Source organism: Tabrizicola sp. (assembly GCF_041911175.1).
Taxonomy (GTDB): Bacteria; Pseudomonadota; Alphaproteobacteria; order Rhodobacterales; family Rhodobacteraceae; genus Tabrizicola.
Genome location: NZ_JAYRPN010000005.1, coordinates 1 through 54,735, shown reverse-complemented (window position 1 = coordinate 54,735; position 54,735 = coordinate 1). Strand labels below are relative to the sequence as shown.

Annotated in this window: 54 protein-coding genes, 3 tRNA genes and 1 pseudogene (1 of these 58 only partly in view); 28 read left to right on the top strand and 30 right to left on the bottom strand. The window is 67.0% G+C overall.

The window, feature by feature from the left end; genetic code table 11:
- The 8 genes from ACE3P6_RS00575 to ACE3P6_RS00540 all read right to left on the bottom strand — a co-directional run.
- Window positions 1-170: the 5' portion of a 3-methyl-2-oxobutanoate hydroxymethyltransferase gene (locus tag ACE3P6_RS00575; RefSeq protein ID WP_374391031.1), read on the bottom strand. It extends 664 nt beyond the left edge of the window; the window shows 170 of its 834 coding nt (coding positions 1-170); its start codon is at window positions 168-170; the stop codon falls past the left edge of the window.
- A gap of 2 nt (window positions 171-172) precedes the next feature.
- The gene (locus tag ACE3P6_RS00570) at window positions 173-487 is read right to left on the bottom strand and encodes a MocE family 2Fe-2S type ferredoxin (RefSeq protein WP_374391029.1); all 315 of its coding nucleotides are present in this window, start codon (window positions 485-487) and stop codon (window positions 173-175) included.
- 5 nt (window positions 488-492) lie between these two features.
- A complete protein-coding gene (locus ACE3P6_RS00565) occupies window positions 493-1,596 on the bottom strand; it encodes a fatty acid desaturase family protein (protein ID WP_374391027.1) in 1,104 nt (367 codons plus the stop codon).
- Window positions 1,597-1,607: 11 nt separating this feature from the next.
- Window positions 1,608-2,792, bottom strand: a complete 1,185-nt coding sequence (locus ACE3P6_RS00560; protein WP_374391025.1) for an aldose 1-epimerase family protein — start codon at window positions 2,790-2,792, stop codon at window positions 1,608-1,610.
- A 4-nt stretch (window positions 2,793-2,796) separates the two neighbouring features.
- On the bottom strand, window positions 2,797-3,828 hold the full coding sequence (locus ACE3P6_RS00555) for a hydroxyacid dehydrogenase (protein ID WP_374391023.1): 1,032 nt from the start codon (window positions 3,826-3,828) through the stop codon (window positions 2,797-2,799).
- Window positions 3,829-3,884: 56 nt separating this feature from the next.
- On the bottom strand, window positions 3,885-4,637 hold the full coding sequence (locus tag ACE3P6_RS00550; protein ID WP_374391021.1) for an ATP-binding cassette domain-containing protein: 753 nt from the start codon (window positions 4,635-4,637) through the stop codon (window positions 3,885-3,887).
- Window positions 4,638-4,639: 2 nt separating this feature from the next.
- On the bottom strand, window positions 4,640-5,659 hold the full coding sequence (locus ACE3P6_RS00545) for an ABC transporter permease (protein ID WP_374371709.1): 1,020 nt from the start codon (window positions 5,657-5,659) through the stop codon (window positions 4,640-4,642).
- A 79-nt stretch (window positions 5,660-5,738) separates the two neighbouring features.
- Window positions 5,739-6,668 (bottom strand): substrate-binding domain-containing protein, encoded by a 930-nt coding sequence (locus ACE3P6_RS00540; protein WP_374391019.1) that lies wholly within the window; start codon window positions 6,666-6,668, stop codon window positions 5,739-5,741.
- 347 nt (window positions 6,669-7,015) lie between these two features.
- On the opposite strand from ACE3P6_RS00540, the gene ACE3P6_RS00535 reads away from it, so the two are divergent.
- Complete coding sequence (locus tag ACE3P6_RS00535) at window positions 7,016-8,041, top strand: LacI family DNA-binding transcriptional regulator (protein WP_374391017.1); 1,026 nt, start codon at window positions 7,016-7,018, stop codon at window positions 8,039-8,041.
- Between the two features lie 203 nt (window positions 8,042-8,244).
- Here ACE3P6_RS00535 and ACE3P6_RS00530 read toward each other — a convergent pair whose 3' ends face one another.
- Together ACE3P6_RS00530 and ACE3P6_RS00525 are read right to left on the bottom strand one after the other, a co-directional pair.
- Window positions 8,245-8,415 carry a hypothetical protein gene (locus tag ACE3P6_RS00530; RefSeq protein ID WP_374391015.1) on the bottom strand — a complete coding sequence of 57 codons (171 nt, stop codon included), beginning with the start codon at window positions 8,413-8,415 and terminating at the stop codon, window positions 8,245-8,247.
- Between the two features lie 727 nt (window positions 8,416-9,142).
- The gene (locus ACE3P6_RS00525; protein ID WP_374391013.1) at window positions 9,143-10,060 is read right to left on the bottom strand and encodes a fatty acid desaturase; all 918 of its coding nucleotides are present in this window, start codon (window positions 10,058-10,060) and stop codon (window positions 9,143-9,145) included.
- Between the two features lie 193 nt (window positions 10,061-10,253).
- Here ACE3P6_RS00525 and ACE3P6_RS00520 point away from each other — a divergent pair, with 193 nt between their 5' ends.
- Together ACE3P6_RS00520 and ACE3P6_RS00515 are read left to right on the top strand one after the other, a co-directional pair.
- Complete coding sequence (locus ACE3P6_RS00520) at window positions 10,254-11,174, top strand: LysR family transcriptional regulator ArgP (RefSeq protein ID WP_374391011.1); 921 nt, start codon at window positions 10,254-10,256, stop codon at window positions 11,172-11,174.
- 239 nt (window positions 11,175-11,413) lie between these two features.
- Entirely contained in the window at window positions 11,414-11,716 is a 303-nt protein-coding gene (locus ACE3P6_RS00515) for a hypothetical protein (protein ID WP_374391009.1), read from the top strand.
- A 258-nt stretch (window positions 11,717-11,974) separates the two neighbouring features.
- Here ACE3P6_RS00515 and ACE3P6_RS00510 read toward each other — a convergent pair.
- From ACE3P6_RS00510 to ACE3P6_RS00490, 5 genes are all read right to left on the bottom strand, one after another.
- Window positions 11,975-12,064, bottom strand: a tRNA-Ser gene (locus ACE3P6_RS00510).
- A gap of 84 nt (window positions 12,065-12,148) precedes the next feature.
- Window positions 12,149-12,862 carry an alanyl-tRNA editing protein gene (locus ACE3P6_RS00505; RefSeq protein ID WP_374371723.1) on the bottom strand — a complete coding sequence of 238 codons (714 nt, stop codon included), beginning with the start codon at window positions 12,860-12,862 and terminating at the stop codon, window positions 12,149-12,151.
- Window positions 12,859-15,285 (bottom strand): DUF3772 domain-containing protein, encoded by a 2,427-nt coding sequence (locus ACE3P6_RS00500; protein ID WP_374391007.1) that lies wholly within the window; start codon window positions 15,283-15,285, stop codon window positions 12,859-12,861. The genes ACE3P6_RS00505 and ACE3P6_RS00500 overlap by 4 nt, the downstream gene beginning before the upstream one ends.
- The gene (locus ACE3P6_RS00495; RefSeq protein WP_374391005.1) at window positions 15,282-16,316 is read right to left on the bottom strand and encodes a cysteine synthase A; all 1,035 of its coding nucleotides are present in this window, start codon (window positions 16,314-16,316) and stop codon (window positions 15,282-15,284) included. Before ACE3P6_RS00495 ends, ACE3P6_RS00500 begins: the two co-directional genes overlap by 4 nt.
- Window positions 16,317-16,404: 88 nt before the next feature.
- On the bottom strand, window positions 16,405-17,262 hold the full coding sequence (locus ACE3P6_RS00490; RefSeq protein ID WP_374391003.1) for a MurR/RpiR family transcriptional regulator: 858 nt from the start codon (window positions 17,260-17,262) through the stop codon (window positions 16,405-16,407).
- Window positions 17,263-17,390: 128 nt separating this feature from the next.
- Here ACE3P6_RS00490 and ACE3P6_RS00485 point away from each other — a divergent pair, with 128 nt between their 5' ends.
- From ACE3P6_RS00485 to ACE3P6_RS00465, 5 genes are read left to right on the top strand one after another with little or no spacing between them, the layout of a single operon-like run.
- A complete protein-coding gene (locus ACE3P6_RS00485; RefSeq protein ID WP_374391001.1) occupies window positions 17,391-18,410 on the top strand; it encodes a spermidine/putrescine ABC transporter substrate-binding protein in 1,020 nt (339 codons plus the stop codon).
- Window positions 18,411-18,413: 3 nt separating this feature from the next.
- The gene (locus ACE3P6_RS00480) at window positions 18,414-19,478 is read left to right on the top strand and encodes an ABC transporter ATP-binding protein (RefSeq protein WP_374390999.1); all 1,065 of its coding nucleotides are present in this window, start codon (window positions 18,414-18,416) and stop codon (window positions 19,476-19,478) included.
- Window positions 19,478-20,362 (top strand): ABC transporter permease, encoded by an 885-nt coding sequence (locus ACE3P6_RS00475; protein WP_374390997.1) that lies wholly within the window; start codon window positions 19,478-19,480, stop codon window positions 20,360-20,362. The genes ACE3P6_RS00480 and ACE3P6_RS00475 overlap by 1 nt, the downstream gene beginning before the upstream one ends.
- On the top strand, window positions 20,355-21,191 hold the full coding sequence (locus ACE3P6_RS00470) for an ABC transporter permease (protein WP_374390995.1): 837 nt from the start codon (window positions 20,355-20,357) through the stop codon (window positions 21,189-21,191). Before ACE3P6_RS00475 ends, ACE3P6_RS00470 begins: the two co-directional genes overlap by 8 nt.
- Before the next feature lies 1 nt (window position 21,192).
- Window positions 21,193-22,257: a P1 family peptidase gene (locus ACE3P6_RS00465; protein ID WP_374390993.1), complete on the top strand. Its 1,065-nt coding sequence runs from the start codon at window positions 21,193-21,195 to the stop codon at window positions 22,255-22,257.
- 64 nt (window positions 22,258-22,321) lie between these two features.
- On the opposite strand, the gene ACE3P6_RS00460 is transcribed toward ACE3P6_RS00465, so the two are convergent.
- A tRNA-Ser gene (locus ACE3P6_RS00460) sits at window positions 22,322-22,411 on the bottom strand.
- 320 nt (window positions 22,412-22,731) lie between these two features.
- On the opposite strand from ACE3P6_RS00460, the gene ACE3P6_RS00455 reads away from it, so the two are divergent.
- From ACE3P6_RS00455 to tmk, 3 genes are read left to right on the top strand one after another with little or no spacing between them, the layout of a single operon-like run.
- Entirely contained in the window at window positions 22,732-23,913 is a 1,182-nt protein-coding gene (locus tag ACE3P6_RS00455) for an SPOR domain-containing protein (protein WP_374390991.1), read from the top strand.
- An 11-nt stretch (window positions 23,914-23,924) separates the two neighbouring features.
- Window positions 23,925-25,085: a D-alanyl-D-alanine carboxypeptidase family protein gene (locus ACE3P6_RS00450; protein WP_374390989.1), complete on the top strand. Its 1,161-nt coding sequence runs from the start codon at window positions 23,925-23,927 to the stop codon at window positions 25,083-25,085.
- A complete protein-coding gene (gene tmk / locus ACE3P6_RS00445) occupies window positions 25,086-25,700 on the top strand; it encodes a dTMP kinase (RefSeq protein ID WP_374390987.1) in 615 nt (204 codons plus the stop codon).
- Window positions 25,701-25,732: 32 nt separating this feature from the next.
- On the opposite strand, the gene ACE3P6_RS00440 is transcribed toward tmk, so the two are convergent.
- Window positions 25,733-26,446 (bottom strand): type 1 glutamine amidotransferase, encoded by a 714-nt coding sequence (locus ACE3P6_RS00440; protein ID WP_374390985.1) that lies wholly within the window; start codon window positions 26,444-26,446, stop codon window positions 25,733-25,735.
- A gap of 157 nt (window positions 26,447-26,603) precedes the next feature.
- Window positions 26,604-27,023, bottom strand: coding sequence for a VOC family protein (locus ACE3P6_RS00435; protein WP_374390983.1), 420 nt, complete (start codon window positions 27,021-27,023; stop codon window positions 26,604-26,606).
- 528 nt (window positions 27,024-27,551) lie between these two features.
- On the opposite strand from ACE3P6_RS00435, the gene ACE3P6_RS00430 reads away from it, so the two are divergent.
- The 4 genes from ACE3P6_RS00430 (at window position 27,552) to ACE3P6_RS00415 (ending at window position 31,327) form a co-directional block, all read left to right on the top strand.
- Entirely contained in the window at window positions 27,552-28,682 is a 1,131-nt protein-coding gene (locus ACE3P6_RS00430; protein ID WP_374390981.1) for a DNA polymerase III subunit delta', read from the top strand.
- A 6-nt stretch (window positions 28,683-28,688) separates the two neighbouring features.
- Window positions 28,689-29,516, top strand: a complete 828-nt coding sequence (locus ACE3P6_RS00425) for a TatD family hydrolase (protein ID WP_374390979.1) — start codon at window positions 28,689-28,691, stop codon at window positions 29,514-29,516.
- Complete coding sequence (locus tag ACE3P6_RS00420) at window positions 29,516-30,319, top strand: MBL fold metallo-hydrolase (protein ID WP_374390977.1); 804 nt, start codon at window positions 29,516-29,518, stop codon at window positions 30,317-30,319. Before ACE3P6_RS00425 ends, ACE3P6_RS00420 begins: the two co-directional genes overlap by 1 nt.
- 69 nt (window positions 30,320-30,388) lie before the next feature.
- Window positions 30,389-31,327, top strand: coding sequence for an AEC family transporter (locus tag ACE3P6_RS00415; protein WP_374390975.1), 939 nt, complete (start codon window positions 30,389-30,391; stop codon window positions 31,325-31,327).
- Between the two features lie 160 nt (window positions 31,328-31,487).
- Here the strand turns inward: ACE3P6_RS00415 and ACE3P6_RS00410 are convergent, their stop codons facing one another.
- The 5 genes from ACE3P6_RS00410 to ACE3P6_RS00390 form a co-directional block, all read right to left on the bottom strand.
- Complete coding sequence (locus ACE3P6_RS00410) at window positions 31,488-32,459, bottom strand: ABC transporter permease (RefSeq protein ID WP_374390973.1); 972 nt, start codon at window positions 32,457-32,459, stop codon at window positions 31,488-31,490.
- Between the two features lie 10 nt (window positions 32,460-32,469).
- On the bottom strand, window positions 32,470-33,723 hold the full coding sequence (locus ACE3P6_RS00405; protein ID WP_374390971.1) for an ABC transporter permease: 1,254 nt from the start codon (window positions 33,721-33,723) through the stop codon (window positions 32,470-32,472).
- Window positions 33,724-33,784: 61 nt separating this feature from the next.
- Window positions 33,785-34,852, bottom strand: coding sequence for an ABC transporter substrate-binding protein (locus ACE3P6_RS00400; RefSeq protein ID WP_374374799.1), 1,068 nt, complete (start codon window positions 34,850-34,852; stop codon window positions 33,785-33,787).
- A gap of 65 nt (window positions 34,853-34,917) precedes the next feature.
- Window positions 34,918-36,018 carry an ABC transporter ATP-binding protein gene (locus ACE3P6_RS00395; RefSeq protein ID WP_374374803.1) on the bottom strand — a complete coding sequence of 367 codons (1,101 nt, stop codon included), beginning with the start codon at window positions 36,016-36,018 and terminating at the stop codon, window positions 34,918-34,920.
- Between the two features lie 284 nt (window positions 36,019-36,302).
- A tRNA-Leu gene (locus ACE3P6_RS00390) sits at window positions 36,303-36,389 on the bottom strand.
- Between the two features lie 132 nt (window positions 36,390-36,521).
- On the opposite strand from ACE3P6_RS00390, the gene lipB reads away from it, so the two are divergent.
- The 6 genes and pseudogenes from lipB to ACE3P6_RS00360 all read left to right on the top strand — a co-directional run bounded on the left by lipB (window position 36,522) and on the right by ACE3P6_RS00360 (window position 41,598).
- Window positions 36,522-37,235, top strand: coding sequence for a lipoyl(octanoyl) transferase LipB (gene lipB, locus ACE3P6_RS00385; protein WP_374390969.1), 714 nt, complete (start codon window positions 36,522-36,524; stop codon window positions 37,233-37,235).
- Window positions 37,236-37,325: 90 nt separating this feature from the next.
- Window positions 37,326-37,735, top strand: a pseudogene (locus ACE3P6_RS00380) (cytochrome c family protein).
- Window positions 37,736-37,952: 217 nt separating this feature from the next.
- Window positions 37,953-39,629, top strand: coding sequence for a cytochrome c oxidase subunit 1 (locus ACE3P6_RS00375; protein WP_374390967.1), 1,677 nt, complete (start codon window positions 37,953-37,955; stop codon window positions 39,627-39,629).
- Between the two features lie 76 nt (window positions 39,630-39,705).
- Window positions 39,706-40,653, top strand: coding sequence for an alpha/beta hydrolase (locus tag ACE3P6_RS00370; RefSeq protein WP_374390965.1), 948 nt, complete (start codon window positions 39,706-39,708; stop codon window positions 40,651-40,653).
- Window positions 40,654-40,656: 3 nt separating this feature from the next.
- Window positions 40,657-41,142 carry a DUF2244 domain-containing protein gene (locus ACE3P6_RS00365; protein ID WP_374390963.1) on the top strand — a complete coding sequence of 162 codons (486 nt, stop codon included), beginning with the start codon at window positions 40,657-40,659 and terminating at the stop codon, window positions 41,140-41,142.
- Between the two features lie 66 nt (window positions 41,143-41,208).
- A complete protein-coding gene (locus ACE3P6_RS00360; protein ID WP_374390961.1) occupies window positions 41,209-41,598 on the top strand; it encodes a hypothetical protein in 390 nt (129 codons plus the stop codon).
- Between the two features lie 33 nt (window positions 41,599-41,631).
- Here ACE3P6_RS00360 and ACE3P6_RS00355 read toward each other — a convergent pair whose 3' ends face one another.
- Window positions 41,632-42,090, bottom strand: a complete 459-nt coding sequence (locus ACE3P6_RS00355) for a GatB/YqeY domain-containing protein (protein ID WP_374390959.1) — start codon at window positions 42,088-42,090, stop codon at window positions 41,632-41,634.
- Window positions 42,091-42,269: 179 nt separating this feature from the next.
- Between ACE3P6_RS00355 and carA the strand changes: the two genes are divergently transcribed.
- Both carA and ACE3P6_RS00345 read left to right on the top strand, forming a co-directional pair.
- Window positions 42,270-43,424: a glutamine-hydrolyzing carbamoyl-phosphate synthase small subunit gene (carA, locus tag ACE3P6_RS00350; RefSeq protein WP_374390957.1), complete on the top strand. Its 1,155-nt coding sequence runs from the start codon at window positions 42,270-42,272 to the stop codon at window positions 43,422-43,424.
- Between the two features lie 59 nt (window positions 43,425-43,483).
- Window positions 43,484-45,397: a glycosyltransferase gene (locus ACE3P6_RS00345; RefSeq protein ID WP_374390955.1), complete on the top strand. Its 1,914-nt coding sequence runs from the start codon at window positions 43,484-43,486 to the stop codon at window positions 45,395-45,397.
- A gap of 115 nt (window positions 45,398-45,512) precedes the next feature.
- Here ACE3P6_RS00345 and ACE3P6_RS00340 read toward each other — a convergent pair whose 3' ends face one another.
- On the bottom strand, window positions 45,513-46,148 hold the full coding sequence (locus ACE3P6_RS00340) for a GntR family transcriptional regulator (RefSeq protein WP_374391058.1): 636 nt from the start codon (window positions 46,146-46,148) through the stop codon (window positions 45,513-45,515).
- A 95-nt stretch (window positions 46,149-46,243) separates the two neighbouring features.
- On the opposite strand from ACE3P6_RS00340, the gene ACE3P6_RS00335 reads away from it, so the two are divergent.
- The 4 genes from ACE3P6_RS00335 to ACE3P6_RS00320 all read left to right on the top strand — a co-directional run bounded on the left by ACE3P6_RS00335 (window position 46,244) and on the right by ACE3P6_RS00320 (window position 48,955).
- Window positions 46,244-46,891 carry a pyrimidine 5'-nucleotidase gene (locus tag ACE3P6_RS00335; RefSeq protein WP_374390953.1) on the top strand — a complete coding sequence of 216 codons (648 nt, stop codon included), beginning with the start codon at window positions 46,244-46,246 and terminating at the stop codon, window positions 46,889-46,891.
- Window positions 46,892-46,928: 37 nt separating this feature from the next.
- Window positions 46,929-47,165 carry a hypothetical protein gene (locus tag ACE3P6_RS00330; RefSeq protein ID WP_374390951.1) on the top strand — a complete coding sequence of 79 codons (237 nt, stop codon included), beginning with the start codon at window positions 46,929-46,931 and terminating at the stop codon, window positions 47,163-47,165.
- Window positions 47,166-47,227: 62 nt separating this feature from the next.
- Window positions 47,228-48,451 (top strand): UbiH/UbiF family hydroxylase, encoded by a 1,224-nt coding sequence (locus tag ACE3P6_RS00325; RefSeq protein WP_374390949.1) that lies wholly within the window; start codon window positions 47,228-47,230, stop codon window positions 48,449-48,451.
- Window positions 48,452-48,706: 255 nt separating this feature from the next.
- A complete protein-coding gene (locus ACE3P6_RS00320; RefSeq protein ID WP_374390947.1) occupies window positions 48,707-48,955 on the top strand; it encodes a hypothetical protein in 249 nt (82 codons plus the stop codon).
- A gap of 53 nt (window positions 48,956-49,008) precedes the next feature.
- Here the strand turns inward: ACE3P6_RS00320 and ACE3P6_RS00315 are convergent, their stop codons facing one another.
- The 3 genes from ACE3P6_RS00315 to ACE3P6_RS00305 all read right to left on the bottom strand — a co-directional run bounded on the left by ACE3P6_RS00315 (window position 49,009) and on the right by ACE3P6_RS00305 (window position 51,166).
- Window positions 49,009-50,133: an aminotransferase class V-fold PLP-dependent enzyme gene (locus ACE3P6_RS00315; RefSeq protein ID WP_374390945.1), complete on the bottom strand. Its 1,125-nt coding sequence runs from the start codon at window positions 50,131-50,133 to the stop codon at window positions 49,009-49,011.
- A 119-nt stretch (window positions 50,134-50,252) separates the two neighbouring features.
- Entirely contained in the window at window positions 50,253-50,711 is a 459-nt protein-coding gene (locus tag ACE3P6_RS00310) for an Lrp/AsnC family transcriptional regulator (protein ID WP_374390943.1), read from the bottom strand.
- Window positions 50,708-51,166: an Lrp/AsnC family transcriptional regulator gene (locus ACE3P6_RS00305; protein ID WP_374390941.1), complete on the bottom strand. Its 459-nt coding sequence runs from the start codon at window positions 51,164-51,166 to the stop codon at window positions 50,708-50,710. The genes ACE3P6_RS00310 and ACE3P6_RS00305 overlap by 4 nt, the downstream gene beginning before the upstream one ends.
- 127 nt (window positions 51,167-51,293) lie before the next feature.
- Between ACE3P6_RS00305 and ilvC the strand changes: the two genes are divergently transcribed.
- Window positions 51,294-52,316: a ketol-acid reductoisomerase gene (gene ilvC / locus ACE3P6_RS00300; protein WP_374390940.1), complete on the top strand. Its 1,023-nt coding sequence runs from the start codon at window positions 51,294-51,296 to the stop codon at window positions 52,314-52,316.
- Window positions 52,317-52,364: 48 nt separating this feature from the next.
- On the opposite strand, the gene glmM is transcribed toward ilvC, so the two are convergent.
- Together glmM and folP are read right to left on the bottom strand one after the other, a co-directional pair.
- A complete protein-coding gene (glmM, locus tag ACE3P6_RS00295; protein WP_374390938.1) occupies window positions 52,365-53,708 on the bottom strand; it encodes a phosphoglucosamine mutase in 1,344 nt (447 codons plus the stop codon).
- Window positions 53,705-54,727, bottom strand: a complete 1,023-nt coding sequence (folP, locus tag ACE3P6_RS00290; protein WP_374391057.1) for a dihydropteroate synthase — start codon at window positions 54,725-54,727, stop codon at window positions 53,705-53,707. The genes glmM and folP overlap by 4 nt, the downstream gene beginning before the upstream one ends.
- Window positions 54,728-54,735: the final 8 nt, after the last annotated feature.

Sequence of the window (54,735 nt, the reverse complement as noted above, 5' to 3'; positions counted from 1 at the left end):
GCCTTGCGGTAGTCGGGGTGGGTGACAAGCTCGGGCGGGACCGAGACGATGTCGATCCCGGCCTCCTCGGCAGCCGCAGCTTCGTCCAGGGTGAAGATGCGCAGCATGGTCAGTTGCCGCTTGCCTTTCCAGGCGCGAAGGTCGGCGACGGTGGGTCGGGTGCGCGGCATGGTCAATCCTCCAACCCGATCTCGATGATCCCGCCCACGATACGCGTGGGATAGGTGCGCAGCGCGGTGACGCAGGGCGCGCGTCGTGCCGCGCCGGTCTTGTAGTCGAAGCGGCCGTTGTGCTTGGGGCATTCGATCTCGTCGCCCAGCACCAGCCCGCCGCAGAGATGCACCTGTTCATGCGTGCAAAGCCCGTCGGTAGCAAAGACGGTGCCGTCGGGATCGCGGTAGATGGCGTAGGTGCGGCCCGCATGGTCGAAGCGGATCAGGTCCTCGGGGTCGATGTCGTCCAGGTCGCAGGCAGGAACCCAATGCATCGCGGTCACTCCTTCAGCCCGGCGCGGTCGGGGATGGTCTGGTGCAGCTCCTCGCGGTAGGGGCGGGCGGTGGGCGGCAGGGATTTCTTCAGGAAATAGCCTCTTTCGTGCCGCTGGCGCAGGATCGCGGGGACCATCTCGGCGAAGGCCGCGGGGATGGAGGGACAAGGCGCCGGCAGGTCATCCCGGATCAGCGCGTGCAGGCGCGGCAGGGCGTGGTAGGGCACCATCGGGAACATGTGGTGTTCGATGTGGTAGTTCATGTTCCAGTAGATCCAGCGGCTGACCGGGTTCATCAGGCAGGTCCGGCTGTTCAGCCGATGATCCAGCACATCCTCGGCCAGCCCGCCATGCTGGATCATCCCGGTCATGAACATGTGCCAGGTGCCATAGATGCGTGGCCCCCCGATCAGCATGAAGGGCAGGATGGATCGCATGGCGACCGCAGCCGCCAGCGTCAGCGCATAGATCGCCAGATGGACCCGGGCCCAGAAGATCGCCTTCTGCGCCTCGGCTTCGGGGATGTAGTTCCGTTCGTCGGGCGAAAGGTTGCCTGCGGCGTTGCGGACCAGCACCTTCATCCACTGCCAGATGTCCACGACCCCGATGAAGTGCAGCACCGCCAGCAAGATCGAGGTGGGATGCATGAAGGCGATCTCGGCATCGCGCCCGACGATGATCGTGTCGGTGTGATGGCGCGCATGGCTCCAGCGCCAGGAAACCGGGTTGCGCATCACCATGAAGCTGGCGATGTGGTAGACGACGTCGTTCATCCAGGCCGTGCGGAAGGCGGTGCCGTGGCCGCATTCGTGCCAGCGCGAGTCGCAGACCGAGCCGTAGAGGACGCCGTAGACCGCCCAGAAGGGCACGCAGGCCCATGTGCCCCAGAGGGCGATGCCGCCCCAGGCCGACAGGCCCAGGAGCGCGACCCAGATCAGGGTGTCGCGGATTGCCGGGCCGTCGCGGCGCTGCATCAGCTCTTTCATCACCTTGCGCGGCACTTCGGAGTGATACCACTCTGCCGACGCCAGCCCGCGCTCGATGGCCTGGGCCGCCGACGGGCCGGTCAGCGAATAGTCGCGGCGTTCGACGAGGGTGTCGTAGGGCATCGGTCTCTCCGTCACGGCTGCGGGCGCCCGGTCAGCGGGCGGAACTTGCCCGAGGGCACGGGATAGGGATCGTCGGGCTGGACGGCGATGGCGCGGATGCGCGCTTCGGCATTTGCCAGTGCCCCTGCCCCGTCCAGCACGGTGAAGCGGGCGTCGTAGCGGCGCTCCTCGCCTGCGGTCAGCCAGATCATCTCGCCTCGATCCCGCGCGGCCTGGTTGCCGAGGACATGGTGGGTCGAGGGTTCGATGCCCAGGGCATAGGCCCCGGCCTGGAAATGCTGCCATTGGTAGAGGCAGGGCAGCTGGTCCTTGCGCGTCGTCACCTGCAGGCCAAGGCCAAGCCGGTCGTTCAGCAGCGCCACCGGCACCTCTCCCCTGGCATCGGCGGCGGTCTCGTGCTGCCAGACCTGTTCGGCGAACCGGTCCTGCGGGGCGGGGACCACGGCATAGCCCATGCCCTGATCACGGTAACGCGCAGCGTGGGCGGCCCAGACAACGTCGGCGATGGGAGCCAGATAGCGCGCGCCCTCGGCCAGCAGCGGCGCGCCGAGGTTGACGTGGTAGAAGAACATATGCGGCGTCGGGGCGAAGCCCTGGTTCACCACGCGGTCGGTCAGGCGGATTTCGTGACCTCCCAGGTCCGCCTCGATCCGCCGGGTCAGGACGAGGTGTTCGCCGAAGGTGGTGGCCTGCCGGACGGTGCCCTCGGCCCAGAGGATGCAGCGGTCGCCCTCCCAGGTCTCGCCATAGCCGGTCAGCCGGGCCGGGATGTTGGCGATCCGACCGTGCAGCCCGTGCCGCAGCGTTCGGATGCCCGGATAGCCGTAGTGGCTGGCGTCGACCTCGTCGGGGGCAAGGATGTGGTCCAGCCCGCAGGTGACGAGAAAGCCGGTGAAACTGCGCGCCCAGCCGAAGCCGCCTTCGCCTTCGGGTTCATGCAGGGCGGCGGAGCGCAGGCCGGAGGGCCCGTGCCAGCCCAGCGAGGCGCCGCGCCACTCCACCTCGGCAATGTCCATCGCGCGGTCGACCAGCACGGTGAAGCGCAGGCCCGATCCGGTGCGGAACTCCAGCAGCCGGATGCCGCGCTCGGGGCCGTCGGCCAGTTCCATCAACCGCACGCCGCCATAGGCCGCAAGCTGGCCCGACCGCCTGCGTATGTCGTCCCGCGTCAGGGTTTCGCCGAACAGCTCCACCATCGCCTCAGCCCTTTTCGCCCGGCGGCGTGGCGGCGACCGGCATCGAGCGCATCCGGGCCACCGTCTCGGGCTCGGCCCGGCGGCAGGCGACGGGCGGCAGGCCGCGGGCGATCAGGTCCATGTCCTCAAGGACGCGCGTCCCGATCTCGCGCAGCGCAAAGGTCAGCGCCCCGGCCCGGTGCGGCGAGAAGAGCATGTTCGGCACGACGCGGATCGGGTCGCCTTGCGGCACGGGTTCCACCGGGAAGACGTCGCTCGCCACCCGGATACGCCCCAAGGCGGCCGCTTCGGTCAGCGCGCCGAAATCCGCCGCCGCCGCCCGCGACATCAGCAGCAGCATCGCGCCCGGCTGCATCAGGCCAAGAGCGCGGGCGTCAATCATCCCGGCGTTGTCGGTGGTGATCGTGGCCATGACGAAGACGAAACGGTTGTCGGACATGAGTTGATCGAAGCCCACCGGCTCGACCCCGAGGCGCTTCAGATGGCCGGGGGGCAGCCAGGGATCGAACACCTGCACCCGGCAGCCGAAGGGTTGAAGCAGGCGATGAAGCGACCGGCCCAGATCGCCGAAACCGATGATCCCGACCGTCGACCCGGCCAGAAGTTCGGACTGCTTGTTGCCCTCGAACAGCCACTTCTCCCGGCCATGAAGGAAGGCCGCGTGTTCGCCGTGGATGTTGCGCGCCAGCGACAGGGCCATGCCAAGCGCCATCTCTGCCACCGGGGCAGCGAAGACCGCGCCGGGGGCCAGGACATGGATGCCGCGCCGGAAGCATTCGGCATAGTCCACGTTCGGCAGGAAGTTCGTCTCGACGTTGAAGATGGCGCGCAGGCGCGGTGCCGATGCAAGCCGTTCCGGCCCCATCGGCTGTTGCGAAATCAGGATGTCGGTCTGGGGCAGGTGCCGGGCGTAGAAAGCGGCGCGGTCTTCGCCCTGCCATTCGGTGAGGTCATAGCGCGACCGCAGCTCGGCCAGCGCCTCGGGCGAAAATATCTCGTCCGTCGCTCGCGGGTCGGGGTCGTAGAGCACGCGCATGGGGCTTCCTTTCGGCTTACGGGCCTGACGGGGGTCAGTGTCGGGAAGGTTCCGCGTCAGACGTGGATATGGTCGCCGGTGATCACGTCCTCGACGTCCTGGATCGACGAGGTCTTCGGGCTGAGGTCGTCGGCCACCACGGTCCCCCGCCGCATCACCACCATCCGGTCGACCACCTGGAAGACGTGGTGGATGTTGTGGGCGATGAAGATGCAGGAATGCCCGGTGTCTCGCGCCTCGCGGACGAAGCGCAGCACGCCCTGCGTCTCGGCCACGCCCAGGTTGTTGGTGGGTTCGTCCAGGATGATCAGGTCGCTGTCGAAATACATCGCGCGGGCGATGGCCACCGCCTGCCGCTCCCCCCCCGAAAGCGACCCGATGGGCGTGGTCGGCGGGATGTTCTTCGAGATGCCGACCCGTTTCAGAAGATCGGCGGCGACCTCGTTCATCCGGTTCAGGTCCAGCCGTCCCAGGGCTCCGGTGGTAAGCTCGCGCCCCAGGAACAGGTTCCGCGCGATGGAAAGCTGGGGCACCAGCGCCGAATCCTGGTAGATCGTCTCGATCCCCGCCGCGATGGCATCGTTGGTCGAGGTCATCGTGACCGGCTTGCCCTTGATGCGGATTTCGCCCGAGGTGTAGGGCACCGCACCCGACAGGACCTTGATCAGGGTGGATTTTCCGGCGCCGTTGTCGCCCAGCAGGCCGACGATCTCGCCCTTGCGGATCGTCAGGTTCACGTCGCGCAGCGCATGGACACGGCCATAGGATTTCTCGATGTGCCGCATTTCGACGAGGGGAGTATCGGTCATGGTCAGGTCCCCGCGTTGTGCCGGCGTTCCAGCGCGGCGTGCAGCGCCATCATCCCCAGGATGATCGCCCCGATGAAGATGTTGTAGGCCAGCCCCGGCACCCCGATCAGCACGATGCCGTTGCGCATCAGCCGCAGGATCAGCACGCCCAGCACCGTGCCGATGATCGTGCCGCGCCCGCCGGACAGGACGGTACCGCCGATCACCACCATCGCGATGACCTCCAGCTCATAGCCGGTGCCCGAATTCGGGTTTGCCGCCGACACCCGGATCGAGGAGATGATCCCGGCGAAGGCCGCCATTGCCGATGACAGCATGAACAGGATCACCTTGACGCGCTGGATCGGCACGCCGCGATTGCGCGCGGCGCCGGGGTTGCCGCCGGTGGCCTGGATCCAGTTGCCGAAGCGGGTGCCGGTCAGCAGATAGTGGAAGATCGCGGCCAGGAGGACAAACCAGATCAGGCTCATGTAGATCCGCAACCCGCCGACATAGAAATCACCGACCAGAAGCTCGGCCAGCCAGTGGTTGCCCGCATCCCAGGTGCGCTGCGGAAAGCCCGAGGTCAGCCAGAGCGCCGCGCCGCGCACGACGAGCAGCATGCCCAGCGTGACGAGGAAGGACGGGATGCCCAGTCGGGTGACGAAAAGGCCGGAGAAGAGCCCGATCGCCAGGGCGATCAGCATCGCGACGATGAAGGCCGCGGGCAAGGGCATGATCCCGGCGTTGAAGAAGGCCCACATCATCACCGGCGCGAAGCCGAAGACCGAACCGACCGACAGGTCGAACTCTCCCGCCGTCATCAGAAGCGTCATGGCCAGCGCGATCAGGCCAAGCTCGACGGTGAAGGTCAGCGCATTGCCAACGTTGTTCAGCGACAGGAAGGTCGGGTTGATCGCGGTGAAGACGACGAGCATCGTGACCAAAAGCACCAGCGGCCCGAATTCCGGCTTGGCGATCAGGCGTTTCAGGGCCCCCGGTTCCGGGGGATGCGCCGCAGCGGGCGTGGAAGGGCTGGTCATTCTGGGGTCCTGTGGAAGGGGGCGCGGAGGCCGCCCGCAGCTCTGCGGACGGCCTTTGGTCAGGCCATGCGACTGCGCCTCAGTTGCCGCCCATGATCTTCGAATAGACCGGCGCGGTGTCCTTGCCGTACAGCGCGCCGGTGATGATGTCGAAGCCGAGCGGGATGCCGTCCTTCTCCATCATCAGCGCGGAGAGGCAAAGATAGGACGTCGCCTGCGGATCCTGCCACATCGCGGCGTTGACATAGCCGTCCATCACCTCTTGCGTGGTGTCGAGCGAGTTGCCCCAGCCGACGACCGGGATCTCGCCGGGTTTCACCCCGGCCTGGTCCCAGACCCGCTTGACCGAGCCGGTGACCATGTCGCCAAGGCCGATCATCGCCTTGATCTTGTCGCGGTTGGCGGTGACGTAGTCGGTCATCCGGGTGATCACCTCGGCCTGGTCGAGCGTCGCATCGGTGACTTCCCAGGTGATGCCCAGGGGCTCGAACACTTCCTTGATCCCGGCCTCTTCCTCCACCCCATAGGACGCGCCGGGGACTTCGACCGGCATCCAGACGAAATCGCCCGACTTCACCAGCCCGTTGTCGACCAGATGCTGCGCCCAGGCCTTGCCGACCGCGTGCAGGTCGCCGCCGACATAGGCGTTCCAGTTCGGCGCGGAATCCGAGGTGTTGAAGTTGATGATCGGAATGCCCGCAGCCCGCGCTTCGGCCACCACATCGACCATCGAACCCGGGTCCGGGCTGGTCGAGCAGATGCCGTCGGCGCCCGCCGCAATGGCCGCGCGCACGGCTTCCTGTTGGCTGGGCACGTCGCCGGAGTGGAACGAGGTGTTGACCGTGTTGCCGGTCGTCTTGGCAAAGGCCTCGGCACCTTGCAGGAAATAGGTCCAGACCGGGTCGGCCGGGCCGCCGTGCGAGACCCAGTAGAAGGTCTTGCCGTCGGCGGCGGCCAGACCGGCGGTCAAGGCAAGTGCTGCGGTGGCACCAAGCAACGTCTTGATCATCTGGGGTTTCCTCCTTGTAACCCTGGGGTCTCATGACCCGATTTCCGGCCAGGCCGGTCGTTCCCTTGGCGGCGCAGTTCCCCGCCCCGCACCAGGCGGGTGCAGGTTCCATCGCCGTTGCACGATGTGCTGGACGGGCATCCACGTCGCGGTCTTGTCGTCGGTCTTGTCCGGCAATCGGGTTGCATCCCTTGTGATGCAGCCGTTCACCGGTCGCGCCCGCCTTTTCGGGCCGTCCGGACTGGGTCAGCTTGGGCGATGCGACAGATTGCCACAACCGCGTTTTACATCAGATTCAATCAGCGCCGCCGTGACAGCCCACGCATCGGGCGGTAGGCTTCCCGATCATGGGCCGGGCCACCATCACTGACATCGCCAGACGCGCCGGGGTTTCGACCGCGACCGTGGACCGCGTGCTGAACGACCGCGCCGGCGTTGCCGCCGCCAACCGGCACCGGGTGATGCAGGCGGCGCGCGACCTTGGCTACCTTCCGGTCGAGGGCATGGTCACCCTGCCCTCGCGTCCCGTGCATCTCGAATTCTTCATCCCGATGGTGCAGAACGGCTTCATGGGCGAGCTGGTCAATGGCATCCGACGCTTTGCGGCGACGGTCCCGCTGGTCGCCTCGTGCAACATTCGGGCGCTGGACGGGTTCGGGCCAGAATCGCTGTTGCCCGCGCTGGAAACGGTTGCCCTGCGCACCAGCGGCATCGGTCTCGTGGCCGCCGACCATCCCAGATCGCGCGAAGCGATCCGCCGCGTCTGCGAGGCCGGGGTGCGGGTCGTCACGATCGCCTCGGATGTCCCCGACTCCGGCCGCTCGGCCTATGTCGGGGTCGACAATACAGTCGCAGGGCGTACGGCGGCGCTGCTGATGGGGCGCATGGCTAGCGGCGCCGGAGGTGCGGTCGGTCTTTTCATGGGGTCGCGCGCCTATGATGGCCACCAGGGCCGCGAGGCCGGGTTTCGCGCCGTCCTGGAGCGCGATTTTCCCGCGTTGTCCTTGTTGCCGCCCATCGAGACGGGCGAGCGCTGCGATCGTACCCGCGTGGCGATGACCCAGCTTCTGCGCGGCACCCCGGACCTTGCGGGAGTCTATTGCATTGGCGCGGGGCGCACGGGGATCGTCGCCGCACTGGAGGAGATCCGGCCGCTGCGCCGCCCGATTGTCATCATGCACGACATCACCGACCGCACCCACGCCTGGCTGGCCGACGGAGTGATCGACGTGGTCATCGACCAGAATGTGCAGCTTGTGGGAGAACAGACGGTCATCCGGCTTCTGGGAGCGATCGCCACCACGGCCCCTCACCTTCTGCTGAAGAACATCGAGCCAAGGATCATTCTTCGCGAAAACATCCCGCAACGCTGATTGGCCGCAGGACCTCCTCTGGTTTCATCGACCATCCCGCGTCGGGACCAGGACGCCTGGCAGCCATCGGGGCATTTCTGCACGACGGATGTCGATGTTGTTCACCGCTGCCGTCGCGTTCCGGCCGCGATGCCGGAACCTGTCCCAGCCCATGCAAAGGCCGAAGATCCCTCAAAGGATCGGTGAAGCCCCGGCTTTCGCGCCTAGTTCACCAGCCGCAAGCGCACCGGTCGGGTTTCCTCTGCGGCGGCGACTTTGCGTCTCAGGTCATGAACACGCCTTTCGTGTTCCTGGAACGCGACTTCGGAGCTCAGACCCGCGCGCACCGAGGCGATGGATCGCAGAAAATCCTCGTAGATCTGGGTTTTCAGCATGTCGATTTCTTGGAGCGATGTTTGCATCTTGGACAAACCTTCGGAGACCTTGCTCCATTGCTTTGTCGTCAAAGATGGCAAAATCGGGGCGAAGGAGACGCCGCCAACGACCCTGAAAGGGGCTCCGGGCTCGCCGATCTGGTAGCCTTCCCGCGCCTGCGGACGTCATGATGGCAAGTTCCGGCTAAAAGTCAGGTCATGGCTGCGACCGTTGAACGGATGCGAGGCTTCGATCACTGCCTGCCTGCCTTTTCGCAATGACGGTGCATGAATGGCGGTCAGGCGGGATCAGCTCTGCGGAAACGCTGTCAAGCAACCACCTGCATATTAACACTTTTCCATGCGCATCGACACAGAATGCCGCCGCGCCGCCACCAAACCCAAAGACGGAGTTCTGAGCCGCGGAAGGGGAATAACGCGGTCAGAACCCGCCTGGGCCGTCAGAAAGGATCTTGGATAACTCGCTCGTCGTACAGCAAGTGTTACTCAACTAATGCACGATTAGCAACGCTTATGTCTCTCGTATCGAGAAACGATCTGTTCGCGCATTGGCATAAGTGACAATTCCCGCCCTCGCCCCATACGGGTGCGCCAGCGGGCAATTGTTTCCATTTCAGCTTCTCGCCTGACCTATGCGCGGCAAGGGGCGCCGATCTGTTTCCCTGTCGACCGCGAGAGTCGCATATCCGACCGACGCCTGTCGATGCGGCATAGCGCCCCGGAGCACCTAGTAGGATGCATCAAGCGGCTGTTCGGTCCGGCGATCGACTGCCCGCACCGCAGAGGGCAATCTGCGGTAGCCCGGATCGCGGCTCAGCTCCTCATGCGCCCGATGCAGGTGCCGGGCCGGGATCTGCGGGAACAGATGGTGGACCAGGTGATACGAGTCATTGCGCGGAAAGAAGAGCAGGCGCACCAGAGTTGGCGCCAGCACATTGCGCGAGGCTTCCATCTCGTCCTTGGCGCCGACCAGCCCGGCATGATCCAGGCAGTCGGTCCAGAAATTCAGCGTCGGATAGATGTAGAACAATGGCAGGATGACGAAGCCAAGCGCCGCCAACGGGTCAAGCAGCAGGAAGATCGCCATCGCGGCAAGAAGCAGAAGCTTGAGCCCCTGGAAAACGCGGCCATCCTCGGCCGAGAGGTTGATGCCGGTGTAAAGCGGCAAGTGGCGCCCGGTCAGCGGCACGATGACATGGCGCAGGATCGTCCGCCGGTTGATCGGATCATGCAGACCGAACTTCTCGATCAGGCCGAATTCCGCATCATGTTCGTAGTCGCCGTTGTGGGCATGGTGCGAGAGATGGTCGTCCCGATACTTGCGGAAGGATTTCATCAGGATCGCGCAGCAAACCCGGCCGATCATCACATTGTCCGACCGATCGTCGGCGAAGGTCGCATGGCTGCATTCATGAACGATGTTGTTGATACCCCGCAGCCGGGTCCCGATGAAGGCCGCCGTTGCCAGCATCGCCGCCACCGTCCAGACCGAGAGCGGAAGCGCAAGCAGCCGGATACCCAGCAGGATCGCCGCAAGGATGAGGCCGATGTAGGCGGCAACGATCGACCAGGCGACCATCCGGCGATAGCGTTTCAGACCAAGGAACTGGCGAACATAGGTTCGTCTCAAGACCTGCCCAGACATGCGCCCTCCCGAATGCTGCCCCAACTCTAGCCAGTTTGTTAAACAAACCAAACACTTTCGCCTGATTGTTTATCCGTCTGCCGCGGCACATCAGCGCAACTAATGCATGAACAGCGGCCACCCATGTCTTCCTGAGGTATCCGCGTTATGCTAAATTCAGGTGCATAAGCGTTTCTTATGCTGAGGGGCGATCATGTCACGCTTTGACTATGATTCACTGACGATCCTCGCCGCCGTCATCCGCGAAGGAAGCTTCGAAGCGGCGGCCAAGTCGATGAAGGTGACCCAGTCGGCGGTCAGTCAGCGAATCAAGCAGTTGGAGGAAAAGGTCGGCGTGGTGCTCGTCGCGCGGGGTCGGCCATGCGTCCCGACCGAGGCCGGACTGCAATTCTTCCGTCACTTCGAACAGGTCGGCCTTCTGCAGCAGGAACTGGCCGAGCGGATGCGCGCGCTTGTCGGCGGAGAGGAAACCGTCGCCGCCACCATCCGCATCGGGGTGAACAACGACAGTCTCGCAACCTGGTTTCCGAAGCTGATCAAGGTGGCGACCAAGGAACTTGGCATCCGCTTCGACATTCTCCCCGATGATCAGGAACACACCGAGTCCAGCCTCCGGAACGGCGATGCCCTTGCCGTCATCACCACGCTGGAAACCCCGGTCCAGGGCTGCAGGATCATCTCGCTGGGGTCGATGGAATACCTGGCGGTCGCCTCGCCCGAACTCTACCAGCATCACTTCGCAACCGGCGTCTCGCTTGAGACGCTGCGAAACTCAGTCTGCGTGGCCTTCAATCGCAAGGACACGATCCAGGACCAGTGGATGGCGCTTTGCTTCGGGGCAACGGTTCCGCTCTCCACCCACTACGTTCCTTCGTATGAGGGATACCTTTCCTGCTGCCTGAACGGCGCCGGTTGGGGCCTGGTGCCCAGCATTGCCGGCAATTCCTACATCAAGCGCGGCGAACTGGTAGAGTTGAGCCCGGGCAGGAAGGTCAGCGTCGCGCTGCATTGGCAGGCCGGAATGCAGTCGAGCGAAATCCTCAGCCGACTCGGCAACCTGGTCCTTGAGGTCGCACGCGAGCACCTCACCCCGGACCGCTTCCGCCCGGATTGACCTGGCCCTCGCCCCGGACCATCGCGCCCGGGATGCCCTGTCGAAGGCCGGGCAGGGTGAACACGGCATCGCGGTGTCACCCCATCGCGGACGCATTCAGGCCACATTGATCCTGAAGAACGGAACCGGCGGGGGCAATCCACCGCCGGGAGCGTGGCTGTGAGGAGAGACCCCGCATGAGTTCCGCAAGGCCAAACCGAGACAGCCGCACGCGACCGCAGGGTGTCGATCCGGCACCCTTGCGTTCGGCCCTGCGCGCCACGCTGGATGGAACCGGCGGCCCGGCACACCCGCCACTCGGCATCGAGGCCCGGCAGCGGCTGGTACTGAGCATTCTGGTCGAGGAGTTTGGCGGCGAAGCGACAGCCGCCGCGCTCACCCGGCACCTGTCGCGCCAGCTTGGCTGGATGCCATCTGCGCCCGGAGCCAAGTTGATCGAGGTGCTGCAAACCCTTCACCGTCTTGGCGCGCTGAGCCTGGAAATCAACGGCGACGATTTCATCGTCCGGCTCTTGCTTGACGAGCCTGGATACGACGCGTGATGCCGCAGGTACGGCCTGTCGGGCCTGTGCCCTGCCACAAGGAAACCCCTGTGAGAACGCGCGGGCCCGACGTGTAGGCCCGCCAGCTCGCAGGTTGGTCCGCAGGACGGCACCTGGTCGTTTCCGCCCTTCGGCACATAGGCGACCAATCTGGCGCGGTCAGGCCGTCTCCGAAGGGCGGATAGTCCCTGCAAACCCCTTTGGCACTTAAAGAAAAGGCCCCGCGAGGGACCCGATTTCCGGAGTGCTGTATGCAAATGGCGGACAGTGAGGGATTCGAACCCTCGAGACGGTTCCCCGCCTACACACTTTCCAGGCGTGCGCCTTCGACCACTCGGCCAACTGTCCGTCGGGCGCTGATACCCCGGCTTTGCGGGACTGTTCAAGAGGATATCTGGCCGATATCCGCCCCCTGCCGCGATTTCCCGCCCCTCAGGCCAGCGTGATCGTCACCCGGCGGTTCTGGCGGCCCTTGTTCTCGATCTTGCCGATCTCGACCCGGCCGATCTCGCCCGTCCGGCGGACATGGGTGCCGCCGCAGGGTTGCAGGTCGACCAGGGTTTCGCCGTCCATGATCCGCACCAGCCGCACCCTGCCCTGCCCCATCGGCGGGCGCACGGACATGGTCTTGACCAGACCGGGATTGGCCAGCAGCTCCTCATCGGTGATCCAGTCGTCGCTCACCGCCAGGTCGCGGGCGATCAGGCTGTTCAAGGCCTCGTCCAGCGCCGCGACGTCTCCCGGCGGGTCCGGCATGTCGAAGTCGAGCCGCCCCTTGTCCGCGCCGATCTGCCCCCCCGTCACCGGCAGCGGAATCACCACCGACAACAGGTGCAGCGCGGTGTGGACACGCATGTGGCGATGACGGCGGCTCCAGTCGATCAGTTGGCGGGCCGGTGCGCCGACGGGGGGCATCGGCATCGGCTCGGCCGGGATCAGGGCAATGCCCGCCGCCACCTTCACCGCCGTCGCGATGGGCATCCGGGTGCCGCCCCAGTCGAGCAGGCCGCTGTCGCCGGGCTGGCCTCCGCCGGTCGCGTAGAAGACCGAGCGGTCGACCAGGATCCCGCCCTCGGGCGTGTGGCCGGTGACCCGGCATTCAGCGGCGGTCTGGTAGGCGTCGTCACGGAACAGAAGCTCGGTCACCGTTCGGCCCCTTTCACATCGGTTGCCGCCGGACGCGACGCCTTGCGCCGCGTGGCAGAGGGGCGGTCGCGGTCGACCAGATCGGCCAGCGCCAACACGGTCTCCGCCGTCTTGACCGGGTCGGACGGCGCCGCGGGCGGGACGATGTGAATGCCCTCTTCGGCCAGCCGTTGCAGGATGCGGTGGTTCATGTCGCTGCGCACCTGCAGGCCGAAGTTCACGTCGCGCAGGATCACCCGGACCTCGAAGTTCAGTTGCGTCGCCGTATAGCCCATGAAGGCCACGACCGGCGGCGGGTTCAGGATCGCCATCGGCTGTTCCTCGGCGATGGCACGCAGGATCTTCTCGACCTGGCGGGTATCGCTGCCAAGCGCCACCGACACCGGCACGATGATCCGGCCCGACAGGTTGAACCGGGTCCAGTTCGTCACCCGCCCGGTGATCAGGTCGGCGTTCGGCACGATCACGTCGTTGCGGTCGAAGGTCTCGATCCGGGTCGAGCGCACCGAGATCGCCCGCACCTTGCCCTGCACGCCCGCGACCTCGATCCAGTCGCCCTCGCTGACGGGGCGTTCAACCAGGAGGATGATGCCCGAGATGAAGTTGGACACGATCTGCTGCAGGCCGAAACCGATGCCGACCGACAAGGCACCGGCAACGATGGCAAGGCCGGAGAGGTCGATCCCGGCGGCGTTGATGGCGATCAGCGCGGCGAGGAAGATGCCGACATAACCCACCCCGGCGATAAGCGCCGTCTGGCCGCCCTGGTCCATCTTCGTCTTCGGCAGGATCGTGCTGCGCAAGGCGCCCTGGAAGAGCCGCGTCAGCATGTAGCCGATGATGAAGAGGATGGCGAAGATCATGAAATTGCTGGGCGAGACTTTCGTGCTGCCCAGCTGGAAGCCTTCGGTGAAGCGGTTCCAGAGTTCGGTCAGGTCGGAGAAGCGCGCGCCCCAGATCAACGCCAGCACCGGCAAGGATGCGATGGCCAGGACGAAGCCGGCCAGGACCGGAACCAGCGCGTCGCGCGCGGCTTCCTCCTTCTTGGCAAGCAGCGACCAGGCGTCGCCGATCAGCCGCTGCAGGATGAACAGGAACGCGACCAGCGCAAAGGACATCATCGCCGGATAGATCACCGCCTCGGCAGCCTGCACATAGCCGAAGGCGGCCAGCACGGGGCCAAGGATACCCAGAACCGTCAGCCCGCGGGCCAGAAGCTGGATCAGCCGCAGCGCGTAACTTGCCGTCTTGTTGTCGGTCTCGCGCGTCTTGCGCAGGGTGCGCCCCAGCCGGATCAGGACCAGCCCGCCGGTCAAGAGGATCGGGAAGGACATGACCGAGGTCGTCGCATCCGAATAGGCCTGCGCATCCATTGCCGCGCTGCGCAGGATGTTGGCCGAGATCACCAGCCCCATCATCACCGACAGGAACCGCCCCTCGGCCCGGCGTTCGGGCGGCAACGGCAGCATGGCATCGTCGCCTTGCAGTCGCGGAAAGGCACGCGCGCCAAGCCAGGCCAGGGAAAAGACGATGAAGCCCGCGAACGGCAGGGCGACGGCGATCAAGGTGCTGATTTCCCCAAGCATGCCGCTGGCCAACAGCGCCCAGGACAGCAGGACCACCCCGATCGTCGGCAGGATGATCCCGCCCAGCGAGGCGATCAGCGCCCAGAAGTTGCGCCCCCTGACCGTCGCCCCCTGCTGCAACCGTTCGGCAAAGCGCTCGATCCAGCGCCGGACATAGACCACCAGCGCCACCGCGACGATGACGAGGACGATGATCAGCGGCAGGTTGTCGAAAAGCTCGCCCCGGGACTTCGGGTTGTTCCAGGCTTCCGAGATTTCGTCCCACAGCCGCTGCACCGTGTCGGCAAAGCCGATCGCGGCCTCGGGCCAGTTGCCGGGGTTCAGCGGCGAGGGCCAGAGCTGGAGAAGCTGGTCCGCCTGGCGTTCGCGCAGGGTCCGGTCGATCTCGTCGATCAACCCGTCCGCCCGGCGATAGGCCTCCTCGGCCGCGATTCCGGGGGCCTGGGCCTTGACCAGCTGGCTGGCAAGTTCCTGCCTGCGGGCGGAAATCTCGTCGGCCTCGGTCGCCCCGTCCGCCGGTGCAGGCCCGAGTGCGTCAATCTGCTGCCGCAGCGTCGCGATCCGCGCCGAATTCGCGCTTTGAGCACTCTGCAGCGCCGCCCGCCACTTCGCCAGTTGCCCCCGGATTTCCTCCATCCGGTCGGTCGTGGTGTTGCGGTTCTCGATCTCGGCTTCGGCCCGCTCGGCCATCCGCTCCCAGAGCGCATAGTCGAGCGCCGCCCCGTCCGTTGCCGGTTCGACGGTGGTCGGCGCGTTTTCCCCCGCCTGGTCCTGCGCCAGCACCGGCGCTGCCACCAGCGCCAGCACCAGGGAAAGCCAGAGGAAAAGCCGCCTCATGCGTCTTCGTAGACCGTGGGGATCGCCCGGCCCGCCCGGTCCAGCCAGTCCGGCACCGGCAGGCCCTTCTCGCGCAGGAAGGTCGGGTTGTAGATCTTGGACTGGTAGCGGCTGCCGTAGTCGCAAAGCACCGTGACGATGGTCTTGCCCGGCCCCATCTCGCGCGCCATGCGGATCGCGCCCGCGATGTTGATCCCGGTCGAGCCGCCCATGCAGAGCCCCTCATCGGTCAGGAGGTCGAAGATGATCGGCAGCGCCTCGGCATCGGGGATGCGATAGCTGAAATCCGGGGTGAAGCCTTCCAGGTTCGCGGTGATCCGCCCCTGCCCGATGCCTTCGGTGATCGAGGTGCCCGGGCTTTCCAGCTTGCCCGAGGTGTAGAAGCTGTGCAGCGCAGCACCCTCCGGGTCGGCCAGCCCGATCTTCACGCCCTTCGGCTGCAGCGCCATGCCGACCCCGGCCAGCGTGCCGCCCGACCCCACCGCGCAGATGAATCCGTCGACCTTGCCGCCGGTTTCCTCCCAGATCTCCGGCCCGGTCGTCTCGATATGCGACTGGCGGTTGGCCGTGTTGTCGAACTGGTTGGCCCAGATCGCGCCGTTCGGTTCCGTCTTCGCCAGCGCCTCGGCCAGGCGGCCCGAATAGCGCACATAGTTGTTCGGGTTGCGGTAGGGCGCCGCCGGGACCTGCACCAGCTCGGCCCCCGCCAGCCGCAGCATGTCCTTCTTCTCCTGGCTCTGGGTTTCCGGGATCACGATCACCGTGCGGAACCCCATGCTGGCCCCCACCAGCGCGAGGCCAATCCCGGTGTTGCCCGCCGTGCCTTCCACGATGGTCCCGCCCGGCTTCAGCTGCCCCTTCGCGATGGCATCCTTGATGATGTACAGCGCCGCCCGGTCCTTGACCGACTGGCCGGGGTTCATGAACTCGGCCTTGCCGAGGATGGTGCAGCCGGTCATTTCCGAAGCTTTCTTCAGCTTCAGCAGCGGCGTGTTCCCGATCGTGTCGGCCAGATCCTGATGAATGCGCATGGGGGCGGTCCTTCCTTGGTCCCGAGAAGGTGTATGTGCGTCGCCCGGCAAACTCAAGCCGGGAGGGACGCGCCCCGACCATGCCCGCCTAGTAGAGCCCCAGCCCCCGCATGATCGGCGGCCAGTCCTTGATCCGCTTGCGCGCCTTGTCGGGTGCCCGCCCGGCGATCTCGTGGATCATCACGTTCATCAGCGTGGTCATCGGCCCGGTGCTTTCCAGGAAGGCGTCGACCTTGGTCGCGACGTGGAAGACGAAGGGCGTCTCGGCGCTGGCCCAGGTGTTCAGCTCGTCCGTCACCACCACGACCTGCATCCCCAGCCCCCGCGCCGCCTGCACGATGGGCAGCGCCTCACGCGCATAGGGGGCCATGTCGATCAGGACCAGGCAGCGCTTCTCCTCGGCCCGGCGGAACGAGGGGATCCATTCCACCAGCCCGCCGTCATGCGGCGACAGGAACCGGATCGAGCCGCGCACGATGGCCAGGCGGCGGGCGAAATCCTCGGCGATGCCGCGGATGGTCTGGAAGCCGGTGACGAAAACCTCGTCCGCCGCGGCGATGGCGTCGATGGCCTGCGGCCAGGCAGGCTTCTCCACCTCATGCGCCAAGGCCAGCACCGCATCGGCGTCGCGCTTCAGGATCGCGCCGATCTCGCCATCGAGCAGGCGGAAATAACGGTCCGAGGGCGAGACATGGGCATGGACCAGCGCCGCCTGCAGATCTTCCTTCAGCCCCTGCAAGCCCTTGTAGCCCGCCCGTTTCAGGAACCGGCTGACGGTGATCTCGCTGACCCCGGTCTTCGCGGCGATCGAGGCCCCGGTTTCCAGCCCCAGCGTCGCCTCGTTCAGGATCAGCCACTGGGCGATCACGGCCTCGGACCGGGTCAGGCCGGTGATGGCGCGCAACCGGGCAGCAAGGGGGGAGTCTTCGGGGGGCAGGTCGTTCATGACAGCATTTACATCAAAGATAACGAATGATAGCGTTCTGTCATAATCTATAACATGCCCGAGTCGCCGTCGCCAAGCCTTTCCGTTCCGGCGCGCAGAGACCCGAAGGCACCAACCGGGAGAAGATCATGAAGGCTTTTGGATTGGCCGCAGCCGTTGTCGCCGCCGCCGGGATGGCGCAGGCGGAAGGCACGCTCGCGCTTTACAATTGGGGCGACTACATCAACCCCGAGGTGCTGACCCGCTTTACCGCGGAAACCGGCATCGCGGTGACGCTGGACACCTATTCCTCGAACGAGGAGATGCTGGCCAAGATCCAGGCCGGGGCGACGGGCTATGACATCGTCTTCCCCTCGGTCCACATGAACGACATCATGATCAAGCTGGGCCTGCTGGAAAAGACCGGCATCAACACTGCGCCCGACTTCAAGAACATCGACCCGGCCTTCCTGCGCGCGAAGGAGGATCCGAACAGCGAATACTGCCTGCCCTATGCCTGGGGCACCGTGGGCATCTTCTACAACGAGGACATCACCGGCCCGATCACCGGCTGGGCGGATTTCTTCGCCATCCCGGAAAAGACCGGGGCGAAGATCACGCTTCTGGACGACATGCGCGAGGTGCTGGCCATCGGCCACATCATGAACGGCACCTCGGTCAATTCGACCGACCCGGCGGAAGTGCAGGCGGCGGCCGACTATATCCTTGCGCACAAGGCAGCGGTTTCCGCCTTCACCTACGAAGTGCCGCCGATGCTGACCTCGGGCGACATCGCGGCGGGGCATTTCTTCGTCGGCGGCAACGTCTTCTTCACCGAAATGCCGAACATCAAGTACATCATCCCGGCGGAAGGCGGCACGATGTACCAGGAGAACATCTGCGTCCTCGCCTCGGCGCCGAACAAGGAGAACGCGAAGAAGTTCATGGAGTTCTATCTGAAGCCCGAGATCGCTGCGCTGAACGTCAGCCAACAATTCAACGGCACGCCGAACACGCCCGCAAACGAGCTGACGCCCGACTTCATCAAGTCGAACCCGAACATCAACGTCGGCCCCGAGACGATGACCCGGCTGCAGATCTTCCAGGACATCGGCGCGGCGCTGAAGCTTTACGACCGGGCCTGGAACACGATCCGCACGGCGCAGTGACCGATGGCCCTTCTGGAGATCAAGGCGGCGCTGCGCGAGTTCGTCACGCCCGAAGGCGGACGGCTCGCCGCGCTGGACGGGGTTGACCTGGCGGTCGACGCGAACGAGTTCGTCACGCTGCTGGGGCCCTCGGGCTGCGGCAAGACCACGCTTCTGCGCGCCATCTCGGGCTTCGAGATGCTGGACAGCGGCACCATGCGGCTGGGGGGCGCGGACCTGACCGCCCTGCCCCCCTTCCGCCGCCCGGTGAACACGGTGTTCCAGAGCTACGCGCTTTTCGGCCACATGACCGTGGCGCGGAACGTGGGCTATGCGCTGGAGGTGGCGGGGGTGCCGCGGCCTGAGCGCGAGGGACAGGTGGCCGAAGCGCTGGACAAGGTCGGCCTTGCGGGCCTTGGCGCGCGCAGGCCGGGGCAGTTGTCGGGCGGCCAGCGGCAGCGGGTGGCGCTGGCCCGCGCGATCATCGCCAAGCCCCGGCTTTTGCTCTTGGACGAACCGCTCTCGGCGCTGGACCGCAACCTGCGCCAGCAGATGCAGCTGGAGCTGAAGGCGCTGCAGAACAACCTTGGCATCGCCTTCATCTTCGTGACCCACGACCAGGAAGAGGCGCTGACCATGTCCGACCGCATCGTGGTGATGCGGTCGGGCAGGATCGAGCAGATCGGCACCCCGCGCGACATCTACCGCCATCCGCGGAACCGTTTCGTGGCCGAATTCATCGGCGAGACCAACCTCTTCCCGGTCACGGTGGACCGGGTCGAGGGCGCGCTGGCGCTGGCGCGGACCGGCGAGGGGGTGGAGGTACATCTCCCCGCAACTGGGCGCTCGGTCGGCGAGCAAATCACCGCGATCCTGCGCCCGGCGGATTTCACCCTTGGAGCCACAGGCATCCCCGGCCAAGTGACCCGAGCAGTCTACCTCGGGTCGGACCTCTATTTCTTCGTCCAGCCGCAGGCGGGCGGCCCGGAAATCCGCGTCATCGCGCGCGACGGGGCCGGGGTGACGGAGGGCGCTGCGGTGCATCTAGCCCATGACCCGGCCCGCGTCCATGTGCTGGAGGCCGCGTGATGGCGCTCAGGCGGCAATCCGTCGTGCTGGGGCTGCTGCTGGCCCCCGTCACGCTGTTCCTCGGCGTGTTCTTCCTGCTGCCGCTCCTCATCATCGCGCTCTTCTCTTTCCTCACCCCCGGCCTTTACGGCGGAGTTGAGTGGACCTTCTACCACTGGAACTACGGCCGCATCTTCGGCTGGGCCGACGGCATCAACGAGATCTACGAGCCGATCTACCTGCAGATCCTTGTCCGCTCGCTGGCCTATGCGGCGCTGACGGTCGTGCTGACCCTTCTCCTCTGCTACCCCGTCGCCTTCTGGGTCAGCCGCTTGTCGGAACGCTGGCGGCTGGTCTTCATATTCCTGATCACGCTGCCCTTCTTCTCCAGCCTGATCGTCCGGCTCTACGCCTGGCTCCTGATCCTGAAACCCACGGGGCTACTGAACACCGTCCTCCTCTGGACCGGCCTGATCCGCGAGCCGCTGGAGATCCTCTACACCCCCGCCGCCGTGGTGCTGGGGATGGTCTATGTCATGGTGCCCTTCATGTTCCTGCCGCTCTACGCCGCTGTCGACAACCTCGACCGCGCGCAGGTCGAGGCCTCGCAGGACCTGGGGGCCAACCGGGTGCAGACCTTCTTCAAGGTCATCCTGCCGCAGACCCTGCCGGGGATCATGGGCGGCGCGGTGATCGTCTTCATCCCCTCGGTCGGCAATTTCGTCGTGCCCGACATCCTGGGCGGCGCCAAGGGGCTGATGATCGGCAACCTGGTGGAACAGCAGTTCCTCTCGGCCCGCAACTGGCCCTTCGGCTCGGCCCTGTCGATGATCATCATGGCCGTGGTGCTGGTGGTGCTGACCCTGTCGGTCACGCGGGCCAGAAAGGCAGGCGGCCATGCGTAACCCCGCAGGCTGGGCCGCGCTGACGGCCTTCTCGCTGGTCTTCTTCGCCTTCATCTACGCCCCCCTCTTCGTCATCATCGGCTATTCGTTCAACTCGAACCCGGTCAACATGATGATCTGGGAGCATTTCACCTTCGACTGGTACACCGGCCTCCTCGGCCTGTCGGACCGGACAAGCGATGCGACCAACCGCGCGGCCTATGTCGAAAGCACCGGCCAGATGCTCGCCGCGCTGCGCACCTCGCTGACGGTCGCCGCCTTCACCACGACGATCTCGACGGTGATCGGCACCGCGACCGCCATCGCGCTGGCGCGCTACCGCTTCCGGGCGCGCGGCTTCTACAACGGCTTCCTGATGCTGCCGATGATGATGCCCGACATCGTGCTGGGGATCGGCCTTCTGATCTTCTTCGTCACCATCGGCATGAACCTGTCGATCCTGACCATCATCATCGGCCACTGCACCTTCCTCACCTCCTACGTCTACATCATCGTCCAGGCCCGCATCGCCGGGATCGACCCCGCGCTGGAGGAAGCCTCTGCCGACCTCGGCGCAAGCGAATGGGTGACGTTGCGCAAGGTGCTCCTGCCCCAGCTCGCCCCCGGCATCCTGGGCGGCGCGCTTCTGGCCTTCGTCATCTCGATGGATGACCTGGTGATCACCTATTTCGTCTCGGGCACCGGCGACACCACGTTGCCGGTCTTCATCTTCGGCATGATCCGCCGCGGCGTGAAACCCGAGATCAACGCCATCGCCACGCTGATCATCCTCGCCTCGGTGGTGATTGCAGCGCTTGGCCTGTGGCTTCGCAGCAGAAAGACCGATTGAGATGACCCGACCCCGCGCCCGCGACCTTGGGCTGCCCTTTCCCGGCACGCCCGGCCCCCTGAACGCGATCACCGACGTGCCGGGCGTCGCCGTGGGCTTCTGCACGCTCACCGACCCCGCGAAGAAGATGCGCACCGGCGTCACCGCGATCCTGCCGCGCCCTGGGACCGAACCCCAGCCGGTCTGGGCCGGGCACTACGCGCTGAACGGCAACGGCGAGATGACGGGCACCCACTGGATCAACGACGCGGGCTATTTCCTGGGGCCGATCCTGATCACCAACACCCACGGCGTCGGCGCGGCCCATACCGGCGCGACCCGCTGGGTGGTCGGGCACTATGCCGACTACTTCGCCAATCACCACGCCTGGGCCATGCCGGTGGTGGCCGAAACCTATGACGGCGTCCTGAACGACATCAACGCGCTTTTCGTGCAACCCGAGCACGCCATCGCCGCACTGGAGGCCCGGAGCTTCGGCCCCGTTGCCGAAGGCTCCACCGGTGGCGGCAACGGGATGATCACCTACGAGTTCAAGGGCGGCACCGGCACCTCCTCCCGCCGGATCACGCTGGGCGGGCAGGACTATACCGTCGCCGCGCTGGTGCAGGCCAACCACGGCATCCGGCCCTGGCTGACCATCCTGGGCAAGCCGGTCGGCGAGCTGATCCCGGATGGCGCTTTCTACGGCACCGAAATGGGGTCGATCATCGTCATCCTCGCCACCGACGCGCCCCTCTCGGGCCTCGCGCTCCGCCAGCTGGCCAAGCGCGCCGCCCTCGGCATCGGCCGCGGCGGCACTCCGGGGGGCAACAACTCCGGCGACATCTTCCTCGCCTTCTCCACCGGCAACCCCGGCCCGATGCCGCAATTCGCCCCGCCCCTCACCGCCCGGCAGGAGCTGAACATCGAGCTGCTGGACGACCTCTACCTCGCCGCCGTCCAGTCTGTCGAAGAGGCCGTGGTCAACGCGATGGTCGCCGGGGAAGACGTGCCCACCGTCAAGCCCGAAGGCCGGACCTGCCGCGCACTCGACCACACCCGCCTGCGCGAGATCTTCGCGGGATAGTCGACTGGCGGGCCCACAAAGGACCGGCACCGCGGTCAGGCAAGTGACATGGCCGTCCGGAAACTGGCGGAAGCGGTGGGATTCGAACCCACGGTGGGGTTCCCCCCACGCTGGTTTTCAAGACCAGAGCCTTAAACCACTCGGCCACACTTCCCTGCACCTGCGGCCTGCGCCGGGGACAGCCCGGTTCGCATACCCGCCGGGCATCGATTCTGAAAGACCGCCTTTGCCGTCCCGGTCGGCGAAATCCGCGCATTGTGAAGGGGGGGCGCTGCCTCTGCCCTTCCCACCGCTTGCGCAAGGGGATATGCTCACACACAAGCAGGCGGCGCTGATGGGGAACAAGGGCGGTTCACGCCCGGGGCTTTCGGGCCTGAACCACAGGCAAGATCATGGGTAAGCGCGGCGTTTCAGACTGCGCGGTTCTGAGGGCGGAAGATGGCAAGAGCGGTTCTCCGGGATATCATTTTCGGGTTGGCCACCACGGGTCTGTTGATCGGCTGCGTCGAAGGTGGCGGCAAGACCGGCGATGCGGGCGGGACCGGCATGGTCGCCGCACCCGGCAAGAAGGCCGGCAACAAGGATGTCGAGGCGCCCGAGATCTTCCAGGCCACCGACAGCGCGCTCTGGGACGGGCGCCCCTCGCTTGGCGGCATCTGGGTCGCCTCGCCCGACGTGACCAATCCCGAACGGGTGCTGATGTTCAACCCGGCCACCGGCAAGTCGATCACCGGGGCGCTTTTCAAGCGCGAACGCGACAATCCCGGACCGAAGCTGCAGCTTTCCTCGGACGCCGCCGACGCGCTGGGGATCCTCGCCGGCCAGCCGACCGAGATCCGCGTGACGGCGCTGCGCAAGGAAGAGACCGCCGCACCGGTTGCCGCACCGGCGGTCGCCGATCCTGCGGCCAAGGATGGCGACGCCAAGAAGGGCGAGGCCGCCGCGATCGCCTCTGCCGCGCTCGACGCGGTCGATGCGGGCAAGCCCGCCGGCAAGGCCAAGGGCAAGGCCGCCGACCCCGCCAAGGGCGCGGACGCGACCGCCGCAGCCGCAGCCGCCGGAACCGCAGCCGTGGTCGCCGAAGGCGGCAGCGATGCCGCCGCCGCAACGGTCGACGCGACGCCGAAGAAGAAGACCTGGAAGGAACGCCGGGCCGAAGCCAAGGCCGCACGCGAGGCGAAGAAGAAAGCCGCCGCCGAAGCCAAGGCCGCCGCCGCTGCAACCGCTGCCGGAACCGCCGTTGCGACCGGGGGCGAAGCTCCGACCACCACGCCCGGTGCCGCAGCCGCCGCGGTTGCCCCCATCGAATCCGCGCCGCTCGACGCCCGCAAGCCCGAAGCGACTGCGCCCGCCGACACGAAGAAGTCGAAGCGCAAGGTTGTCGACGGCACCGCTGCCGCCGCTGCCCCCGCCGCCGTCGCGCCCGAGGCTCCCGCCGCGACCGGCCCGGCCCGGCCAATCCAGGTTGCCTCCTTCTCGAAAGAGGACAACGCCACCCGCGCCGCTGCGGCACTGGCCAAGATCGGCATCACGGCCACGCCGCAGAAATCCGAAAAGGGCGGCAATGCGGTCTGGGGCGTCATCGTCATGGGCGATGCGGCCATGCTGAAGAAGATCAAGGACGCCGGGTTCGCCGACGCCTATTTCCTGAAATGAAGGCCCGCTGAATGATCCGTCTCCGTCTTGCCCTGACCCTTCTCGCCTTCGTGCTGGCCGCCCTGCCCGCCCGCGCCTTCGAGACGGCCGCCACCGCCGCCTGGGTCTACGACATGACGACCGGCACCGTGCTGATGGACAAGAACGCCGACCAGCCGGTCCCCCCGGCCTCGATGTCGAAGCTCATGACCATCAACATGCTCTTCGAGGCGCTGAAGGATGGCCGCGTCACGATGGACACCACCTTCGCCGTCTCGGACCGCGCAGTGCAGATGACCCGCGACGGCGGCTCGACCATGATGCTGCAGCACACCGACCGGCCCACGGTGGAAGAGCTGATCCACGGCATGATCATCAACTCGGGCAACGACGCCTGCGTCGTGGTCGCCGAAGGCCTTGCGGGCACCGAAGACGCCTTTGCCGAGCTGATGACCAAGCGCGGCCCTGCCATCGGCCTCACTGCCTCGACCTTCGCCAACGCCTCCGGCTGGCCCGACCCGAACCACCGCATGTCGATGCGCGACCTCGGCATCCTCGGCAAGCGGCTGATCGAGGAATTCCCCGAATACTACCCGATCTTCGCCCAGACCGAATACAGCTACAAGGGCCGCTCGCCCGACAACCGCTTCAACCGCAACCCGCTGCTTGACCTCGGCATCGGCGCCGACGGGCTGAAGACCGGCCACACGTCAGAGGCGGGCTACGGCCTCGTCGGCTCGGCCAAGCAGGGCGACCGCCGGATCATCTTCGCCATCACCGGCCTCCCGTCGGACAAGGCCCGCGCCGAAGAGGCCGAGCGTATCGTCGGCTGGGCCTTCCGCCAGTTCTCGGAAAAGACCGTCGCCAAGGCGGGCGTCCGCGTCGCCGAGGCCGAGGTGCACCTGGGCGCCGCCGACACCGTGGGCCTCGTCCCGGCCGAGGATGTGAAGCTCCTCGTCCCCGCCCTCGTGCAGGACCAGCTCACCGCCGAGGTGGTCTACAACGGCCCCCTCCTCGCCCCCGTCGCCAAGGGTAGCGCGGTGGCCGAACTGATCATCCACGCCCCCGACCTCCCCGACCGCCGCGTGCCGCTGGTGGCCGAATCCGATGTCGGCACTGCGGGCTTCCTCAAGCGGGTCACGACGGCGGGACGCGTGCTCTACGGCCAGTATCTCGGGTCCCCGGCCTCCTGAATGCCCGGCCTCTTCCTCAGCCTCGAAGGCATCGACGGCTCCGGCAAGTCCACCCAAGGCCGTCGTCTGGCCGAAACCCTCCGCGCCCGGGGCCACACCGTCACCCTGACCCGCGAACCCGGCGGCAGCCCCGGCGCCGAGGAAATCCGCCGCCTCGTCCTCGAAGGCCATGTCGACCGCTGGTCGGCGGAAACCGAGATCCTGCTCTTCACCGCCGCCCGCCGCGACCATCTGGAAAAGACCATCCGCCCGGCGCTCGACCGGGGTGAGATCGTCATCACCGACCGTTTCGCAGACAGCACCCGCATTTTCCAGGGCATCACCCGCGGCGACCTGACCGACACCGTCGACCGCCTGCACCAGCTGATGATCGGGGTCGAACCCGACCTCACCCTGCTCTTCGACCTTGACCCTGCGATCGGCCTCTCCCGCGCCCATGCCCGCGCCGGCAAGGAACTCCGGTTCGAGGACATGGGCCTCGCCTTCCAGCAGAAGGCCCGCGCCGGGTTCCTCGCCCTCGCCGCCCGCCATGCCCACTTCCGCATCATCGACGCCGACGGCGACGAGGACACCGTGGCCGCGCGCGTCTGGGGCACCGTCAAGTCCCACCTGTAGGTCGGGGTTCACCCCGACTCCCACACCAACGCCTACCCGATCGCCCGGAACAGGTTGTCGTTGATCCGCCGTGCCATCGCGTTGAACGCCGGCAGATGCCCCGCCAGTTCCGCCTCCAGCCCCCGCGCGCGTTCCACCCCCAGCGCCTTCACCATGCTTGCCGCATATTCCGGCACAGCACTCCACTCCGCCACCGTGGCTGCGGTCATCTCGACATGGAACTGTATCCCCCAGGCCCGCGGCCCGACCCGCAGCGCCTGCACCGGACAGGCCGCATTCCCGGCCAGAACCACCCCGCCTTCCGGCAGGTGCTGCACCTCCGCCCCATGCCACTGGAAGGCCTGGACCTCGGCCCCGAAGCCCGCCAGCAGCGCATCGGCCCGCCCCGCCTCGGTCAGCCCGGTCGCCGTCACCCCCACCTCCGGCACCTCCATCCGTCCGACCTTGCCCCCCAATGCCTCGGCGAGCAGCTGATGCCCCAGGCAGATGCCGAAATAGGGCCGCCCAAGGTCGCGCACCCAGGTGCGGATCGCCGCCAACTCGGCCCGAAGCCAGGGATGCTGCGCCAGCTCCCAGACATCCATCGGCCCACCCATCACCGCCAACAGGTCAAAGCCCGCCAGATCCGGGATCGCCGCCCCCTCATCCAGCGCGACGACATGCACGCGATGCCCCGCCTCGCGCCAGAAATCCCGGAAGATACCGGGATGCTCGACGGCAAGATGCTGGAAGACAAGGATGTTCATCGGCGACTCCCTTCGGTCGACCCCATCTCAGCCCGGACTGCCCGCCCCGGTCAAGCCACCCCCGCCGCCCAGTGCCCCATCCGGCGCAGCGCGTGATCCCACCCGTAGGTCGGGCTTCAGCCCGACTCTCCCCGCCCCGACTCTCCCTTCCCGATCCTCACCCCGGCAGCATCGCCGGATTCCAGGCCACCTCCCATAGATGCCCGTCCGGGTCCTGAAAATATCCGGCATAGCCGCCATAGAACGTGTCCTGTGCTGGCTTGACCACCGAAGCTCCCGCCCGCCCCGCCGCCGCCATCACCGCATCCACTTCGCCGCGCTCCCGCACATTGTGCGCCAGCGCAAACCCGGTCGGACTGACCGGAGCCGCTTGAAGCCCGGTGTCGAACGCCAGATCCGCCTGCGCCCAAAGCGCCAGCCTCAACCCGCCCGCCAGCGGAAAGAAGGCCACCGCCCCATGCTCGAACTCCTGTCCGATGATGCCGTCCGTCGGCAGTTCCAGCCCGTCGCGGTAGAAGGCGACCGAGCGTTCCAGGTCAGAAACCCCCAATGTAATCAATGATATCCGTGGTTCCATGTCCATATCCCTCCATCGGCGCCTGCACCGCGCAAGCACCCCGAAGCCTTGGGCCGACGCCATCACGCCGGAAGGACCCGCTGGGAAAGCGGGGGCCGGGTCAACCTCCCCGACCTAACCTGTTTCAGACCCCGTCATGTTAGGCCCCTGGGCTGGACAGCGTCAACGCCTCGGATCGACTGAAATGGCTTTTCGCTACTTTCCGCCGCCGCAGGCGAAAATGCTGCAACGCAGCATTGCCTTCGGTCGTGACCTCTCCCCGCCTCATCCGCTCCCCGCTCCGAAGGCTTCCGCAAAGCCCGCTCTTCCCCTCCGTTCCCTGTAGCCCACAGCCCGTCCCGGTCCTCGTACGCCCCCGCCACAGGTTCCTTTCCCGCCCTCCTGCACAAGTCCCACGCCTCGGTAAACCTTTCCAAATCCTAAATGTCCGCGCGCAACTCCTTGATTCTAAACGTTCGAAAAATCTGTCCACCGTGGACACCTCCGACCCCCCTTCCCCTTCCCGCGCTCCCCGTGCAATCTCCCCGCATGGCCGCAACCGACCCGCTTCCCGACCCCGACCGTCTCGAAGGTGCCCCCCATCCCAGGGAGACCGCCACCCTCTTCGGCCACGCCGGGGCCGAGGCCGGGTTCCTGCAGGCCTTCACCTCCGGCCGCCTCCACCACGCCTGGATGCTGACCGGCCCGAAGGGGGTGGGCAAGGCCACCCTCGCCTGGCGCCTCGCCCGCTTCCTGCTGGCGACGCCCGAGGATGACGGCGGCATGTTCGCCGCGCCCCCGCCGACGACCCTCGACGTGGCCCCGGAGAACCCCGTCGCCCGCCGCCTCCTCCAGCTTGCCGAGCCGCGCCATTTCCTCCTCCGCCGCGCCCCGAACGACAAGGAAACCGCCCTTTCCCAGGTGATCTCGGTCGACGAGGTGCGAAAGATGAAGAGCTTCTTCGCCCTCACCGCCGCCGACGGTGGTCGCCGCACCGCGATCATCGACGCGGTCGACGAGATGAACCCCGCCGCCGCCAACGCGCTCCTGAAGCTCCTCGAAGAACCCCCGCCGAACGTCACGCTCTTCTTGATCGCCCACCAGCCCGCGCGCCTTCTTCCCACCATCCGCTCCCGCTGCCGCGAGCTGCGCCTCACCCCGCTCGCCCCGCAGGACCTCGCCGACGCCCTGACCCAGGCCGGCGGCGACATCGCCCCCGAGGACCGCACCGCGCTGGCCGAGCTTTCCGGCGGTTCGGTGGGCGAGGCCTTCCGCCTGACCAACCTCGACGGCCTGAAACTCTACGCCGCCCTCACCCGCCTCTTCTCCACCCTCCCGAGGCTCGACCGCCCCCAGGCCCTCGCCCTCGCGGAACTGGCAGGCGCACGCGGCGCCGCCGAGACCTTCGACCTCCTCGTCACCCTGATCGACCTCTTCCTCGCCCGCCTCGCCCGGTTCGGCGCGACCGGCCAGACCCCGCCCGAAGCCGCCCCGAACGAAGTCCAGCTCCTCCACCGCCTCGCCCCCCACCCGCAGGCCGCCCGTGCCTGGGCCGAGCTTGCCCAGACCCTCTCCGCCCGCGCCCGGCGCGGCAAGGCGGTCAACCTTGACCCTGCCGCGCTTCTGATGGATATGCTCCTGAAGGTCGACGAGACGGCGGGAAGCCTCGCCCTGAGGTAAGCCCGAATGTCCCCCACCCTGCCTGATCTGCCCGTCCTTCCAGACCTCGTCGACAGCCACTGCCACCTCGACTTCCCCGATCTCATCGACGAGACCGAGGCGATCCTCGCCCGCGCCAAGGCAGCCGGGGTGAACCGGATGGTCACGATCTGCACCCGGCTCAGGAACGAACCCAAGGTCCGCGCCCTTGCCGAGGCCCACCCGGAGATCTTCTACGCCGCCGGCATCCACCCGATGAGCGCGCATGAAGAACCCCCGGTGACGGTCGAGCAACTGGTCGCCTTCGCCCGCCACCCGAAATTCGTCGGCATCGGCGAGACGGGCCTCGACTATCACTACACGGCGGAGACGAAACCCATCCAGCAGACCAGCCTCCGCCTCCACATCGAGGCCGCACAGGAAACCGGCCTGCCGCTGATCATCCACTCCCGCGATGCGGATCAGGATATGGAGGCGATCCTTGCCGAGGGTATGGCGCGCCGTCCCTATTCCTGTGTCATGCACTGCTTCTCCTCCGGCCCCCGTCTGGCCGAGGCCGCGCTGGAGATGGGCTTCACCCTCTCGATCTCCGGCATCGCCGCCTTCCCGAAATCGCAGGACCTGCGCGACATTTTCGCCAGGACGCCGCTCGACCGGCTGATCCTGGAGACCGACAGCCCCTACCTCGCGCCCCCGCCCTTCCGCGGCAAGCGCAACGAACCGGCCTATGTCGCCCATACGGCCCGTGCGCTGGCCCCGGTCTTCGGCCTTGATCTCAACGACTTCGCGGCGATCACGACCGCCAACTTCGACCGGCTGTTCTCTCGCGCCGTCCGCCCGGCGAAGGCCGCCTGATGGCCAAGCTCACCTTCACCATCCTCGGCTGCGGCTCCTCAGGCGGCGTTCCCCGCCTCGGCGGCAACTGGGGCGACTGCGACCCCACGAACCCGAAGAACCGCCGCCGCCGCTGTTCGCTGCTCATCACCCGAGAGACCGGCGAAGGCACCACCCGCGTGCTGGTCGACACCTCGCCCGACATGCGCGAGCAACTGCTCGACGCGGGCGTCGGCGCGCTGGATGCAGTGATCTACACCCACAGCCATGCCGACCACATGCACGGCATCGACGACCTCCGCCAGGTGGTGTTCGCCCAGCGTCAGCGCCTGCCGGTCTGGGCCGACGGCCCGACGCAAGAGGCGCTGCTCTCGCGCTTCGGCTATGCCTTCGTCCAGCCCGAGGGCTCGCCCTACCCGCCGATCCTCGACCTCCACACCATCGACGGCCCCGTCACCATCACCGGCGCCGGCGGCCCCGTCACCCTGACCCCGTTCCGCGCCGACCACGGCAGCATGGACGCGCTCGGCTTCCGCAGCGGCCCGCTCGCCTACCTGCCCGACGCCGTCGACATCCCGGCGGAAAGCTGGCCGGTGCTGGAAGGCCTCGACTGCTGGATCGTCGACGCGCTGCGCCGCAAGCCGCACCCGACCCACGCCCATCTCGCCCTCACCCTCTCCTGGATCGCCCGTGCGAAACCGACCCGGGCCGTCATCACCAACATGCACATCGACCTCGACTACGAGGTGCTGAAGGCCGAGCTTCCCCCCCATATCACCCCCGCCTTCGACGGCATGACGATCACCTATGACAACCAGCCCTGATCCGGCGTTTTCATGCTGGCCAAAATATCCTGGGGGTCCGGGGGTGAAACCCCCGGTCCGACGCCCGGCATGAGCGCGCTTCTCGACGTCATCCTGCCGGTCTTCCTCGTCATCGGCTTCGGCTATGCCGCCGTCCGGGCCGGCTTCCTTGCCGAACCCGCCGTCGACGGCCTCATGCGCTTCGCCCAGAACTTCGCCGTTCCCTGCCTGCTCTTCCGCTCCATCGCCCAGCTTGACCTCTCGGCCGCCTACAACGCGGGCCTGATGACCAGCTTCTACACGGGGGCTTTCGCCGGGTTCTTCGCCTGCTTCCTGGGCGCGATGCTGGTCTTCCGCCGCGCCATGCCGGACGCCGTCTCGATCGGCTTCGCCGGGCTCTTCTCGAACTCGCTCCTCCTCGGCCTCGCGATCACCGAACGCGCCTATGGAACGCAAGCCCTGCAGGGCAACTACGCGATCATCTCGCTGCACGCGCCGATGCTCTACGGCTTCGGGATCGCGCTGATGGAATGGGCGCGGACCCGGGGGCATGGGTTGTCCGCCCCGGCGCTGCTGCGGCAGATCGGGCGGGCGATCCTGTCGCAGTCGCTGGTGATCGGGATCCTTCTCGGCTTCGCGGTGAACCTGGCGGGGAACCCGTTGCCGGGGTTCTTCTGGTCGGGGATCGACATGATCGCGAAATCGGCGATTCCGGTCGCGCTCTTCGGGCTCGGTGGCGTGCTGGTCCGCTACCGGATCGAGGGCGACATCGGGCCGGTGCTGATGGTGACCTTCGCCTCGCTGATCCTGCATCCCGGCGTGACCTGGCTGCTGGCCACGCAGGTCTTCCACCTGGCCACCCCGGAGCTGCGTTCGGCGGTGGTGACGGCGGCGATGGCGCCCGGCGTGAATGCCTACATGTTCGCCCATATGTATGGGGTGGGAAAGCGGGTGAATGCCTCGGCGGTGCTGGTGGCGACGGCGGCGTCGATCCTCACCGCCTGGGGCTGGCTGCACCTCTTGCCGTGAGCCTGTCCACGGTGGACAGATTTTCGAGGCCAATGAAATCAGCCACTTGGTTGTGGACGTTAGGGGTTTTTTAACACCTGGAGAAACCGCTCCTCGGTGACTTCGTCCCTCGTCGCTAGCTTAAGCGACGAGAAGCCGAAGGCGAACGAGGAGCCGCCGCTCAGCGCCCCGTCACGCCCCGCAGCCGGTCCGACCGGCGTCGCAGCAATTCGACCGTGGTCAAGAGCAGCACCGAGATCACCACGAGGATCGTCGCCACCGCCAGGATCGCCGGGGAAATCGCCTCGCGGATGCCGTTGAACATCTGGCGCGGGATGGTCTGCTGGTCGGGGCCGGCGATGAACAGCACCGCCACCACCTCGTCGAACGAGGTCACGAAGGCGAAGAGCGCACCCGAGATGATGCCGGGCAGGATCAAGGGCATGATCACCTTGAAGAAGGTGGTGCGCGGATTGGCCCCCAGCGAATGCGCGGCGCGGATCAGCGACTGGTCGAAGCCGGTCAGCGTCGCGGTCACGGTGATGATGACGAAGGGAATGCCCAGCACCGCATGGGCCATGATCACGCCCAGATGCGAGTTCGCCAGGCAGCCCTTGTCCGACAGGAAGACGCCGAAGATCGCCCCCATTGCCGAATCCGGCGCGACGCAGGCCTTGGCGAAGAAGAAGCTCATGCCCACCGCGATGATGATGATCGGCACGATCATGGGCGAGATCAAGAGCGCCATGATCAGGCGGCGATAGGGCATCTCGGGCCGCGACAGGCCAAGCGCGGCGATGGTGCCCAGCGTGGTGGCCAGGATCGTCGCCCAGAGCCCGATCCAGAACGAGTTCTTCGCCGCCTGCACCCAGGTCGCGCGCTCCCAGACCGTCGCCCACCAGCTGCTGTCGCGCACGGCGTCGGGCGTCGGGTGGCCCAGGGTCAAGAGCGTGTCATACCAGCGCAGCGCCCAGCCCGCCGGGTCGAAGGCCAGCATCTTCGGGGTGAAGGTGAAATAGGGCTCGGCGTTGAACGACAGCGGGATCACGATCAGGATCGGCGCGATCAGGAACAGGAACACCAGGGCGCAGATCACCAGGTAGGTGTAGTGCCAGACACGCTCCAGCGGCGAGGCATAGGTGGGAAGGGCCATGACGTTCTCCTTAACCCAGCTTCAGCCGGTCGATGCCGATCAGTCGGTCGTAGAGCCAGTACAAGAGCAGGATCGCCACCAGCAGCATCCCCGCGATGGCGGCGGCCAGCGACCAGTTCGACTTCGACATGTGGAAGCTGATCAGGTTCGAGATCAGCTGCCCGTCCGCGCCGCCGACCAGCGCCGGGGTGATGTAGTAACCCACGGCCAGGATGAAGACGAGAAGCGAGCCCGCGGCGATCCCCGGCAGGGTCTGCGGCAGGTAGACCCGGCGGAAGGTGGTCCAGCTGGTCGCACCCAGCGACCGCGCGGCGCGGGCATAGCTGGGCGGGATCACCCGCATCACCGAATACAAGGGCAGGATCATGAAGGGCAAAAGCACATGCGTCATCGCGACGATGGTGCCGGTCATGTTGTACATCATCGTCAACCGGCCATCCTCGCCGAGGAGGCCCAGGCCGACCAGCATGTCGTTGACGATCCCCTGTTCCTGCAACAACGCGATCCAGCTTGTCGTTCGCACCAGGAGCGAGGTCCAGAACGGCAGGAGGACGAGGATCATCAGCAGCGAGGACTTCGCCATCGGCAGGGTCGCCAGAAGATGCGAGACCGGGAAGGCGATCAACAGGCAGATCACCGTGATCAGGCCGGAAATCAGGAAGGTCTTGAAGAAGAGGTAGAGGTAGATCCGGTCCTTGTCGCCGCCGCGCGCCCAGCCGTCATCGGTCAGCTTGCGGTCGGCGGCGACCTGGTAGAATTCGGTGGTATAGGCGCTGGAGGCAGCCGACATGCCGCGCCACAGGGCGGGCTTGCCCCATTCCGGGTCGACCGCGAGGAGCGCATCCTTGAACGGCGCAACCAGGGTCTTGGCCTCGCGCGCGCCCTTCTTGAACAGCGAGATGGTGCCGGGCACCGTGTAGTTGATCCGGGTGCCCGCGATGCCGGTGGTCTTTTCGACCTGCATCCGGGCCAGGTCCTGCACCAGCGCGGCATAGGCCTCTTCCGGCGGGTTGGCCGGGTCGAAGCCGGGGTTCTCGGCGAACCAGGCGTCCAGCGCCGGGGCCGAGGCGGAGAAGCCGTCATGTTCGACCGACCGCTTCAGCATGTAGCCGATCGGGACCACGAAGGTGAGGAGGACGAAAAACAGCAGCGGCAGCACCAGCAGGAAGGCCCGGCGCTTGGCGCGCGACTGTGCGGCGGCAAGGGCTGCCTTCAGCGGTCGGCCATCGGCGGTGGTCAGAAGTTCGGTCGCGGCCTCGGCCATGTCTGCCTCGTCGAATGGAAAACGGGCGCGAGGGGTGGTCCCCCGCGCCCGAAAGGTCGGATTATTGCGACAGCCAGGCCTGGAAGCGCTCGTTCAGTTCGGAGTCATGGTCGACCCAGAACTCGGAGGAGGTTTCCAGCGCGTTGGTCATGTTCTCCGGCGAGGTGGGCAGGTTCGGACCCATGACGGTCTTGCCGTCCTTGAAGATCAGCTCTTCCTTCATCGCCGACTTGCGGGCCGGGCCGTAGGAGATCTGCTGGGCCGAGGCGCGCAGGCCCTCGGTCGAGGTCGCGAACTTCACGAACTCCATCGCGTCAGCCATGTTCGGGGCGCCCTTCGGCACGACGAACATTTCGTTTTCGTAGATCTGGCCGTCCCAGACGATCTTGAACGGCTTGCCCTCGTTCTGGGCAGCCGCGAAGATACGCCCGTTGTAGGCGGTGGTCATCGCGACTTCGCCGTCGGCCAGCAGTTGCGGCGCCTGGGCACCGGCTTCCCACCAGACGACATCCTTCTTGATGGTGTCGAGCTTGGCGAAGGCACGGTCAACGCCTTCCGGGGTCGAGAGCGTCGCGTAGACATCGGCCGGAGCCACGCCGTCGGCCATCAGCGCCAGTTCCAGGACGGCTTTCGCGCCCTTGCGCAGGCCGCGCTTGCCGGGGAACTTCTCGAGGTCGAAGAAGTCGGCGACCTTGGTCGGGCCTTCGGGGAACTTCGTCGAGTCATAGGCGAAGACGTTGGCCCAGATGTCGGTCGAGACGCCACATTCGGTGACGGCGCCCTTCAGGAAGTCATCGGCCGCCGGCGTGCCATCGGACCCCGCCGGAAGCGCGGCGGCGTCGATCGGCTCCAGGATGCCTTCGTCGCACAGACGCACGGCGTCGGCATACTGGACCGAGGCGACGTCGACGGTGACGTTGCCCGCTTCGACCATCGCCTTGATCGGCGTCGCCGGGTTGTCGCTGTCGACCATGACCGTGGGCTTGCCGGTGGCCGCGACGAACGGCTTCACGAAGGCTTCGGTCTGGGCTTCGCCGTAGGCGCCGCCCCAGGACATCACCGTGATGTCGGCATGGGCCGCGAAGGCCAGCGACGACAGCGCGGTGGACAGGATAAGGATCTTCTTCATGCAGTTGCTCCCATGTTGAGGTTCTTCTTTTCGTCTTGGCCCTGCGTGACCGGGCAAGGCGGGTATCAAGGGTCCAGCGCGCGGGCATCCTGGGGATGCCAGCCCACCTTGATCTTCTGGCCGGGGGTCAGTTTCGTCTGCCCCAGCGTGTTGCGCATCTTCATCACGAAGTCGTCGGACCCCGCGACCTTGAGGACCGCGCGCAGGATGTCGCCCATGTAGATGATCTCGACCACTTCGGCCTCGATGGAATGGGCGCCCTGCGGCATCATCTCGGGCTTGAACTCCACCCGTTCGGGGCGGATCGAGACCAGCGTCTTGCCGCCCTTTTCCTTGACGTTGACCGGGGTGGCGTCGATCAGCTCGCCCGTGGCCAGCCGGACCAGCGCCTTGTCGCCGGTCAGCTCCTCGATCGTGCCGGGCAGCTTGTTGTTCTCGCCGATGAACTGGGCGACGAAGCTGTTTTCCGGCCGTTCGTAGAGGTCGGCCGGGGGCGCGAGCTGCTGGATGCGGCCGTCGTTGAAGACGGCGACGCGGTCCGACATGGTCAGCGCCTCGCCCTGGTCGTGGGTGACGTAGACCACGGTGATGCCAAGGTTTTCGTGCAGGTGCTTGATCTCGAACTGCATGTGTTCGCGCAGCTGCTTGTCCAGCGCGCCGAGCGGTTCGTCCATCAGCACGAGCTTGGGATCGAAGACCAGGGCGCGCGCAAGGGCGATCCGCTGCTGCTGGCCGCCGGACAGCTGCGCCGGGCGGCGGTTGGCGAAGGCGCCCATCTGCACCATGTCGAGCGCGCGCTTGATCTTCTTCTCACGCTCGTCCTTGCCCATGCCGCGCACTTCCAGCGGGAAGGCCAGGTTCTCACCCACCGTCATGTGCGGGAAAAGCGCGTAGTTCTGGAACACCATGCCGATGCCGCGCTTGTGCGGCGGGACCTGGTTGATGTTCACGCCATCCAGCTTGATCTCGCCATGCGTCGCGGTCTCGAACCCCGCCAGCATCATCAGGCAGGTCGTCTTGCCCGAGCCGGAGGGCCCGAGCATGGTCAGGAACTCGCCCTTCGCGATGGAAAGGTTCAGGTCCTTCACGACCAGGCTCACGCCATCATAGCTTTTCTGGACGTGCTCAAACGCGACGAAAGCGTCGTTGCGGGGCTCAACCGTCACCCGTGTCTCCCTGATGTCTTGGGCGCTTTGCGCCTTCTGGCTTGATTCGATTAAACCGAAACGTGACCCCCATTGCAACGCACATTTTCGACCGGAAAGGGTCAATTTGCGGCAGTCACGGCCGGATATGCGGCAGGCGGGAAAATCGCGCAGATTGCCGCCTTTCCGCAGTCGTTCTGCCTGCGCCGCAGGCAAGAAAGGGAAAAAATCCGGCGCCGGATTGCAGCCCCAAAGGCGAAGGGCGCGGAGGTTTCCCCCCGCGCCCTTCGGCTTCCGTCAGACCCTGGTGCGGATGAAAAGACTCGAACTTTCACTCCGGTTAAGGAACAGCGACCTCAACGCTGCGCGTCTACCAATTCCGCCACATCCGCACGGGGTCTGGTTTCGGACATGGGCTATCTAGCGACAGTCGCGCAGGATGAAAAGGGGCATTTTCACCCTCGCGCCCGCCCCGCTGCTCCTCCGGTCGATCCACCCTGTCGCTTCCGGGCCGCGCCGCCTATATGGGGATCAGCACTCCCGGCTTCAGGCGGAAACGGCAGATCATGGTCGACTGGACCCATATCCCGGGGCTCGCCCCCTACCCCGAGACGCTGGCCGCGATGGAGGCGCATGTCGCGGCCATGAACGCCGGAACCGCTGGCGAGGCGATCTGGCTGCTGGAACACCCGCCGCTCTATACCGCAGGAACCTCGGCCCGGCCTGCCGACCTTGTCGATCCCGACCGATTCCCGGTCTATCCGGTCGGGCGCGGCGGGCAGTACACCTATCACGGCCCGGGTCAGCGGGTGATCTACTGCATGCTCGACGTCAAGGCGCGGGGCGGCGACGTGCGCTGCTTCGTGCGCGAGCTGGAACGCTGGGTCATCGACACCCTGGCCGAGTTCAACGTGACCGGAGAGATTCGCGACGGCCGTGTCGGGGTGTGGGTGCAGCGCCCCGACCGCCCCGGCCCCGATGGAAAGCCCGCCGAGGACAAGATCGCCGCCCTCGGCATCAAGCTGCGCCGCTGGGTCAGCTTCCACGGCATTTCCATCAACGTCGAGCCGGACCTCGCGCATTTCGACGGAATCATCCCCTGCGGCATCCGCGACCACGGCGTGACCAGCCTGGTCGACCTTGGCCTGCCGGTGACGATGGCCGACCTCGACGCCGCCCTGAGGACGACCTTCCCGCGCCGGTTCCAGGGCACCTGCCCCGCCCCGGATGCGGCCTAGCAGCAAGATGCTATTGCATATCAAGCGGTCTCGCCCCCATGTTCGCCGCATGGAAGCCGCGATGCGCGCTCCTAATCATGAGAGGACACCATGACGAAGTTCATCCTTCTTGCCGTCGCCTCCGTTGCCCTGGCGGCCCCTGCCTTCGCAGGCGACCCGGCCGCCGGCGAGAACACGTTCAAGAAGTGCAAGGCCTGCCATTCGATCATCGCCCCGACGGGACCGAGATCCAGAAGGGCGGCAAGACCGGCCCGAACCTCTATGGCGTGATCGGTCGCGCCGTGGCTTCGGACCCCGACTTCAAATACGGCGACGGGATCCTTGCGGTGGGCGCCACCGGCGCGGTCTGGGACGAGGCCTCGCTGGCGACCTATGTCGCCGACCCGACGGCCTGGATCGACGAGAAGAGCGGCGACGCCTCGGCCAAGTCGAAGATGTCGTTCAAGCTCGCCTCGGGCGGCGAAGACGTGGCGGCCTATCTCGCCTCGGTCGCGAAGTAGGCCCGCTGCCTGCAGACAGATGCAAGGGCGCGGTCCCCGCCGGGGCTGCGCCCTTTGCTTTTTCACCGGAATTTCTGCCCTCCGTGGCAAAGTCATGCATTGCGACCTTTCTCCCACGGGGCTAAGACGGGAGCACAAGGGAAACCGCGCGGGCCTTCGGGCGCGTGAACGGGCAAGCGAAAACCAAGACCAAAACGACCAAAGCGGGAGCAGCCACATGGCGGACGCAGCCATCCACGGCCACGAACACCACAGACCCGGGTTCTTCACCCGCTGGTTCATGTCGACCAACCACAAGGACATCGGGATCCTCTATCTGTTCGTCGGCGGCGCCGTCGGCCTGATCTCGGTCCTGTTCACCGTCTACATGCGGCTCGAGCTGATGGAGCCGGGCGTGCAGTACATGTGCCAGGAAGGCGCGCGCTTCATCGCCTCCAGCGATGTCTGCACCCCGAACGGACATCTGTGGAACGTGATGATCACCTATCACGGCGTCCTGATGATGTTCTTCGTGGTCATTCCGGCGCTCTTCGGCGGCTTCGGCAACTACTTCATGCCGCTGCAGATCGGCGCGCCGGACATGGCCTTCCCGCGGATGAACAACCTGTCGTTCTGGCTTTATGTCGCCGGGACCTCGCTTGGCGTCGCCTCGCTGCTGTCGCCGGGCGGCGGCGGCGATCTCGGGTCGGGCGCGGGCGTGGGCTGGGTGCTGTACCCGCCGCTGACCACCACGGCGGAAGGCGGCTACGCGATGGACCTCGCGATCTTCGCCGTCCACCTGTCGGGCGCCTCGTCGATCCTTGGCGCGATCAACATGATCACCACCTTCCTGAACATGCGCACCCCCGGCATGACCCTGCACAAGGTGCCGCTGTTCAGCTGGTCGATCTTCGTCACCGCCTGGATGATCCTGCTGGCCCTGCCGGTGCTGGCCGGCGCGATCACCATGCTGCTGACCGACCGCAACTTCGGGACCACCTTCTTCACCCCCTCGGGTGGCGGCGACCCGATCCTCTACCAGCACATCCTGTGGTTCTTCGGCCACCCGGAAGTCTACATCATCATCATCCCGGCCTTCGGGATCGTCTCCCAGGTCATCGCGACCTTCTCGAAGAAGCCGATCTTCGGCTACCTGCCGATGGTCTATGCGATGGTGGCGATCGGGGTCCTCGGCTTCGTCGTCTGGGCCCACCACATGTACACCGTCGGCATGTCGCTGACCCAGCAGAGCTACTTCATGCTGGCGACGATGGTGATCGCGGTGCCGACCGGGGTGAAGATCTTCTCCTGGATCGCGACGATCTGGGGCGGGTCGGTGGAGTTCAAGACCCCGATGCTGTGGGCCTTCGGCTTCCTGTTCCTCTTCACCGTCGGCGGCGTGACCGGGATCGTGCTGAGCCAGGCTCCGGTCGACCGGGCCTACCATGACACCTACTATGTGGTCGCGCACTTCCACTATGTGATGTCGCTGGGCGCCGTGTTCGGGATCTTCGCCGGGGTCTATTTCTGGATCGGCAAGATGTCGGGCCGTCAGTACCCGGAATGGGCGGGCAAGCTGCACTTCTTCATGATGTTCATCGGCTCGAACCTGACCTTCTTCCCGCAGCACTTCCTGGGTCGCCAGGGCATGCCGCGCCGCTACATCGACTACCCGGAGGCCTTCGCCTACTGGAACTGGTTCTCCTCGATCGGCGCCTTCCTTTCCTTCGCGTCCTTCGTGTTCTTCATCGGCATCGTGGTCTACACCCTGACGCGCGGCGCGAAGATCACCCAGAACAACTACTGGAACGAATACGCCGACACCCTGGAATGGACCCTGCCCTGCCCGCCGCCCGAACACACGTTCGAGCAGCTGCCGAAGCAGTCCGACTGGGATCACAGCCACGCGCACTAAGCGCCTGACCTGACCAGGGGCCCCGGGCTGCAGATGCACCCGGGGCCCTCTTCTTTTGGGTGGAAGGCCTGCCGGAATGCGGATCGTCGTCTTTCTCGTCACGCTCGTCGTCCTGGCCTTCGTCGGCTACGTCGCGATCAGCGGCTACTTCCTGGCCCATGCCACCGCGAGCCTGCTGAAAAGCGGTCCGATGGCCACGGCGCTGTCCAGCCTCGAACCTCCGACCGATCCACTTGCGCCCGGTTACCGGGGCGATCCGACCGCGGCCCTGTCGCTGCCCTTCGACATCGTCGCCCTCGACACGGAACTCGGCCCGGCCGAGGCCTGGCTTGTCCCGGCCACTGCCGCCGAGGCGGGCCGCGCGATCTATGTCCACGGCATTGCCGGCGCGCGCGAGGACGGCTACCGGGCGCTCACGATCCTGCACGAGGCGGGCTGGTCCGTCCTTCTGATCAGCTACCGCAACGATCCCGACGCTCCGCCCGCGCCGGAGGGGAGCTACGGCTTCGGCCTGACCGAATGGCCCGACCTCGAAGCCGCCGTCACGAAGATGGCGCCTGGCGACGGCGACCGGGTGCTGGTCGTTGCCGATTCGATGGGCGCGGCGATCCTCGGTCAGTTCCTCGCCCACAGCCCGGCCGCGCCCCGCGTGCAGGCGGTGGCGCTCGACAGCCCGGCGATCAGCTTCGGCGCCATGATCGACCAGATGGCGACCGAGGGCGGCAAGCCCCTGCCCGGTCTTGTCGCCTGGACCGCGAAACAGATCCTCCGCTTCAAGACCTCGCTGCCGCTCGCCCAGGCCGAGGTCGCGACCCCCTTCGTCGCCTTCCCCGGCCCGATGTTCCTGGCGCACGGCTCGGCTGACCGCATCACCCCCATCGGCCCCGCGCAGGCGCTGGCCGCCGCCCGCACCGCCCCCACCGTCACCCTCTGGACCGGGGCCGATGACCTCGGCTCCTATGCCGAGGACCCGGAGGCCTACAGGGCCGCCTTCAAGGACTTCCTCTCCCGCCTCGCGCCCTGACCCATGCCCTACGAATGGCTTCCCCCAAGGGACGGCGAACAGCGTCTGCATCTCTGGCCGCACCGCTCGCTTTCCCAGCGCGGCTTTGTCGGCTTCGTCGGCCTCACCGCCGCGCTGATTGCCCTGCCGCTTCTCGCCCATCTCGGCAGCCCGGTGCTCTGGGCTCTGCTGCCGTTCCTGCTGGTGACGATCTGGGGCATCTGGTTCGCGCTGAGGAAGAACGGCCGCGACCGCGACATCGTCGAGGACCTGTCGCTCACCCCCGACCGCATCACCCTTGTCCGCCACGGGCCGAAGGGCCAGCGGCAGGACTGGGAGGCGAACCCCTACTGGCTGCGCGTGACCCTGCACGAGACCGGCGGCCCGGTGCCGAACTACCTGACGCTGAAGGGCGAGGGCCGCGAGGTGGAACTGGGCTCCTTCCTGTCGGAAGAGGAGCGCGTCGCCCTGCGCTGGGAGCTGCAGGACCAGCTTCGCGCCCTGCGCTGACGTGACCACTGTCGCGCCGAGAAGGGGTGCAGCATCATAGGCATGCCCCCCGACCGCAGGTACGCGATGTCCCGACCGACGCCCCGCTGGACCCGCCCCGCAGCCCTCGCCGCCGCCGTGTTCGGAGCGCTGACGATCCTCAGCGGCGGCCTTGTTCTCTTCGGCACCGAAGCGGCGCGACAGGCCGCCGGGAACGCCGTGCCCTTCGTGGTGATTTTCAACACCGCTGCGGGCTTCGCCTACCTCGTCGCCGCGGCGGCGCTCTGGCGGAACCATCCCTCGGCCCGCTGGATCGCGCTGGCCATCGGCCTTTCCACGCTGGCCGTGCTTGCCGGTTTCGTGCTCGTTGCGCTGACCGGCACTCCGGTGGAACCCCGCACCGCCATCGCGCTGCCAGTCCGCGCGGGGTTCTGGCTGGCCATTGCCTGGGCCACGGACCGCCAGGCCCGCCTTTGACAACGGTCCACGCCTGCCATCCGTCGGGAAGGCCTACCCCAGCCGCGCCTTGACCAGCGCGCCGACTGCGCCGAAATCCATCTGGCCGGTGTAGCGCGCCTTCAGGGCCGCCATCACCTTGCCCACGTCGCGAATGCTGGCGGCCCCGGTCTCGGCCACCGCCGCATCGACCGCCGCCGCGACCTCGGCCTGGTCCATCTGGCGCGGCAGGAATTCCTGGATCACCCCGATTTCCGCCAGTTCCTTCTCGGCCAGCTCCAGCCGCCCGCCCTCTTCATAGGCGCGGGCCGATTCCTGGCGCTGCTTCACCATCTTGCCCATGATCTGCAGGATTTCCGGCTCGCCGACCTCGCCCCCGTCCGCCTCGCCCCGGACGGCGATCTCGCGGTCCTTGATGGCGGCGTTGATCAGGCGCAGCGTCGAGAGCCTTGCCGCCTCCTTCGCCTTCATGGCCTCTTTCAGGGCCGTCTGCAGACGGTCGCGCAACAGCATGGTCGGTCTTTCCGGTCGTTTCCCCAAGTTCGCGACATTACCCCGAACCGCCGCGGACCGCAACCGCAGCGCATTTTCCGAACCCGTTGATTTAACAGCATAAAGCTTTTCGCGCCCACCCTTGACCCTGCGCCCCCCGCCCCTTAGTTTCCGCGCAATTTGCCAAATGGAGAGTCGAAATGCCCGCCCCGCGCGATGCGACCGCCTGCCTCGCCCTTGCCGATGGCACGCTCTTCTACGGCAAGGGCTTTGGCGCCACCGGCGAAACCGTCGCCGAACTCGTGTTCAACACCGCGATGACCGGCTATCAGGAGATCATGACCGACCCGTCCTATGCGGGCCAGGTCGTGACCTTCACCTTCCCGCATATCGGCAACACCGGCATCACGGCGGAGGATGACGAGACCGCCACCCCCGCCGCCGCCGGGATGGTGGTGAAATGGGACCCGACCGAGCCCTCGAACTGGCGCGCGACCGGCGAGCTGACCCAATGGCTGACCAGGATCGGCCGCATCGGCATCGGCGGGATCGACACCCGGCGCTTGACCCGGGCGATCCGCCAGCAGGGCGCGCCGCATGTGGCCTTGGCGCATGACCCCGAGGGCCGCTTCGACATCGAGAAGCTGGTCGCCAAGGCGCGGGCGTGGCGCGGCCTCGTCGGACTCGACCTGGCGAAGGACGTGACCTGCGCGCAAAGCTACCGCTGGGACGAGAAACGCTGGGCCTGGCCCGAGGGCTACACCCGCCGCGAGGGGCCGGGCCTGCGCGTCGTCGCCGTGGACTATGGCGCGAAACGCAACATCCTGCGCTGCCTCGCCTCGGTCGGCTGCGAAGTCACCGTGCTGCCCGCCACCGCCACCGCCGAGGACGTGCTGGCGCTGAACCCCGAGGGCGTGTTCCTGTCGAACGGCCCCGGCGATCCGGCGGCGACCGGCGACTATGCCGTGCCGATGATCCGGGGCGTGCTGGCGAGGGATATCCCCCTCTTCGGCATCTGCCTTGGGCATCAGATGCTGGCGCTCGCGCTTGGCGCGCAGACCCGCAAGATGAACCACGGCCACCACGGGGCGAACCACCCGGTGAAGGACCTGACCACCGGCAAGGTCGAGATCACCTCGATGAACCACGGCTTTACCGTGGACGCCGATACCCTGCCGAAAGGGGTCAGCGAGACGCATGTGAGCCTCTTCGACGGCACCAACTGCGGCATCGCGGTCGACGGCAAGCCGGTCTATTCGGTGCAGTACCACCCCGAGGCCTCGCCCGGGCCGCAGGACAGCTTCTACCTGTTCGAACGTTTCGCCGCCGCGATGAAATCGCGCCGCGCCGCCTGACGGCGTTAACCACCCGTTAACCCCCCGCGCGCAAGGTTGTGTGCGGAAGGGGAACGGGCATGGGTGCCGCCGAACGGATCAGGGTCGAACGGCCACCGGCAGCGGAGCGGGGTCCACGCCGCAGCTTCGCGGTCGGCGCGTCGCTCTTGCGCGAAGGTGTCGTCGCGCCCGACGAGATGCTGTCGGCCCTCTCGCAGAACGGGCGCGAATCGGGGCGCCTGCCCGACGTGCTGCGCGCCCGTGGTCTGGTGGTGGAGCGCGACCTGCTCGGCGTCGATGCCCGGAACTGGGGCCTTCGCCTCGTCGACCTCGACGCGGCCCTGCCCGATCCCCGGCTGATCGACGCCGTCGGCGTGCAGGACTGCCTGCGCCACGGTCTCGTCCCCTGGCAGAAGGTGGGCGATGTCACCATCGTCGCCACCTCCCGGCCCGAGGAATTCCGCCGCCTCCGGCCCATGCTCGAGTCGCGGCTTGGCCCGGTGGCGGCGGGCATCGCCTCCTCCCGCGCGATCCTGTCGGCGATCCATGCCCGGCGCGGTGACCTGCTGGCCCGCGCGGCGGAAAACCGGGTGGCCGGGCCTGAGAGCTGCCGCAACTGGCCGCGCCTGCACCAGTCCCCCCTTGCAATGGCGGCGCTGGCCGCCACCTTCGCCGCACTGCTGATCGCGCCGCTGGCGACCGGCCTTGCCGCACTTTGCTTCGCCGTCTTCTCGCTGGCCTGCATCGTGCTGCTGAAACTCGCCGCCACCATCGCCGCCCTGCGCACAGCCTTGCCTGGCCCCGACCCCGCCAGCGACGCGATCCCGCCCGTCGTCTCGGTCATCGTCGCGCTCTATCGTGAGGCCGACATCGCCCCACGCCTGATCCGCCGCCTCGCGCGGCTCGATTATCCGGCGGAACTCCTCGACGTGATCCTGGCCGTCGAGGCCGAGGATCACGTCACCCTCGACGCGCTGGCCAATGCCGAACTGCCACCCTGGATGCGGGTCGTCGTCGTCCCGGAAGGCCAGGTCAAGACCAAGCCGCGCGCGCTGAATCACGCGCTCGACCATGCCCGTGGCGCCATCGTCGGGGTCTACGACGCCGAAGACGCGCCAGAGCCCGACCAGTTGCAGCGCGTCGTCGCCCGTTTTCAACGGTCCGGCCCCGAGGTCGCCTGCCTGCAGGGCGTGCTCGACTATTACAACCCGCGCACCAACTGGCTCAGCCGCTGTTTCACCATCGAATATGCCGGCTGGTTCCGCCTGGTCCTGCCCGGCCTCGCCCGCCTTGGTCTGGTGGTTCCCCTTGGCGGCACCACGCTTTTCTTCCGCCGCGACGTGCTGGACCGGCTTGGGGCATGGGACGCGCACAACGTGACCGAGGACGCCGATCTCGGCATCCGCCTTGCGCGCCACGGCTACCGGACGGAACTGATCGACACCGTCACCTTCGAGGAAGCAAACTGCCGCCCGCTGCCCTGGATCAAGCAGCGCTCGCGCTGGATCAAGGGCTACATCATGACCTGGGCCGTCCATATGCGGCAGCCGCGCCGGTTGTGGCAACAGCTCGGGCCGAAGGGCTTCTTCGGCTTCCAGGCCCTCTTCCTCGGCAGCATCGCGCAATTCCTGCTGGCGCCGCTCTTGTGGTCCTTCCTGTTGATCCCCTTCGGCTTCGACCATCCGCTCTACGCCGCCCTGCCCGCCCCAGCCCTCTGGACCATGACCGCCATCTTCCTCCTGTCCGAGTTCGCCAACATCTTCATCGGCGTGCTCGGCCTCGGCCGCACCCGGCACCGGCTGAGCTTTCTCTGGGTGCTGACCTTGAAGGTCTACTATCCCCTCGCCTCGCTCGCCGCCTACAAGGGCCTGCTGGAACTGGCGACCCGGCCCTTCTACTGGGACAAGACCACCCACGGGATTTTCGATGATGGACTGCAGGGCGGGCAAACCGTCCACCTGCCCCCTCCAGCCTCGATTCGCCTGACCGCATAGCGCAGGCCCGTCTCCATGCGCGTGAAGACGCGGGGAAGGTCGGAGAAAGACCGAAAAACCGGGCCGGATGGGCCGGACCCGCAAGGTTGGAACGCCTGTGGACAAACGGACAGCGCTACCGCGTCCGCAACTCCCCTGCATCGACCCGAAGCCGCGTCTCGAACGCCTGACTGATATGCGACTTCAGCGCGAGATAAGCCGCCTCGCCATCCCCCGCCTCGATGGCGGCCACGATACGGCCATGTTCGTCCAGCGCCACCTCGTCCCGCCCCTCGGCGGCAAAGGAAGTGTTCGCCATCAGGGCCATGCTGCGATGCACGAGGTCCAGCTGCTGCACCAGGAAACGGTTGTGGCTGGCCAGGTGGATCTGCTTGTGGAACCGCTTGTTCGCGCGGGACAGCGCCTTGGGATCGCCGCCCAGAAGCGCCCGGTCGTCGGCCACCATGCTCTTCAGCACCCGCACTTCCTCGGGCGTCGCATGCCGGGCCGCCAGCCGCGCGGCAAGGCCCTCCAGCTCGGTCCTGACCGTGTAAAGCTCGGCCAGCTGGTTGTGGTCCAGGGACGCCACGATCAGGCTCCGCCCGTCCCGGGTCAGCATCGCCTGGGTCTCAAGCCGTTGCAGGGCCTCGCGCACCGGCGTGCGGCTGACCCCCAGCCGCTCGGCCAGCTCGCTTTCCACCAGCCGGTCGCCGGGCTTGTAGACTCCGGCCTCGATCGCTTCCATCAGCAGCGTATAGGCGTCTTTCTGCACCATTGGCCCCTTCCCTTGCGGCGCGGACCCTAACGCGCGCCGCCCCTCGCGATCAACCCTTCCCAACGCCGCAGCCCCGGACTAAACCCGTTGCCATGCCGAAACAGGATTTCTCCCACGTCACCACCTGGGTCTTCGACCTCGACAACACGCTCTACCCGCCGCACATGCGGCTCTTCGACCAGATCGAGGTGCGGATGACCGACTGGGTGATGCAGGCCCTCAAGGTCGACCGCGCCCGCGCCGACCACCTGCGCGCCTATTACTGGGCGACCTATGGCACCACGCTTGCGGGCCTGATGCGCGAACACGGCATCGACCCCGGCCCCTATCTGAATGAAGTCCACGACATCGACTTCAGCGTCCTCGCGCCCGATCCCGCCCTTGCCCGCAGCATCGCGGCGCTTCCCGGCCGCAAGATCATCTACACCAACGCCTGCGCGCCCTATGCCGAGAAAGTCCTTTCCGCACGGGGACTTGCAGGCCTTTTCGACGCGATCTACGGGGTCGAGCACGCCGCGTTCCACCCCAAGCCCGACGCCCAGGCCTTCGCAACCGTCTTCGCCAGGGACGGCCTCGACCCCACCCGTGGCGCGATGTTCGAGGACGACAGCCGCAACCTCGCCGTCCCGCACCAGCTTGGGATGAAGACCGTCCACGTCGCCCCCGCACCCGAGCCCGCGGACCACATCCACCACCACACCACCGACCTCGCCGCCTTCCTCGCCCGCCTCACGGGGTGACACTGCGCCGCATCGCCCCCGCGCGCCGCGGCCTTAAATGACCGCCATCCGCCACCATGAGGACGCCGCCATGACCGCCATCCCGCTTTCCACCCCCAGAAGCCTCGCCCGCGAGACGGAACGCAGGGTCGAGACGGTCTACGCCCTGCTCGCGATCTTCCTCGCCGCCGTCATCCTGGCCGTGGTGATCTGGGGCCTGCCCGCCCTGGTGCTGACCGCGGTGGCGCTGGTGCCGGTGGTCTTCTTCCTTTTCTTCGCGGTCTCGCGGCCCTGAGGCGTCCTGACCACTGGCCGCCCGCCGGGGTCGGGCCTATGCTGGCTGCCCGGAGGCCCGACATGCGCGAAACCACCGACATCCTGATCTCCGGCGGCGGCGTCGCCGGGCTGACCGCAGCCGCAGCACTGGGTTCGGCCGGGTTCCGGGTGATCTGCGTCGACCCCGCGCCTCCGGTGACCGAAGCCGGGGCCGAGGGCGCCGACCTGCGCACCACCGCCTTCCTGCAACCCTCGATCCCGGTCCTGGAAGCCGCCGGACTCTGGTCGCGCCTCGAACCCCACGCCGCCGCACTCCAGGTGATGCGGATCATCGACGCGGGCGGCGAAGCGCCGGAAGCGCGGCTCACCAAGGATTTCGACGCCTCCGACATCTCGGATGCGCCCTTCGGCTGGAACCTGCCGAACTGGCTTCTGCGCCGCGAGATGGTCGCCCGGATCGCCGACCTGCCGAACGTCAGCTTCCGGCCCGGCATCGGCTTCGCCCGGATGCTGGCGCGTGACTCCGAGGCGCTGGTGACGCTGACCGACGGCAGCCAGATCGCGGCAAAACTGGTGATCGGTGCCGATGGCCGCAATTCCCCGGTCCGCGAAGCCCTTGGCATTGCAGCGAAAACCACCCGCTATGGCCAGAAGGCCCTGGCTTTCGCGGTGGCGCATGACCTGCCCCACCAGAACGTCTCGACCGAGGTCCACCGCAAGGGCGGCCCCTTCACCCTTGTCCCCCTGCCCGACCGTGACGGCAGGCCCGCCTCGGCCGTGGTCTGGATGGAGACGGGACCAGAGATCACCCGCCTGGCGGCCCTGCCCGTGCCCGGGTTCGAGGCCGAGATGACCGCCCGCTCCTCCGGCATTCTCGGGCCGCTGACGCTGCTGACCCGCCGCTCGGTCTGGCCGATCGTCAGCCAGATCGCCGACCGGATGTCCGGCCCCCGTACGGTGCTGATCGCCGAAGCCGCGCATGTCGTGCCGCCCATCGGCGCGCAGGGGCTGAACATGTCGCTGGCCGATCTCGCTGCGCTGCTGGATCTGGCCGAACGCCATCGGGACGATCCCGGGTGCCGCGACGTGACCGACAGCTTCCACCGCGCCCGCCACCCGGAGGTGCAGGCCCGCGTCACCGGGATCGACTTCCTGAACCGTGCCTCGATGGCCGGAACGCCGATGCTGCGCGACCTGCGGGCCCGGGCGCTCGACGTGCTCTATTCCGTCAGACCAGTGCGACGGGTGCTGATGCGCGCGGGCCTCGGACTGCGGGCGGGTGACCCAAGGGCAAGCCGAACCTGAATTCAGGTGCATTTTTGCACAGAAATGTTGCGGCGGCTGACCGGGCCGTGAACGCCTTGCAATATGTGATCGATGCAGCCGCCGATCCTTCGAAAAACCGGCGGGATTCCGCCCTTCCGCCGCACAAGACGCACGACAGATTACACTCGCGCGAGCGGGCGCGAGCAAGCCGTGATTTCACTTTTTACGGTCGAATGCCGATCTCTGCTTCACCGCCCCAGACAGGACGGCGAAACAAAACCAAAGGAATCCAAAATGAAACACCTCATCCTTGCATCGGCTCTGCTTGCTGCCTCGGCCTTCGGCGCTGCCGCCCAGGACGCCTCGATCGCCCTCTCGTCGGTCGTCCAGACCAAGATCCTGGAACTGGCTCCCGGCGCGGACCTGACCAACCTGACCGCTGCGCAATACGCCCGCCTCACCCAGGTCGTCACGAACCCCGACAACCTGAAGCCGAGCAACGACCCGAAGGGTCAGATCGAAACGATCATTGGCGCGCAGTGATCAGCCGTACTTCCGCAAAAACGCACAGGTCGGGTACTCCCTCCGGCCTGTGCCTATAACACCGCCTCGACGGCCTTGCGAAGCCGCGCGACGGTGCCCTCCACATCCTTCAGCTTGTCCAGCCCGAAGAGCCCCAGCCGGAAGGTCCTGAACTCCGGCCCCTCGCCTACCTGCAACGGCACCCCGGCGGCGATCTGCAGGCCCTCGGCCCGGAATTTCGCGCCGGTCTGCACCTCGGGGTCGCTGGTGTAGCTGACCACCACCCCCGGCGCCTGGAAGCCTTCGGCGGCGACCGAGGCCACCCCCTTCGCCGCGAGCATCCCCCGAACCGCGCCGCCAAGCGCCCATTGCGCCGCCTTCGCCGCCTCGAAGCCCATCGCCTTCGTCTCGACCATCGCATCGCGGAAGCCCAGGATCGCATCGGTCGGCATGGTGGCGTGATAGGCATGGCCGCCCTTCTCATAGGCCTCCATGATCGCGCGCCACTTTTTCAGGTCCAGCGCGAAGCTGTTCGACGTGGTCTCCGCCAGCCGCGCCTCTGCCGAGGGCGACATGACCACCACCCCCGCCGAAGGCGAGGCCGACCAGCCCTTCTGCGGGGCGCTGATCAGCACGTCGACGCCAAGCGCGCCCATGTCGACCCAGACGCAGCCCGACGCGATGCAGTCCAGCACCATCAGCGCGCCCACCTCATGCGCCGCCGCCGCCATCTCGGCGACATAACCGTCGGGCAGGATGATCCCCGACGAGGTCTCGACATGCGGGGCGAAGACCGCGTCCGGCTTCACCTCGCGGATCTTCGCGACCACCTCCTCGATCGGCGGCGGCGCGTAAGGCGCGCGCGCATCGTTCCCCGCCTGCCGCGCCATCACCACCGTCGTTTCCGCCGCGAAGCCGCTCGCCTCGAAGATCTGCGTCCAGCGGTAGCTGAACCAGCCGTTCCTGACGATCAGCGCCCGGCCGGTGCCGAACTGCCGCGCGACCGCCTCCATCGCATAGGTCCCGCCCCCCGGCACCAGCGCCACCGCGCTGCCCTTGTAAACCTCTTTCAACATCCCCGAGACATCGCGCATCACCTGCTGGAACCGCGCCGACATGTGGTTGAGCGAGCGGTCGGTGAAGACGACCGAAAATTCCTCCAACCCCTCGGGGTCGATATGGGCGTGCAGTCCGGGCATGGGCAACTCCTCTCAATTCCGCCCCCACCCTAATGCATTTGCTCCTTGCACAAATACTCAAATCCGACAGCGACCGTCGCGCGCCGCGTCAGGACCGTCCCAGGCTCCGCCGCTCGAAACTAGCCCAAGGGCCCAGGCCTGCGTTCCTCGGTCAGCAGCACGTTGGCCTCGACGTTGCCGACGCCCGGCAGGGTCATGATCCGGCGCCGGAGCACCCGCTCGAAATCCGCCAGGTCGCGCGCCACCACCCGCAGGCGATAGTCGAAGAGGCCCAGCACATGCTGCACCACCTGCACTTCCGGGATCGCCTGCACCGCGCGCTCGAAATCCTCCAGGGAGACGCGGCCCTTGGTCGCCAGCTTCACCCCCAGGAAGACCGTGACGCCAAAGCCCAGCTTCTCGCGGTCGACCTCCACCGCCAGCCCCTTCAGCACCCCCGCCACGGTCAACCGCCGGACCCGCCGCCAGGCCGCAGGTTGCGAGAGCCCCAGCCGACGCCCCAGCTCGCCCGCCGAAAGCGTGCCGTCCGCGACCAGCGCCCGCAGGATGGCGCGGTCGATGTCGTCCAGGTCGATCACAGCGGCAGCCCCCCCGTCGCCTTGATGGTGGAAACCAGCATCAAGGCCTCGACCTCGGCGATATGCGGCAGGGTCAGGATGCGGTCACGGTAGATGCCGGTCCAATGCCCCATGTCGCGCGCGATCACGTTCAGCCGCACGTCGACCCGGCCAAGGAAGGTCTCGATGAAGGTCACCTCCGGCACCTCGCGCGCCGCCAGGATGAACTCGTCGAAGGCGCGCGGGTTGGTCTTGTCCAGCGTGAAGCGCAGCGAGACCTCCACGGCATAGCCCAAGGCCCGCCAGTCGATCACCGCCCCCTCGCTGCGGATCACCCCCGCCTCGCGCAGGCGGTCCAGCCGCCGCCACAGCGTCGCCGCCGTCACCCCCGCCCGTTCCGCCAGCGCAGCGCGCTCCAGCCCCGGCTCGGCCAGCCAGTGCCGCAGGATGCGCCGGTCGGTATCGTCGATGTGCATGGATTATTCACGAACAGCCAATCAGAAGAATGATGTTTCGCACACTCAGGCAGGATCGTCAAAGATTGCACGGTCCATGACCGGAAAATCCCTATTGTCCCCCCATCAACACCAAGGAGGACGCCAAATGCGCGTTTACTACGACCGCGACTGCGATGTGAACCTGATCAAGGACAAGAAGGTCGCCATCCTCGGCTATGGCTCCCAAGGCCATGCCCACGCGCTGAACCTGCGCGATTCGGGGGCGAAGAACGTCGTCGTGGCGCTGCGTCCGGGCTCGCCCTCGGCCAAGAAGGCCGAAGCCGAAGGCCTGAAGGTCATGGGCATCGCCGAGGCCGCCAAATGGTGCGACCTGATCATGTTCACGATGCCGGACGAGCTGCAGGCCGCGACCTACAAGCAATATGTCCACGACAACCTGCGCGAAGGCGCCGCCATCGCCTTCGCCCACGGGCTGAACGTCCATTTCGGCCTGATCGAGCCGAAACCCGGCGTCGACGTCATCATGATGGCCCCGAAAGGCCCCGGCCACACCGTGCGCGGCGAATACACCAAGGGCGGCGGCGTGCCCTGCCTCGTGGCCGTCCACCAGGACGCGACCGGCAAGGCGATGGAAATCGGCCTCAGCTACTGTTCGGCCATCGGCGGCGGGCGTTCCGGCATCATCGAGACCAACTTCCGCCAGGAATGCGAAACCGACCTCTTCGGCGAACAGGCCGTGCTCTGCGGCGGGCTTGTCGAACTGATCCGCATGGGCTTCGAGACCCTGGTCGAGGCGGGCTATGAGCCTGAGATGGCCTATTTCGAGTGCCTCCATGAAGTGAAGCTGATCGTGGACCTGATCTACGAAGGCGGCATCGCCAACATGAACTACTCGATCTCGAACACCGCCGAGTATGGCGAATACGTCTCGGGCCCGCGCATCCTGCCCTATGACGAGACCAAGGCGCGGATGAAGGCGGTGCTGCGCGACATCCAGACCGGCAAGTTCGTGCGCGACTTCATGCAGGAAAACGCCGTCGGCCAGCCCTTCTTCAAGGCGACCCGCCGGATCAACGACGAACACCAGATCGAGAAGGTGGGCGAGAAGCTGCGGGCGATGATGCCCTGGATCTCCAAGGGCAAGATGGTCGACAAGAGCCGCAACTGAGACCGCGACACCGCCGAGGGCCGGGCTCGTCCCGGCCCTTTCGGCCCCTCACGCCGCCTGTTCCACCGCCGCGACGATCCCGTCCACGACCTCGGTCAGAAGCCCCTCGTCCTCGCATTCCGCCATCACCCGGATCAGCGGCTCGGTGCCCGACTTGCGGATCAGCAGACGGCCCGTACCGTTCAGCCGCGCCTCGGCGTCGGCGATCACTTTCCGGACATTCTCGGCCGAAAGCGGCTCCTGCCCCGCGGCATACCTTACATTCTTCAACATCTGGGGCACCGTCTCGAACTGGCGCACCAGCTCGGAGGCGCGTCGGCTTGTCTCGGCCATCGCGGCGAGGAACTGCAAGCCGGCGATCAGCCCGTCGCCGGTGGTGGCATAGTCGGTCATGACGATATGGCCCGACTGTTCGCCGCCGAGGTTGAAACCGCCCTCGCGCATCCGTTCCACCACATAGCGGTCGCCCACCGCCGTCCGCTCGAGCCGGAGCCCGCGGCCTTGCAGGAACCGTTCGAGCCCGAGGTTCGACATCACCGTGGCGACGAGTGCATCACCGCTCAGCCGCCCCTCCTCGGCCCAGCGGGCGGCGAAAAGCGCCATGATCTGGTCGCCGTCGGCGGCGACACCGGTCTCGTCGAGGATCATCACCCTGTCGGCGTCGCCGTCGAGCGCGATGCCGAGGTCGGCGCCGTGCGCCACCACCGTCTCGGCTGCGGTGCGCAGATGGGTGGAACCGCACAGCTCGTTGATGTTGTGGCCGTCGGGGGAGACGCCGACCGGGATCACCTCGGCGCCCAGTTCCCACAGCACCTCGGGGGCCGCGCGGTAGGCGGCGCCGTTGGCGCAGTCGATCACCACCTTGAGCCCGGAGAGCTTGCCGCGGGCGGGGAAGGTCGTCTTGGCATATTCGACATAGCGGCCGCGGCCGTCGTCGATCCGCTTCGCGCGGCCGATGTTCTGCGGCCGGGCCAGCGCGATCTCACCGGCGAGGATGCGCTCGATCTCGGCCTCGGCATCGTCCGAAAGCTTGAATCCGTCGGGGCCGAAGAACTTGATGCCGTTGTCGTGGGCATGGTTGTGGCTGGCCGAGATCATGATGCCGAGGTCGGCGCGCATCGAGCGGGTGAGGTAGCCGACGGCGGGCGTCGGCACCGGACCGAGCAGCAGCACGTTCATCCCCGTGGAGGTCAGCCCGGCGGTCAGCGCGTTTTCCAGCATGTAGCCCGAAAGCCTCGTATCCTTGCCGATGACGACGCGGTGGCCGTTGCGCCGGTCGGTGCGGAAGTAGCGTCCCGCGGCCGCGCCGAGCCTGAGCGCGATTTCCGCGGTCATCGGGTGATGGTTGGCGGTGCCGCGCACGCCGTCGGTGCCGAAAAGCTTCCTGCTCATGGTTCTTCTCCGAACGTCACCGCCTGCCAGAGGCGGAGCGCCTGTTTGGTTTCGACAATATCATGGACACGGTGGATCTGCACCCCTTGTGCCGTCCCCGCCAGCGTGACCGCGACGGTGCCGGGGCCGCGCAGATCGGCCCGTGTCGCCGCAGCGCCGCCGCCGTAGGTGCCGATGAAGCGCTTGCGCGAGGCGCCGAGAAGCACCGGCACCCCCAGCCCGTGAAAGAGCGAGAGCCCGCGGATCAGCGCAAGGTTGTGCGCCGCGGTCTTGCCGAAGCCGATCCCGGGGTCGATGACGATGCGGTCGCGGGCGATGCCCATCGCCTCGGCCGCGGCGATGCGCTCGCTCAGCCAGTCGTAGACGTCGAGCAGCACGTCATCGTAGCGCGGATCGTCCTGCATCGTCGCCGGCGTGCCCCGCGCGTGCATCAGGCAGACCGGCATGTCGCGCCCGGCCACCAGCGCGCCCAGCGCCGGGTCGTAGGTCAGCGCCGCCACGTCGTTCACCATTGACGCTCCGGCGTCGAGCGCCGCGCGCGCGACCGCGGCCTTGCGGGTGTCGATCGAGACCGGCAGGGCAAGCCCGCCCGCGCAGAGCGCGGCGATCAGCGGCGCAGTGCGGGCGATCTCCTCCGCCTCAGTGACGTCGGCGGCCCCAGGCCGAGTGCTCTCGCCGCCGATGTCGAGCAGGTCGGCGCCGGCACCGGCCATCGCCGTGGCATGGGCCAGGGCGGTGTCCCGGCCAAGGAACCGCCCGCCGTCGGAGAAACTGTCGGGCGTCACGTTGAGGATGCCCATCAGCCGCGGGCGGTCGAGCGCGAGCCCGGCAAGCGGCGGGCGCGGCGCGGTGAGCCGCGCGCACACCGGGTCGGGCAGGTCGGCGGCGGCGACGAGCCCGCGGGAGCCGGCGCGGGTCAGGTGCTCGGCCCGGTCGAACCAGCACCAGCCGCCGGCCAACGGCAGGGCGCCGGGCGTGCGGGCGGCATCGGTCATGGCGATGGGGCGGAAATAGTCCATGCCGGCCT

What these genes read in the sequence shown, in the direction of transcription:
- ACE3P6_RS00320 (WP_374390947.1), top strand. Translation starts at nt 48,707, where the DNA reads ATGAAACACCTCATCCTTGCATCGGCTCTGCTTGCTGCCTCGGCCTTC.
- ACE3P6_RS00500 (WP_374391007.1), bottom strand. Translation starts at nt 15,285, where the DNA reads ATGAGGCGGCTTTTCCTCTGGCTTTCCCTGGTGCTGGCGCTGGTGGCA.
- ACE3P6_RS00450 (WP_374390989.1), top strand. Translation starts at nt 23,925, where the DNA reads ATGATCCGTCTCCGTCTTGCCCTGACCCTTCTCGCCTTCGTGCTGGCC.
- ACE3P6_RS00330 (WP_374390951.1), top strand. Translation starts at nt 46,929, where the DNA reads ATGACCGCCATCCGCCACCATGAGGACGCCGCCATGACCGCCATCCCG.
- ACE3P6_RS00525 (WP_374391013.1), bottom strand. Translation starts at nt 10,060, where the DNA reads ATGTCTGGGCAGGTCTTGAGACGAACCTATGTTCGCCAGTTCCTTGGT.
- ACE3P6_RS00485 (WP_374391001.1), top strand. Translation starts at nt 17,391, where the DNA reads ATGAAGGCTTTTGGATTGGCCGCAGCCGTTGTCGCCGCCGCCGGGATG.
- ACE3P6_RS00435 (WP_374390983.1), bottom strand. Translation starts at nt 27,023, where the DNA reads ATGGAACCACGGATATCATTGATTACATTGGGGGTTTCTGACCTGGAA.
- ACE3P6_RS00520 (WP_374391011.1), top strand. Translation starts at nt 10,254, where the DNA reads ATGTCACGCTTTGACTATGATTCACTGACGATCCTCGCCGCCGTCATC.
- ACE3P6_RS00560 (WP_374391025.1), bottom strand. Translation starts at nt 2,792, where the DNA reads ATGGTGGAGCTGTTCGGCGAAACCCTGACGCGGGACGACATACGCAGG.
- ACE3P6_RS00425 (WP_374390979.1), top strand. Translation starts at nt 28,689, where the DNA reads ATGTCCCCCACCCTGCCTGATCTGCCCGTCCTTCCAGACCTCGTCGAC.
- ACE3P6_RS00540 (WP_374391019.1), bottom strand. Translation starts at nt 6,668, where the DNA reads ATGATCAAGACGTTGCTTGGTGCCACCGCAGCACTTGCCTTGACCGCC.
- ACE3P6_RS00465 (WP_374390993.1), top strand. Translation starts at nt 21,193, where the DNA reads ATGACCCGACCCCGCGCCCGCGACCTTGGGCTGCCCTTTCCCGGCACG.
- ACE3P6_RS00545 (WP_374371709.1), bottom strand. Translation starts at nt 5,659, where the DNA reads ATGACCAGCCCTTCCACGCCCGCTGCGGCGCATCCCCCGGAACCGGGG.
- ACE3P6_RS00550 (WP_374391021.1), bottom strand. Translation starts at nt 4,637, where the DNA reads ATGACCGATACTCCCCTCGTCGAAATGCGGCACATCGAGAAATCCTAT.
- ACE3P6_RS00440 (WP_374390985.1), bottom strand. Translation starts at nt 26,446, where the DNA reads ATGAACATCCTTGTCTTCCAGCATCTTGCCGTCGAGCATCCCGGTATC.
- ACE3P6_RS00325 (WP_374390949.1), top strand. Translation starts at nt 47,228, where the DNA reads ATGCGCGAAACCACCGACATCCTGATCTCCGGCGGCGGCGTCGCCGGG.
- ACE3P6_RS00475 (WP_374390997.1), top strand. Translation starts at nt 19,478, where the DNA reads ATGGCGCTCAGGCGGCAATCCGTCGTGCTGGGGCTGCTGCTGGCCCCC.
- carA (WP_374390957.1), top strand. Translation starts at nt 42,270, where the DNA reads ATGCCCGCCCCGCGCGATGCGACCGCCTGCCTCGCCCTTGCCGATGGC.
- ACE3P6_RS00555 (WP_374391023.1), bottom strand. Translation starts at nt 3,828, where the DNA reads ATGCGCGTGCTCTACGACCCCGACCCGCGAGCGACGGACGAGATATTT.
- ACE3P6_RS00365 (WP_374390963.1), top strand. Translation starts at nt 40,657, where the DNA reads ATGCCCTACGAATGGCTTCCCCCAAGGGACGGCGAACAGCGTCTGCAT.
- ACE3P6_RS00335 (WP_374390953.1), top strand. Translation starts at nt 46,244, where the DNA reads ATGCCGAAACAGGATTTCTCCCACGTCACCACCTGGGTCTTCGACCTC.
- ACE3P6_RS00355 (WP_374390959.1), bottom strand. Translation starts at nt 42,090, where the DNA reads ATGCTGTTGCGCGACCGTCTGCAGACGGCCCTGAAAGAGGCCATGAAG.
- ACE3P6_RS00345 (WP_374390955.1), top strand. Translation starts at nt 43,484, where the DNA reads ATGGGTGCCGCCGAACGGATCAGGGTCGAACGGCCACCGGCAGCGGAG.
- ACE3P6_RS00480 (WP_374390999.1), top strand. Translation starts at nt 18,414, where the DNA reads ATGGCCCTTCTGGAGATCAAGGCGGCGCTGCGCGAGTTCGTCACGCCC.
- ACE3P6_RS00375 (WP_374390967.1), top strand. Translation starts at nt 37,953, where the DNA reads ATGGCGGACGCAGCCATCCACGGCCACGAACACCACAGACCCGGGTTC.
- ACE3P6_RS00570 (WP_374391029.1), bottom strand. Translation starts at nt 487, where the DNA reads ATGCATTGGGTTCCTGCCTGCGACCTGGACGACATCGACCCCGAGGAC.
- ilvC (WP_374390940.1), top strand. Translation starts at nt 51,294, where the DNA reads ATGCGCGTTTACTACGACCGCGACTGCGATGTGAACCTGATCAAGGAC.
- ACE3P6_RS00360 (WP_374390961.1), top strand. Translation starts at nt 41,209, where the DNA reads ATGTCCCGACCGACGCCCCGCTGGACCCGCCCCGCAGCCCTCGCCGCC.
- ACE3P6_RS00530 (WP_374391015.1), bottom strand. Translation starts at nt 8,415, where the DNA reads ATGCTGAAAACCCAGATCTACGAGGATTTTCTGCGATCCATCGCCTCG.
- ACE3P6_RS00430 (WP_374390981.1), top strand. Translation starts at nt 27,552, where the DNA reads ATGGCCGCAACCGACCCGCTTCCCGACCCCGACCGTCTCGAAGGTGCC.
- glmM (WP_374390938.1), bottom strand. Translation starts at nt 53,708, where the DNA reads ATGAGCAGGAAGCTTTTCGGCACCGACGGCGTGCGCGGCACCGCCAAC.
- ACE3P6_RS00405 (WP_374390971.1), bottom strand. Translation starts at nt 33,723, where the DNA reads ATGGCCGAGGCCGCGACCGAACTTCTGACCACCGCCGATGGCCGACCG.
- ACE3P6_RS00470 (WP_374390995.1), top strand. Translation starts at nt 20,355, where the DNA reads ATGCGTAACCCCGCAGGCTGGGCCGCGCTGACGGCCTTCTCGCTGGTC.
- ACE3P6_RS00490 (WP_374391003.1), bottom strand. Translation starts at nt 17,262, where the DNA reads ATGAACGACCTGCCCCCCGAAGACTCCCCCCTTGCTGCCCGGTTGCGC.
- ACE3P6_RS00420 (WP_374390977.1), top strand. Translation starts at nt 29,516, where the DNA reads ATGGCCAAGCTCACCTTCACCATCCTCGGCTGCGGCTCCTCAGGCGGC.
- ACE3P6_RS00535 (WP_374391017.1), top strand. Translation starts at nt 7,016, where the DNA reads ATGGGCCGGGCCACCATCACTGACATCGCCAGACGCGCCGGGGTTTCG.
- lipB (WP_374390969.1), top strand. Translation starts at nt 36,522, where the DNA reads ATGGGGATCAGCACTCCCGGCTTCAGGCGGAAACGGCAGATCATGGTC.
- ACE3P6_RS00400 (WP_374374799.1), bottom strand. Translation starts at nt 34,852, where the DNA reads ATGAAGAAGATCCTTATCCTGTCCACCGCGCTGTCGTCGCTGGCCTTC.
- ACE3P6_RS00495 (WP_374391005.1), bottom strand. Translation starts at nt 16,316, where the DNA reads ATGCGCATTCATCAGGATCTGGCCGACACGATCGGGAACACGCCGCTG.
- ACE3P6_RS00415 (WP_374390975.1), top strand. Translation starts at nt 30,389, where the DNA reads ATGAGCGCGCTTCTCGACGTCATCCTGCCGGTCTTCCTCGTCATCGGC.
- ACE3P6_RS00315 (WP_374390945.1), bottom strand. Translation starts at nt 50,133, where the DNA reads ATGCCCGGACTGCACGCCCATATCGACCCCGAGGGGTTGGAGGAATTT.
- ACE3P6_RS00565 (WP_374391027.1), bottom strand. Translation starts at nt 1,596, where the DNA reads ATGCCCTACGACACCCTCGTCGAACGCCGCGACTATTCGCTGACCGGC.
- folP (WP_374391057.1), bottom strand. Translation starts at nt 54,727, where the DNA reads ATGGACTATTTCCGCCCCATCGCCATGACCGATGCCGCCCGCACGCCC.
- ACE3P6_RS00370 (WP_374390965.1), top strand. Translation starts at nt 39,706, where the DNA reads ATGCGGATCGTCGTCTTTCTCGTCACGCTCGTCGTCCTGGCCTTCGTC.
- tmk (WP_374390987.1), top strand. Translation starts at nt 25,086, where the DNA reads ATGCCCGGCCTCTTCCTCAGCCTCGAAGGCATCGACGGCTCCGGCAAG.
- ACE3P6_RS00305 (WP_374390941.1), bottom strand. Translation starts at nt 51,166, where the DNA reads ATGCACATCGACGATACCGACCGGCGCATCCTGCGGCACTGGCTGGCC.
- ACE3P6_RS00410 (WP_374390973.1), bottom strand. Translation starts at nt 32,459, where the DNA reads ATGGCCCTTCCCACCTATGCCTCGCCGCTGGAGCGTGTCTGGCACTAC.